At 58.6% G+C, this 57,671-nt stretch carries 48 protein-coding genes and 1 pseudogene (2 of these 49 only partly in view); 24 read left to right on the top strand and 25 right to left on the bottom strand.

The features are described from left to right. From ACP7E3_RS14075 to arnC, 10 genes are all read right to left on the bottom strand, one after another. Positions 1–1,365: the 5' portion of an acyl-CoA dehydrogenase family protein gene (locus tag ACP7E3_RS14075; RefSeq protein ID WP_046383499.1), read on the bottom strand. 153 nt of this gene lie to the left of the window's left edge; the window shows 1,365 of its 1,518 coding nt (coding positions 1–1,365); its start codon is at positions 1,363–1,365; its stop codon lies off the left edge, out of view. Between the two features lie 233 nt (positions 1,366–1,598). After that, positions 1,599–2,309, bottom strand: a complete 711-nt coding sequence (locus ACP7E3_RS14070; protein WP_426123431.1) for an HPP family protein — start codon at positions 2,307–2,309, stop codon at positions 1,599–1,601. A 188-nt stretch (positions 2,310–2,497) separates the two neighbouring features. After that, positions 2,498–4,108 carry an ArnT family glycosyltransferase gene (locus ACP7E3_RS14065; RefSeq protein ID WP_057004143.1) on the bottom strand — a complete coding sequence of 537 codons (1,611 nt, stop codon included), beginning with the start codon at positions 4,106–4,108 and terminating at the stop codon, positions 2,498–2,500. A 15-nt stretch (positions 4,109–4,123) separates the two neighbouring features. After that, complete coding sequence (locus ACP7E3_RS14060; RefSeq protein WP_079443866.1) at positions 4,124–5,503, bottom strand: UDP-glucose dehydrogenase family protein; 1,380 nt, start codon at positions 5,501–5,503, stop codon at positions 4,124–4,126. Next, positions 5,500–5,913, bottom strand: coding sequence for a 4-amino-4-deoxy-L-arabinose-phosphoundecaprenol flippase subunit ArnF (gene arnF, locus ACP7E3_RS14055; RefSeq protein ID WP_046489489.1), 414 nt, complete (start codon positions 5,911–5,913; stop codon positions 5,500–5,502). Before arnF ends, ACP7E3_RS14060 begins: the two co-directional genes overlap by 4 nt. After that, entirely contained in the window at positions 5,910–6,257 is a 348-nt protein-coding gene (gene arnE / locus ACP7E3_RS14050) for a 4-amino-4-deoxy-L-arabinose-phosphoundecaprenol flippase subunit ArnE (RefSeq protein WP_017846250.1), read from the bottom strand. The genes arnF and arnE overlap by 4 nt, the downstream gene beginning before the upstream one ends. Next, entirely contained in the window at positions 6,254–7,909 is a 1,656-nt protein-coding gene (gene arnT / locus ACP7E3_RS14045; RefSeq protein WP_057004141.1) for a lipid IV(A) 4-amino-4-deoxy-L-arabinosyltransferase, read from the bottom strand. Before arnT ends, arnE begins: the two co-directional genes overlap by 4 nt. After that, positions 7,906–8,790 (bottom strand): 4-deoxy-4-formamido-L-arabinose-phosphoundecaprenol deformylase, encoded by an 885-nt coding sequence (gene arnD / locus ACP7E3_RS14040; RefSeq protein ID WP_046489491.1) that lies wholly within the window; start codon positions 8,788–8,790, stop codon positions 7,906–7,908. The genes arnT and arnD overlap by 4 nt, the downstream gene beginning before the upstream one ends. Continuing rightward, entirely contained in the window at positions 8,790–10,781 is a 1,992-nt protein-coding gene (gene arnA / locus ACP7E3_RS14035; RefSeq protein ID WP_426123428.1) for a bifunctional UDP-4-amino-4-deoxy-L-arabinose formyltransferase/UDP-glucuronic acid oxidase ArnA, read from the bottom strand. Before arnA ends, arnD begins: the two co-directional genes overlap by 1 nt. After that, positions 10,778–11,815 (bottom strand): undecaprenyl-phosphate 4-deoxy-4-formamido-L-arabinose transferase, encoded by a 1,038-nt coding sequence (gene arnC / locus ACP7E3_RS14030; protein ID WP_032804319.1) that lies wholly within the window; start codon positions 11,813–11,815, stop codon positions 10,778–10,780. The genes arnA and arnC overlap by 4 nt, the downstream gene beginning before the upstream one ends. 512 nt (positions 11,816–12,327) lie before the next feature. Here arnC and ACP7E3_RS14025 point away from each other — a divergent pair. Beyond that, a complete protein-coding gene (locus ACP7E3_RS14025; protein ID WP_046383491.1) occupies positions 12,328–13,140 on the top strand; it encodes a M949_RS01915 family surface polysaccharide biosynthesis protein in 813 nt (270 codons plus the stop codon). Between the two features lie 108 nt (positions 13,141–13,248). After that, entirely contained in the window at positions 13,249–14,163 is a 915-nt protein-coding gene (locus ACP7E3_RS14020; RefSeq protein WP_426123426.1) for a site-specific integrase, read from the top strand. A gap of 43 nt (positions 14,164–14,206) precedes the next feature. On the opposite strand, the gene ACP7E3_RS14015 is transcribed toward ACP7E3_RS14020, so the two are convergent. After that, a complete protein-coding gene (locus ACP7E3_RS14015; protein WP_108524167.1) occupies positions 14,207–15,418 on the bottom strand; it encodes a multidrug effflux MFS transporter in 1,212 nt (403 codons plus the stop codon). A gap of 190 nt (positions 15,419–15,608) precedes the next feature. Between ACP7E3_RS14015 and ACP7E3_RS14010 the strand changes: the two are divergent. Further along, a pseudogene (locus ACP7E3_RS14010) lies at positions 15,609–16,373 on the top strand (MCP four helix bundle domain-containing protein); the annotation flags it as partial. Beyond that, complete coding sequence (locus tag ACP7E3_RS14005; protein WP_371920069.1) at positions 16,368–17,231, top strand: methyl-accepting chemotaxis protein; 864 nt, start codon at positions 16,368–16,370, stop codon at positions 17,229–17,231. The pseudogene ACP7E3_RS14010 and the gene ACP7E3_RS14005, both read left to right, overlap by 6 nt. 104 nt (positions 17,232–17,335) lie before the next feature. Here ACP7E3_RS14005 and ACP7E3_RS14000 read toward each other — a convergent pair whose 3' ends face one another. The 3 genes from ACP7E3_RS14000 to ACP7E3_RS13990 form a co-directional block, all read right to left on the bottom strand. After that, positions 17,336–18,571: a fimbrial protein gene (locus tag ACP7E3_RS14000; protein WP_108524166.1), complete on the bottom strand. Its 1,236-nt coding sequence runs from the start codon at positions 18,569–18,571 to the stop codon at positions 17,336–17,338. Between the two features lie 167 nt (positions 18,572–18,738). Then, on the bottom strand, positions 18,739–19,809 hold the full coding sequence (locus tag ACP7E3_RS13995) for a linear amide C-N hydrolase (RefSeq protein WP_426123423.1): 1,071 nt from the start codon (positions 19,807–19,809) through the stop codon (positions 18,739–18,741). Between the two features lie 22 nt (positions 19,810–19,831). Then, positions 19,832–20,710, bottom strand: a complete 879-nt coding sequence (locus ACP7E3_RS13990; protein ID WP_371928129.1) for a hypothetical protein — start codon at positions 20,708–20,710, stop codon at positions 19,832–19,834. A gap of 233 nt (positions 20,711–20,943) precedes the next feature. On the opposite strand from ACP7E3_RS13990, the gene ACP7E3_RS13985 reads away from it, so the two are divergent. Next, positions 20,944–21,618, top strand: coding sequence for a response regulator transcription factor (locus ACP7E3_RS13985; RefSeq protein WP_108524163.1), 675 nt, complete (start codon positions 20,944–20,946; stop codon positions 21,616–21,618). A 157-nt stretch (positions 21,619–21,775) separates the two neighbouring features. Then, a complete protein-coding gene (locus ACP7E3_RS13980) occupies positions 21,776–22,615 on the top strand; it encodes an EAL domain-containing protein (RefSeq protein ID WP_108524162.1) in 840 nt (279 codons plus the stop codon). Here the strand turns inward: ACP7E3_RS13980 and ACP7E3_RS13975 are convergent. Next, positions 22,578–23,255 carry a response regulator transcription factor gene (locus ACP7E3_RS13975; RefSeq protein WP_017846236.1) on the bottom strand — a complete coding sequence of 226 codons (678 nt, stop codon included), beginning with the start codon at positions 23,253–23,255 and terminating at the stop codon, positions 22,578–22,580. The genes ACP7E3_RS13980 and ACP7E3_RS13975 overlap by 38 nt on opposite strands. Positions 23,256–23,501: 246 nt before the next feature. Between ACP7E3_RS13975 and ACP7E3_RS13970 the strand changes: the two genes are divergently transcribed. From ACP7E3_RS13970 to ACP7E3_RS13950, 5 genes are all read left to right on the top strand, one after another. Continuing rightward, a complete protein-coding gene (locus ACP7E3_RS13970) occupies positions 23,502–26,273 on the top strand; it encodes an ATP-binding protein (RefSeq protein WP_426123420.1) in 2,772 nt (923 codons plus the stop codon). A gap of 75 nt (positions 26,274–26,348) precedes the next feature. Then, complete coding sequence (locus tag ACP7E3_RS13965) at positions 26,349–29,792, top strand: ATP-binding protein (protein ID WP_426123418.1); 3,444 nt, start codon at positions 26,349–26,351, stop codon at positions 29,790–29,792. A 268-nt stretch (positions 29,793–30,060) separates the two neighbouring features. Next, a complete protein-coding gene (locus ACP7E3_RS13960) occupies positions 30,061–30,636 on the top strand; it encodes a fimbrial protein (RefSeq protein ID WP_026139933.1) in 576 nt (191 codons plus the stop codon). Between the two features lie 66 nt (positions 30,637–30,702). Then, positions 30,703–31,464: a fimbrial biogenesis chaperone gene (locus ACP7E3_RS13955; RefSeq protein ID WP_426123416.1), complete on the top strand. Its 762-nt coding sequence runs from the start codon at positions 30,703–30,705 to the stop codon at positions 31,462–31,464. A gap of 230 nt (positions 31,465–31,694) precedes the next feature. Continuing rightward, entirely contained in the window at positions 31,695–34,343 is a 2,649-nt protein-coding gene (locus tag ACP7E3_RS13950) for a fimbria/pilus outer membrane usher protein (RefSeq protein WP_426123414.1), read from the top strand. Between the two features lie 88 nt (positions 34,344–34,431). Here ACP7E3_RS13950 and ACP7E3_RS13945 read toward each other — a convergent pair whose 3' ends face one another. The 4 genes from ACP7E3_RS13945 to flgE form a co-directional block, all read right to left on the bottom strand. Continuing rightward, positions 34,432–34,773 (bottom strand): hypothetical protein, encoded by a 342-nt coding sequence (locus tag ACP7E3_RS13945; RefSeq protein WP_275959079.1) that lies wholly within the window; start codon positions 34,771–34,773, stop codon positions 34,432–34,434. Between the two features lie 193 nt (positions 34,774–34,966). Continuing rightward, entirely contained in the window at positions 34,967–35,377 is a 411-nt protein-coding gene (locus ACP7E3_RS13940; protein WP_426123412.1) for a response regulator, read from the bottom strand. A 152-nt stretch (positions 35,378–35,529) separates the two neighbouring features. Then, positions 35,530–36,315 carry a flagellar basal-body rod protein FlgG gene (gene flgG / locus ACP7E3_RS13935; protein ID WP_057004138.1) on the bottom strand — a complete coding sequence of 262 codons (786 nt, stop codon included), beginning with the start codon at positions 36,313–36,315 and terminating at the stop codon, positions 35,530–35,532. A 75-nt stretch (positions 36,316–36,390) separates the two neighbouring features. Further along, complete coding sequence (gene flgE / locus ACP7E3_RS13930) at positions 36,391–37,707, bottom strand: flagellar hook protein FlgE (protein WP_126588396.1); 1,317 nt, start codon at positions 37,705–37,707, stop codon at positions 36,391–36,393. Between the two features lie 313 nt (positions 37,708–38,020). On the opposite strand from flgE, the gene ACP7E3_RS13925 reads away from it, so the two are divergent. Beyond that, positions 38,021–38,527 carry an AAA family ATPase gene (locus ACP7E3_RS13925; RefSeq protein ID WP_046385296.1) on the top strand — a complete coding sequence of 169 codons (507 nt, stop codon included), beginning with the start codon at positions 38,021–38,023 and terminating at the stop codon, positions 38,525–38,527. Between the two features lie 87 nt (positions 38,528–38,614). On the opposite strand, the gene ACP7E3_RS13920 is transcribed toward ACP7E3_RS13925, so the two are convergent. Continuing rightward, on the bottom strand, positions 38,615–39,517 hold the full coding sequence (locus ACP7E3_RS13920) for a LysR family transcriptional regulator (protein WP_411220274.1): 903 nt from the start codon (positions 39,515–39,517) through the stop codon (positions 38,615–38,617). Between the two features lie 147 nt (positions 39,518–39,664). On the opposite strand from ACP7E3_RS13920, the gene ACP7E3_RS13915 reads away from it, so the two are divergent. From ACP7E3_RS13915 to ACP7E3_RS13895, 5 genes are all read left to right on the top strand, one after another. Beyond that, entirely contained in the window at positions 39,665–40,438 is a 774-nt protein-coding gene (locus tag ACP7E3_RS13915; RefSeq protein ID WP_046383486.1) for an SDR family NAD(P)-dependent oxidoreductase, read from the top strand. Between the two features lie 43 nt (positions 40,439–40,481). Continuing rightward, the gene (locus ACP7E3_RS13910) at positions 40,482–41,801 is read left to right on the top strand and encodes an MFS transporter (protein ID WP_426123408.1); all 1,320 of its coding nucleotides are present in this window, start codon (positions 40,482–40,484) and stop codon (positions 41,799–41,801) included. A gap of 316 nt (positions 41,802–42,117) precedes the next feature. Beyond that, positions 42,118–42,849 (top strand): GntR family transcriptional regulator, encoded by a 732-nt coding sequence (locus tag ACP7E3_RS13905; protein WP_046383484.1) that lies wholly within the window; start codon positions 42,118–42,120, stop codon positions 42,847–42,849. Between the two features lie 135 nt (positions 42,850–42,984). Continuing rightward, positions 42,985–44,274 carry an MFS transporter gene (locus ACP7E3_RS13900; RefSeq protein ID WP_126588393.1) on the top strand — a complete coding sequence of 430 codons (1,290 nt, stop codon included), beginning with the start codon at positions 42,985–42,987 and terminating at the stop codon, positions 44,272–44,274. Positions 44,275–44,302: 28 nt separating this feature from the next. Then, positions 44,303–45,148 (top strand): amidohydrolase family protein, encoded by an 846-nt coding sequence (locus tag ACP7E3_RS13895; RefSeq protein ID WP_201022271.1) that lies wholly within the window; start codon positions 44,303–44,305, stop codon positions 45,146–45,148. Positions 45,149–45,301: 153 nt separating this feature from the next. Here the strand turns inward: ACP7E3_RS13895 and ACP7E3_RS13890 are convergent, their stop codons facing one another. Together ACP7E3_RS13890 and ACP7E3_RS13885 are read right to left on the bottom strand one after the other, a co-directional pair. Further along, the gene (locus ACP7E3_RS13890; protein WP_426123405.1) at positions 45,302–45,829 is read right to left on the bottom strand and encodes a MepB family protein; all 528 of its coding nucleotides are present in this window, start codon (positions 45,827–45,829) and stop codon (positions 45,302–45,304) included. Between the two features lie 665 nt (positions 45,830–46,494). Beyond that, entirely contained in the window at positions 46,495–46,932 is a 438-nt protein-coding gene (locus tag ACP7E3_RS13885; RefSeq protein ID WP_426123403.1) for a hypothetical protein, read from the bottom strand. Between the two features lie 374 nt (positions 46,933–47,306). Here ACP7E3_RS13885 and ACP7E3_RS13880 point away from each other — a divergent pair, with 374 nt between their 5' ends. From ACP7E3_RS13880 to copD, 7 genes are all read left to right on the top strand, one after another. Then, positions 47,307–47,702, top strand: coding sequence for a hypothetical protein (locus tag ACP7E3_RS13880; protein WP_261753567.1), 396 nt, complete (start codon positions 47,307–47,309; stop codon positions 47,700–47,702). Positions 47,703–47,803: 101 nt separating this feature from the next. Next, positions 47,804–48,247 (top strand): hypothetical protein, encoded by a 444-nt coding sequence (locus ACP7E3_RS13875; RefSeq protein ID WP_108524111.1) that lies wholly within the window; start codon positions 47,804–47,806, stop codon positions 48,245–48,247. 265 nt (positions 48,248–48,512) lie between these two features. After that, entirely contained in the window at positions 48,513–48,785 is a 273-nt protein-coding gene (locus ACP7E3_RS13870; RefSeq protein ID WP_046383460.1) for a heavy-metal-associated domain-containing protein, read from the top strand. A 267-nt stretch (positions 48,786–49,052) separates the two neighbouring features. Continuing rightward, positions 49,053–50,918: a copper resistance system multicopper oxidase gene (locus ACP7E3_RS13865; RefSeq protein WP_057004129.1), complete on the top strand. Its 1,866-nt coding sequence runs from the start codon at positions 49,053–49,055 to the stop codon at positions 50,916–50,918. Positions 50,919–50,927: 9 nt separating this feature from the next. Further along, on the top strand, positions 50,928–51,812 hold the full coding sequence (locus tag ACP7E3_RS13860) for a copper resistance protein B (RefSeq protein WP_046383458.1): 885 nt from the start codon (positions 50,928–50,930) through the stop codon (positions 51,810–51,812). Positions 51,813–51,882: 70 nt separating this feature from the next. Continuing rightward, positions 51,883–52,269, top strand: coding sequence for a copper homeostasis periplasmic binding protein CopC (gene copC / locus ACP7E3_RS13855; protein WP_079443821.1), 387 nt, complete (start codon positions 51,883–51,885; stop codon positions 52,267–52,269). A 3-nt stretch (positions 52,270–52,272) separates the two neighbouring features. Beyond that, a complete protein-coding gene (gene copD / locus ACP7E3_RS13850; RefSeq protein WP_426123399.1) occupies positions 52,273–53,217 on the top strand; it encodes a copper homeostasis membrane protein CopD in 945 nt (314 codons plus the stop codon). A gap of 154 nt (positions 53,218–53,371) precedes the next feature. Here the strand turns inward: copD and ACP7E3_RS13845 are convergent, their stop codons facing one another. From ACP7E3_RS13845 to ACP7E3_RS13835, 3 genes are all read right to left on the bottom strand, one after another. Continuing rightward, entirely contained in the window at positions 53,372–54,244 is an 873-nt protein-coding gene (locus ACP7E3_RS13845; RefSeq protein ID WP_057004125.1) for an ADP-polyphosphate phosphotransferase, read from the bottom strand. 250 nt (positions 54,245–54,494) lie between these two features. Then, on the bottom strand, positions 54,495–55,142 hold the full coding sequence (locus ACP7E3_RS13840) for a response regulator (RefSeq protein ID WP_079443819.1): 648 nt from the start codon (positions 55,140–55,142) through the stop codon (positions 54,495–54,497). Further along, positions 55,135–57,671, bottom strand: partial view of a response regulator gene (locus ACP7E3_RS13835; RefSeq protein WP_411220269.1) — the 3' portion only. 646 nt of this gene lie beyond the right edge of the window; only the last 2,537 of its 3,183 coding nucleotides appear in the window; its start codon lies off the right edge, out of view; its stop codon occupies positions 55,135–55,137. The genes ACP7E3_RS13840 and ACP7E3_RS13835 overlap by 8 nt, the downstream gene beginning before the upstream one ends.

Below are 57,671 nucleotides of genomic sequence, written 5' to 3'. Positions count from 1 at the left end.
CCAGCGGTGCAAATAGGCGACAAACACTGCGATCAAGTCGCGCAGCAGGCCCGGTTCGAGCGGCTGGCCTTCGAGCGCCTGAATGATCAGATCGAGGGCGCGGGCGTAAGTCAGCCCCACCGCTTGCGGGTGGGAAAAATCACCGGCGTCTCGGCACTGCCGGACAATGCTCCGCTCGATTGCCTGGCCCGGGTTACAGGGCGCGACCCGGTCAAATCGCGGACGGGACAGCGCATCCTTGATCACTTGGTAGGCCATCACGCTGTTGTCCCCGGCGAATGTCGGGCTGATCTCGAAGTCCATGCGCAGGGTGACGATCTGGTTGTAGTGGTGAAACCCTTGTGAACCACACAACTCACGGCACTGGGCGATCACTTCCAGGCCCATCCAGGTGCCGATGCATTTGCTTAATGCCGCGAGAATGTGCAGGTCTTTACGCCGTTCGGTCTGCGGCCATTGCGCTTCGAAGCGTTCGAGGATGGCTTGCTCAAGATACTTGAGGGCCAATGCCTTGAGCTGGACGTTGTACAAGCGCTGGCGAAACAGCGGGTTGCCCAGTAGCGGGCCGGCCTGTGTCAGGCGGTGGCGGGCGAATTGATAGGCCAGGTGCGCGCTCAATCCTGCACCAAGGCGCGAGGCGGCCATCAACAGCAGGCGCTCCTGAAGGAATGTCTCCAGTGCATTGATAAAACGTTCGTTTTTGGGCAGGTCGCTGACGAACTGGCCGTTGCGGGTAAACCTGGCGTGGCGTTGCAACAAGGCGTCGGTGTCCAGCTGCATCTGGCAAAAGCGCAAACCGCCGACCTGATTGGCGTGAATGCCGCCCTTGGGGTCGCAAGCCATGACCTTGACACCCGGGCGCAACGGGCCGTTCTCCGCGTCGCGAATCACCACGCGAAACCAGTGGTGCCCCTGGTCTTCGCCATTGACCTGCAATCGCGCGAGTACCATCGCCACCTGGGCAGCATACAAACTGTTGCCGATCCAGTATTTACAGGCGCCGGCGCACGGTGAGTCGAGCACCAGGCAGTGCCGGGCAGGATCGTAGGTAACGGTCGTCTTGAGGTTACGCACGTCGGTGCCGCTGGCGATTTCAGTGCAGCCAAAGGCATACACAGCGCGCATCTGAATGACTTCATCGCGGTAGCGCGCCACTTGCTCCGGGCTGCCCTGGGTCAGTAAGGCGTTGGCGGCAATCATGTGGTCGACCAGCGAGGAATACAGTGCGTAATCGTAGGCGCCGATCACGCCGATCTGTTCGCACAGCGCCCTGAAATGTGATTCGTCCGGTTGGCCGAGCCACATGTCATTGTTGATCACTCCGGCATTGAAAATGGCGTGCATACGCCTGATGGTCAGGTCCATGTAGGCCCTGAGGGGGAGGTGGTGACGTTCTCGAGCAGCAAATAACGGGGTGCGAAGCAGGTGTTGCAGACATTCGTTCATACCGTAACCCTCAGCCAGACTCTGCATGTCTTCGCTACTGGGTTACGGCGTTCCAGACCTCAAGTGAACCACTGACATAGTTAGAACTTTAGCCGCCGTGTACTGCGTCGCAACTCTGTGGACACGCCACTCGTCGTGCGCCATGCACGGGCTCAATTGACACGGCTTGCCAGTACCTCACCGATACTGCGGCGGCGCGCGTGGGTTTCTGCGGCGTGGATCAACTGTTCCAGTTCATTGGGTTCCACATCGTAGAACTGTTCCATCTCGGCCAATGCCAGCTTCAGGTCGGCGGCGGTAATCGCCGGATCGCGTGCGGCCCTGGCATCCTTAAAGATTGCTGTCGGCGACTCGCTGGCACCTTTGGGATAGCGCGTGCGGGTGGCATTGTTGTAGGCCAGTGCACAGGTCAATAACGCTCCGGCGCCGAGCATCACCACCGGCAGTTCCTGCCAGCCGAGCGCCGCCGAGGACGGATCGGCCAGTACCAGCGTCATCGCCAGGCCTCCCGCGGGCGGGTGCAGGCAGCGCAGCCAGCAGATCAGGATCACAGTCATGCCCGCAGCCAGGCAGGCGCTGCCCAAGGTGCGCCCCAGGACCCGCGCGACTAACAGCGCGACCACGGCCGCACACAGGTAGCTGCCGATGATCGACCACGGCTGGGCCAGGGCGCCGGATGAAACGGCAAACAGCAGCACGGCCGACGCGCCCAGCGGGCCGAGCAGGTGCAGGGCGACCTCCATGCCAAACACTTGGGCGCAGAGCCATACGCTGAGCAGAGTGCCCAAGGCCATGCCGATCGCGGCACGGCTCCATTCGGCAGGGCGGGTATTGATGGCGGCGGGTAACCAGCGAGCGAGCATCGACAACTTCCATAAACAGCGGGCAAAAAAAAGGCTTGTCTGGTTTCCCGGAAAAGCCCTTGAAAGTTCCTGCATTTGGGGGAGGAACCTGCGTAGTGTGCCGAGCGCGATGCAAGGTCGCCAATGCATATTAATGCAGGTTAAATACAAAAATAATGGACTCAACTGGCCGGCTGCCGCCGGCGCAGTCAAGGTTGGAGGGGCTTGTCCAAGTGCAGCAGCACGTAGGGATTCTTGTCGAATGTGCCGGTGAGCGTCGGTGTGATCGAGCGCAATCGCGGGTCTTGCAACGCTTCGAAGTCGTCCTGGCTCATGACCAGCCACGCCGGGCCTTGCAACGTCGCCAGGTCGGCGGGCTGCTGTGTGAACAACGGCACTCGGTCGCAATCGAGGTTGACGATGAACTTGATGGCTTTGGCATCTTTGCCCAGCGCATGCAGCACGACGGGCGCCGGTTGCTGGTGGACCTGGGCCTGGACTTGCAGGCTGAAGGTACGCGTGTCATAGAGGCTACGCTCCAGTGGCTCGACCACCCAAATATAGGTGGTCCATACCGCCAGCACGGCGGTCAGCGCCGGCGCCAGCATGCGCAGGCGTGCCTGGAACACTGCCACCAACGCCAGCACTTGAAGCACGCCAAGCACGCCCAACACCCAGCCGATGTGCGCCAACTGCTCCGGGTAACGCGGGCGCGCCATCCAGAGCCCGGCGATCAGCAACGCAGGTAACACGGTCCACAGGCTCAGCATCAAACCGCGCAGCCAGCCGAACAACCGGCCGTGGGCGACTTGAAACGGATACGCCGCAATAATGGCCGCCATCGGCAGCATCGGCAGCACGTAACGCGCTTTCTTCGCCTGGGGCACCGACAAGCCGAGCATCACCAGCAAGCCCGCCGCGGCGCAGTACAGCACCAACTGCAACGCCGGATCAGGTGCGCGTCGGCCGCCCAGCGCTATCGCCAGCAGCACCAGCAACGCCAGCGGGTAAGCCAGCGCGTAGTTGCCCAGGGAACTGCTGAAGTAATACAACGCACCGCTGGAGCCTTCACTGCCATCCATCCGCCCGAGGAACTGCATGCGGATCACGTCCTGCATGAACGCTTCGCCGCCACTGAGCTTGGCCAGCAGCAACAGCAGGCCGACGCAGGCCCCCAGCAGTGCCAGGGCCAACAGGCCGAAGCTGAACAGTTGGCGCCATTGACGGTTGATCAGGAAGTAGCTGCACAGCACGCCTGTGGGAATCACCAGGCCAATCGGCCCACGGATCGCAAAGCCCACGATCAACAGCAGGTACAGCCAATGCAAGCGCTTGGCGGCGCCGAAGTGATCATGTGCATAACCCAGGTAGAACACCGTCAGGGCCACGGCCGCGAGCATCTGGTCCAGCGACACAGCGCGGGTTTCGCTGATAAACGTGCTGCTGAGCAACAGCAGCGCAACACTCAGCAGGCCCCAACGCTGGGAGTAGGGCGCCGTCAGGCGATACACCAGCATGACGATCAGCGCCGAAGCGATGGACGTCGGCAACCAGGCCGTGAAGCTGTTGACCTGGCCCAGGGGCAAGGACAGCAGCCACGTCATCAGCGTCGAGGTCGCCAGGTAATCGGCATACGGTTGCCCGTAGGTCGTGGGGAAGAAGCTCGGCCCATGGCGCAGCATTTCCTGGGCGAATACCACGAAGCGCGAGTCAAACCCGATGATTGCCTGGTGCCAGTTACCGGCGATGAATAACAGCAACGCCAGCAGCGCCAACCCCAGCGACTGGCGCCGGATCGCTGCGTTCATCAGTTGGGGCATTTGATCGTTCACTTGTCAGGCTTCCCCTGCTTGCGGCACCCACTGTTGCTGGGGAATCGGCAACTGGCAGGAGTCGCCACGGCCCATCGGGAAGTACTGGAAGCCTTTGCGCGCCAGGCGCTCGCCGTCGTACAGGTTGCGCCCATCGAAGATCACCGGAGTGTTCAGGCGTTGGTGGATCAGGTCGAAGTCCGGTGCCTTGAACTGCTGCCATTCCGTGCAGATGATCAGCGCATCGGCGCCGCTCAGGGTGGATTCCGGAGTGCCCATCAGCATCAGCCGTGGGTCGTCGCCGTAGATCCGCAGGGTTTCCTGCATGGCTTCCGGGTCAAACGCGCGCACATTGGCGCCGGCTGCCCACAGCGCTTCCATCAACACGCGGCTCGGGGCATCGCGCATGTCGTCGGTGTTGGGCTTGAAGGCCAGGCCCCACAGGGCGAAGGTCTTGCCGCGCAGGTCGCCCTTGAAGAAGGCGTTGATGCGCTCAAACAGCTTGCTCTTCTGGCGCTGGTTGATCGCTTCGACGGCTTCGAGCAGGTCGCTCGAGCAATGGGCCTGCTTGGCGCTGTGGATCAGCGCGCGCATGTCCTTGGGGAAGCACGAGCCGCCGTAGCCGCAGCCTGGGTAGATGAAGTGATAGCCGATGCGCGAGTCGGCGCCGATGCCCAGGCGTATCGCTTCGATGTCCGCCCCCAGGTGTTCGGCCAGTTCGGCGATCTGGTTGATGAAGCTGATCTTGGTGGCCAGCATGCAGTTGGCGGCGTACTTGGTCAGTTCGGCGCTGCGCAGGTCCATGAAGATGATGCGATCGTGGTTGCGGTTGAAGGGCGCGTACAGGTCGCGCATGACTTCGCGCACTTCTTCACGCTCGCAGCCGATGATGATGCGGTCCGGGCGGCGGCAGTCGGCAACCGCCGAGCCTTCCTTGAGGAATTCCGGGTTGGAGACGATATCGAACTCCAGGTGCCGGCCGGTCCCGTGCAGGGCCTTTTCGATATGGGCGCGCAAGGTGTCGCCGGTGCCGACGGGTACAGTGGATTTTTCCACCAGGATCACCGGCTCGATGCGATGGCGGGCAACCGCATCGCCGACCGACAGCACGTATTTCAAGTCCGCCGAACCGTCTTCATCCGACGGCGTACCTACCGCGATAAACAGCACTTCGCCATGTTCGACGGCGAGCTTTTCATCGAAGGTGAAGCTCAGTCGTCCGCTTTCAAGGTTCTCCTTGACCATCGCCGCCAACCCTGGCTCGAAAATGCTCACATGGCCCTGCTGCAATTGCCTGACCTTGTGTTGATCAACGTCCATGCAGATGACATCGTGACCGACTTCGGCCAATACAGTGGCCTGTACCAGACCGACGTAACCACTACCAAATACACTGATTTTCATGGGGCATTCCTGGGGCTTGCTGTGCTAGCACGACGAGAGTTAATAACCAGTACACCGAGGATGACCAAGGCCACCCCCAGGGTTTTTGAAAGCGAAAAATGTTCGTTGAACACCGGCAGGCTGGCGGCCAACAGGTAGACCAGCGCGTAGCTGATGCTGAGCAGCGAATAGGCGCGGCCCAGGGGCAAATCCTTGAGCGCACAGAGCCAGCACAGCATCGACAGCGCATAAGCGAGGATTGCCAGGCTCACCACGCCGAGGGCGCCCAGGTCGATGGCGTTGCTGCTGAATGCGCCGAGCCATTCGTCCGGCAGGGGCAGGCGCGTCATGCTCCAGCGCATCCCCAACTGGGCGGCGCTGACCAGGCCGACACTGCCCAGGGCGAAGGCAAACCCGCGAGCCCGGCTCATACCTGGCGCCCCAGCAGCACGACGCCGGCAATCACCAGCGCCACGCCCAGCCAATGCCGAGTGTCGATGTGCTCCTTGAATACGAAGCGCGCCATTAACGTGACCAAGACGAAATTGAGGCTGAGCATCGGGTAGGCAATCCCGACTTCGAGGCGCTGCAGCACCAGCAACCAGACCAACAGGCCAAAACCCAGGCACAACAGCGCGGCCCACAACCAGGCTGAGCGCAGTTTCAGGGCCCAACCGTCAGGTTGGTCGCGCCAGCTTTCCACGGCGAACTTCTGAGCGACCTGGCCCATGCAAGTGAGCAGGCAGGCGGCCAGTAACAGGAACAGGGTGATCATGGCGCAACCCGCGGGAAAATCAGGATCACGATATTGCCTTGCTCATAGCGCTTGCCATCCGGGGGCAGCAGGTTCACTTCGGCGATCTCCTCGTCACCCTTGACGCGCATCACCACGCCCACAGAGCCTTGCCGGCGGGCCTCGTTCATCCATTGCTGGACCTGGGTCATGTCGACCTTGCGCTGGGCGGCGTCCGGGTAGGCGAGGCCGTATTTCACTTCGCCGATGGTGTTATAGAGGGTGATGTCGGTGCGTTGCAGGCGCCAGGCCAAGGCCGATGCCGCGCCGAGGTCATTGCTGAGCAGGGCGGATGTCGGTTGCAGTTCCTGCAGGTGGTCGATGATGAATTGATCCGGCGTCTTGTTGTACACCACCGAATGGGGCAGCGCGGCCGGGGCCAATGCCAACAGCAGCCAGCTGCCCAGCGCCGGCGCAGCCCACAGTTTCAGTGGGCGTGCAACCTGCAACAGGTTGGCGATGATCCAGCCGAACAGGCCGGTGAATACCAGCACCAGGCTGAGGGTTTCCTGGCCGTGTTCGTACAGCGGTTTTTTCAGTTGGAACCACGTCAGTGCGAGCAAGGCCACGACACCGAGGATCAGGTTCAGCCAGCCGTTGATGCGCAAGGCACGGTCACGCGCCTGGGCCAGTTTGTCGGTGAGCGCGTTACCCATGAGCAACGCCAGCGGCAGCAGGCACGGCATGATGTAGGACGGCAGCTTGCCTTTGGCCAGGCTGAACAGTGCCAGCGGCATCAGCAGCCACAACAGCAGGAATGCGGTGCCGGGCGCGCGCTTCTGCTGCCAGGCCTGCTTGACGGTGGACGGCAACAGCGCCACCCACGGCAGGCTGAATGCGACCAGCAGCGGCAGGTAGTACCAGAATGGCTCGGCGTGCTGCGCGTCTGCGCCGGCAAAGCGTTGGATATGCTCATGCCAAAAGAAGAAGTTCCAGAAATCCGGCTCCTGACTCTGCACCGCAAGCGCCCAGGGCAGGCTGATGACAATCGCCACGGCGACGGCGACCAGGCCGTAACCGAGCAGCTCGCGCAAGCGCTTCTGCCAGATCGCGTAGGGCAGGGCGATCAGCACCGGCAGCAGCCAGGCGAGGAAGCCTTTGGTCATGAAACCCATGCCACAGGCAACCCCAAGCAGCGCCCAGGACCCGACGCGACCGTTGCGGGTGGTGCTGTCGAAGCAAAACCACAGCGCCACGCCGGTCAGGTTGACCCAGAAGGTGAACTGCGGGTCCAGGTTGGCATAACCGCCCAGCGCCACGACGCTGACAAAGCTCATGTACAGCACTGTGCTGACCAGGCTCTTGTGCGGGTCATTCCACAACCGGCGCGACACCAGGTACACCAGCAGAATGCTGAGCCCGGTGCTCAAGGCCGACGCAAAGCGCACGCCGAACAGGTTTTGCCCGAAGATCGCCTGGCCCAGCGCGATCATCCAGTAACCGGCAGCCGGTTTTTCGAAATAGCGAATGCCCATAAAGTGCGGCGACGCCCATTTGCCGGTCAGCAGCATTTCCTGGCTGATCTGTGCATAGCGGGTTTCATCCGGAATCCACAGGCCATGGGTGGCCAGGGGTAACAGATAAAATGCGCCGAATGCCAACAGCAGCAGGGGCAGCGCCCAACGGCGGATCATGCCTGCTGCACTCCGAGCCAACCCTCACGGCCGCTCAGGGCGCCGCGCACCAGTTGTTGCTGGGGCAGGGTGGAGACGTCCGCCGGGAGCAGGTCGCCCAGCGGTTTGAAATGGATGCCGCGCTGCCCTGCCTGGGCGAGCAACTGGCGAAAATCGTTGGCCATCAGAATCCCTTCTACTTCTGCGTGGATCGTGTAGACGTTCAGCTTCGACTCTGCGAAGCGGTCGAGAATGAACCCGTTGAAATCCTTGGCAGCCACCACCGGCCCGACGACTTCGTCGAAGGTCGGCAGGTCTACCGGAATCTGTGGGGTGCCCGCGCTGCCATCGGCCAGGGTCGGACGAAACAGGCTGGTGCCCCGACAATCGCTGTTGTAGCGAAAGTTGAAGGCTTGCTTGGCTTGCACCACGCGTTCATCGGCGCGCCAACCGGCGGCCGCTGAACAGTCGATACGTTCACCGAGGATGTCGCTCAAGGTGTCCACACCGCGTCGGACCTGCTCGATCAACTGTGCGTCGCTCCAACGTCCGGCGTTGGCCTGCCAGCCATGGTGATCCCAGGCGTGCAGGCCGACTTCATGCCCGGCGGCCTTGGCCTGGCGCATCAAGTGCCCCAGGTCGCGGCCGATCGGCTTGCCCGGCCAGGCGGTGCCGGCGAGCAAGATATCCCAGCCATACAGGCCGGCGGCGTTGGAACGCAGCATCTTCCACAGAAATTGCGGGCGGATCAGGCGCCACAAGTGGCGCCCCATATTGTCCGGCCCGACACTGAAGAAGAACGTTGCTTTTACCCCGGCTTCATCCAGGGACTCGAGCAACCGTGGCACGCCTTCGCGGGTGCCGCGGTAGGTGTCGACATCAATGCGAAGACCTGCCTGCATCAGCGCTTGTCCGAGATTTCGAGCATGGCTTCACGCAGGAAGAAATCCAGGGTGTTGCCGATGGTTTCGCTCATCTCCACGGTCGGCTCCCAGTTCAGCAGGCGCTTGGCGTTTTCGATGCTTGGTTTGCGGTGGGCCACGTCCTGGTAACCGGTGCCGTAGAACGCCTTGCTTTCCACGTCGCGGAAACCGGCGAACGGCGGGAAGTTGCTGCGCAGCGGGTGAGCTTCGAACTGACGCAGCAGTTCTTCGCCCAACTGGCGGATGCTTGCTTCGTTTTCCGGGTTGCCAATGTTGATGATCTGGCCGTTGCACGCATCGTTGTCGTTATCGATGATGCGCGCCAGGGCTTCGATGCCGTCGGCGATGTCGGTGAAGCAGCGTTTCTGCTCGCCACCGTCGAACAGGCGGATCGGCGTACCTTCCACCAGGTTCAGGATCAACTGGGTGATCGCACGGGAGCTGCCGATACGTGCCGAGTCCAGGCGGTCCAGACGCGGGCCCATCCAGTTGAATGGACGGAACAGGGTGAACTTCAGGCCCTTGGCGCCGTAGGCCCAGATCACGCGGTCCAGCAGTTGCTTGGAGACCGAGTAGATCCAGCGTTGCTTGTTGACCGGGCCGACCACCAGGTTGGAGGTGTCTTCGTCGAAGTACTGGTCCTGGCACATGCCATAGACTTCAGAAGTCGACGGGAAGATCACGCGCTTGTTGTACTTGACGCAGTAGCGCACCAGCTTGAGGTTCTCTTCGAAGTCCAGCTCGAACACGCGCAGCGGGTTGCGGGTATATTCGATCGGGGTGGCGATGGCCACCAGCGGCAGGACCACGTCGCACTTCTTGATGTGGTACTCGATCCACTCGGTGTGGATGCTGATATCGCCTTCCACGTAATGGAAGTTCGGGTGGCTGCGCAGGCGCTCGATGGCGTCGGAGCCGATGTCCAGGCCGTAGACTTCGTAACGGTCGTCACGCAGCAGGCGTTCGGACAGGTGGTTACCGATAAAGCCGTTCACGCCCAGGATCAGCACACGGGTGCGACGTGGCTTGCGGCCGGACTCGGCGCCGCGCAGGACGGAACCGTCTACCAGGCCCAATTCGTTGGCCAGGGACGGGCCGGTCAGGTACAGACCGTTGTCGTTGCGCTGACCGAACTTGATCACCAGCGAGTCTTCACCGCACGCGATGCGCAGCGGGTTGACGCTGATCACGCGGCCAGGCGCCAGGCCTTCGTTGCCCTGGACCACTTCGGCTTGCCACACGATCAGCTTGTGCTCGCCCACGGCGCAGAAAGCGCCCGGGTACGGTTGCGTCACGGCGCGTACCAGGTTGAACAGTTCTTCAGCCGGTTTTTGCCATTCCAACTTGCCATCCGCTGGAGTGCGGCGGCCGAAATAAGTGGCCTTGCTTTCGTCCTGGGCGGTTTCCGCCAGTTTGCCCGCGGCCAGTTGCGGCAAGGCGTCGCGCAGCAGGCTGCTGGCGGCGTCACGCAGTTTGGCGTGCAGGGTCAGGCCGGTGTCGGAACGCTCGATCGCGACTTTCTGCTGGGCCAGGATCGCGCCGGCATCGGCACGCTTGACCATGCGGTGCAGGGTCACGCCGGTTTCGGTTTCGCCCTTGACCAGCACCCAGTTGGCGGGCGCGCGGCCACGGTATTTCGGCAGCAGCGAGCCGTGCAGGTTGAACGCGCCTTTGCGGGCGGTGGCCAGCAGGGGTTCGCTCAGCAGGTTGCGGTAGTAGAAGGAGAAGATGAAATCCGGGTTGAGCTTGGCGATGCGCTCGATCCACAGCGGGTGGTTGGCGTCTTCCGGTGCATGCACCGGGATGTCTTTGCGGGCGCACAGTTGCGCGACGGAACCGTAGAAATTGTTTTCCTTGGGGTCATCGGCATGGGTGAACACGGCAGCAATGTCGTAACCGGCAGTCAGCAGGGCTTCAATGCCAGCACAGCCAATATCGTGGTAAGCGAAGACAACAGCTTTTGAATTCATGACGAAACCTGATCGGAAGGGGAAGTAGTGGTGGTATGGGAGGACACCATGCCGTCAACGACGACCACGGGTGCCGGTGCTGCCGGTTGGTTGCGCAGCACTTTTTCAATAAAGAACCGAGGGCGGGCGCGCACATCGCTGTACATGCGGCCCAGGTATTCACCCAAGAGGCCCATGCCGATGAACTGGCCGCCGGTGAACACGAACAGCACCGCGAACAGCACGAACGTACCGCCGCCGGCCCATTGGGCGCCGAAGGCCAGGCGCAGGACGATCAGCGCAACGGCGAACAGCACGCCCAGGCCCGCCAGGCTGAAGCCGACGATGGACAGCAGGCGAAGCGGGGTGGTGGTCATGCAGGTCAGCAGGTCGAACATCAGGCTGATCAGGCGCATGGCGCTGTATTTGGATTCGCCGTGTTCGCGCTCAGCATGGTGTACGAGGATTTCAGTCGTGTGACGGGCAAAACCGTTGGCCAGGATCGGAATAAACGTGCTGCGTTCGCGGCAGGCGAGCATGGCGTCGACGATGGTGCGGCGGTACGCGCGCAGCATGCAGCCGTAGTCACTCATGGCAACGCCGGTCGAACGCTGCACGGCCAGGTTGATCAGGCGCGACGGCCAGCGGCGGAAGGCCGAGTCCTGGCGGTTGTTGCGCACGGTGGCAACCACGTCGTAGCCCAGCGCGGCTTGTTCCACCAGGCGCGGGATTTCTTCCGGCGGGTTCTGCAGGTCGGCGTCGAGGGTAATCACCACATCGCCCCGGCACTGCTCGAAGCCGGCCATGATTGCCGCATGCTGACCATAGTTGCGATTGAGGATCACCGCGACCACATTGCTGCCGTCTTCGGCGGCAGCGTCTTCAAGTAATTGTGCGGATTTGTCGCGGCTACCGTCATCCACCAGGATGATTTCGTATTCGTAGGCCAGTTGCTTGCAAGCTGCCGTCGTGCGACGCAGCAATTCAGGCAGGCTTTCTTGTTCGTTGTAGACCGGGATAACGATCGACACACAATGAATAGGGTAGGGTTTCAAAGATTCATAACCTCGGGGTTTGAGCAACTTGGAGCGTGAAGACAACAGCCACTGGCCGAAAAGGCGGGTGTCTGGTTAAACCTAGTGTGGAATTGGGGAGTTCATCCGACCATCCTGGTGGGGTATTGAGGTCTTCCATGTGTAGCAGAGAGTAAAGACCAAAAACCACAAAGGTAAAGGGGAATCAACAAGTTAGTCGGCACAGTGCGGCTCGTTCTCAAGTCCTATGGCCAAGATTAAGCGTAAAAATGTTCAACGAATATGAAAGCCGTATGAAAAACTCGTTTATTTGACAGGTAGACAGCTAGGGTTCAGCTACACAACTAAGGCTCTGAGGGTGTTGTTTATTTAGCGTAATAGGAACGTTTTGCATGACGCCGGGCTCCACTGAGTAGGCGCGGATCTGCGTGGTGCGTGGCGGCAGTGTCTGCTACGTGTGTTTATTGAAGAATCTTCTCTGCATTGCGCCTCAAGTGCCGGTAAAGTAAGCCATCTCTTGCCAGGGTACTCGGATGAATAGCGTGCAGCGTTTAGGCGGCCAATGGCGGCCGGTGTTGATGGGATTGTTGATGAGCGCAGCCTGCGTCACCACCGCATGCGCCGATGACGCAGTGGCGCTGACCACGGTGGCCCAACTGCCGGAAGGGGTTGAAGTGCGCGGCAAGCAAGTTGCCGCCTACACCTGGGACGACCGCCAGGGCAAGAACCTGCTGGTGTTGGCCGAGCAAATCAGCGAACGCGAGGATGACGGCACCCAGTCGGCGTTTGTCTACGCGGCCCAGTATCTGATCGACGGTGACCGCCCCAAGCGCATGTGGATGCTCTACGACGACGTGCAGCACTGTGAATTCGATGCCGCGCTGCGCTTCGACATGGCGGCGACCAAAGTCACCGACCTTGCCGGCGACGGCACCACCCAGGCTACGGTGGGTTACACGCGCACCTGCACCAGTGATGTCAGCCCTAATGAATTCAAACTGATCATGCATGTCGGCAAGGCGCAGAAGTACCGCCTGCGCGGGGTCGACCGGGTCGGCGCCGCCTGGTGGGACGAAGAGGCCGGGGCACTGCGTGGCATGCCGCTGCCCAGGGATTGCAGCGTCGCCGGGCAACAAGCGTTGGTCAGCCAGTACAAGGAGCAGGGCACCGAGTTGCCTTTGCCGGGTTGCTACAGCGACGAGAAAGACTTTGCCAAGGCGCCGGAGGCCTACCTGACGTTCATGCGTCAGCACTGGTTCGCGCTGATGCAGAAACAGGATGCTGAATGGGGCCAGGCGCAGACCCCGTCCCAGGAGCCGACCGAGGACGAAGAGACCGCCCCGTGATTTGGCGCCAGGGCCGATCGTGCGTTAGACTCGGCCGTCGCCAATTCAATAAATACCTCGAATAAACAATTGGTTACTCGAGGTATTTAATCCAAAGGCTGATCTACCTTGACTGAGTCTATCCGCAACCCTCTGACCCTCTACCTCACCCGCCTGGCGCCCTCCAGCCAACTGACCATGCGTTACGTGCTGCAGGATGCCGCCGACCGCCTGGGCTTCGAGGACATCAACCTTGAGGAGATCGACTGGCACCTGCTGCAACCCGAACAGGTGATCGCGCTGGTTGCGGCCTTGCGCGAGGACGGCTACGCGCCCAATACCTCATCGCTGTATGTCAACGCTGTGCGCGGGGTCATGAACGAAGCCTGGCGCATGAGCCTGATCAGCCAGGAACACCTGCTGAAAATCCGCACGGTCAAGGCTGCGCCCGGTACACGCCTGAGCCAGGGGCGCAATCTGCGTCGCACGTTGATCCGCGAAATGATGGACGTATGCGCTGCCGATCCGCGCCCCCAGGGCCTGCGCGATGCTGCAGTGATCGGCATCTTGTATGGCTCAGGCATGCGCAAGTCGGAGTCGGTCAACCTCGACCTGGCGCAGATCAACTTTGGCGAGCGCAGCCTGCGCGTGATCGGCAAGGGCAACAAGGAACTGATCAAGTACGCGCCGGGCTGGGCCTTCGCCAAATTACAGGCCTGGCTCGAATTCCGGCGCGAACAGCTCAAGGAAGGCGAGTCAGACGATGCGTTCCTGTTCAACCGCATCCGCCGGGGTAGCCACATCACCCGCGAACGCATCACCAAGCATGCGATTTACTACATCGCCCGCCAGCGCGGTCAGCAAGTCGGGGTGACGATCATGCCCCATGATTTTCGGCGGTCTTTCATCACGCGGGTGATCGAGGAACATGACCTGTCGATTGCACAAAAACTTGCGCACCACACCAATATCCAGACCACCGCCAGCTATGACATGCGCGATGACAATGAGCGCCGGCGCGCGGTGGATCGGTTTGACCTGTAGCCGTCGGCGAGCGCGGTCGCCGTGTTCCATCCTCGGGCATGGCTCAGGAGGAAGGCGGAGCGCCGGGCAGCAAGTGCGCCGGTAAACGGCGCAAGGTCCACAACGTGGTGAGCATCGCCGCGACCGCACACAGGGCGATGCCAATCAACATCGGCGCCGGGGTGTGATCGGCGAAGATTCCCACCAGGGTCATGGAGACCGCGGCCGTGATCATCTGGATCGCGCCGAGCAGTGCCGACGCGGAACCCGCCACCGCACCATGATCCTCCAGGGACAACACACCGGCCGCCGGTAACAGCAAGCCGAGAAACCCGAAACCGATAAACAGCAGTGTCATCATCAAGCCCAGGTGATTGCCCCACAGCGTGGTGGCGGCCAACACCACCATGACCGCCGCCACGCCCACCACCGACCAGCGAATCAGCGGCGCCAGCCCGAAGCGCGCGCTCAGGCGGGCGGTGAGTTGACTCATGGCAAAAAATGACGCCGCGTTCAGCGCAAAGCACAGGCTGAATTGGGTCGGGGTCAACCCGAAGTACTCGATGTATACGAACGGCGCGCTGCCGATAAACACAAAGAACGTTGCCAGGCCGAACCCGCACACCACCGATAAACCGATGAACACCGGGTCGCGCAACAACGCCCCATAACTGCTGAATGCATGCCCCAGGGTCTTGCCCAGTCGGCGCTCGGCGGGGTGGGTTTCAGGCAATTGCACGATGGTCATGCCCAGGCACAACACGGCCACCACCGCCAGCACGGCAAACACCTCGCGCCAACTCCAGAGCGCAATCACCAGGCTACCGGCCAATGGCGCGAGGATCGGCGACACACTCATCACCAACATCAGCAAAGCCATCAGGCGTGCCGCTTCATGGCCGGTATACAGGTCACGCACAATCGCCCGCGGAATCACCATCCCCGCGCATGCGCCGAACGCCTGCACGGCGCGAAAACCAATCAGCACTTCGATGCTCGGCGCCAGGGCGCAGCCGATACTGCCCACGGCGAAGATCACCAACCCGGCATAGATCGGCGGCTTGCGCCCGAACACATCACTGATCGGGCCATAAAACAGCTGGCAGACGCCGATGATCATGAAGAACACCGTGAGGCTCATCTGCACCGCTGCCGGCGAGGCCTGCAGGCTGGCGCCCAGGGTCGGCAGCGCTGGCAGGTAGATATCGATGGCAAAGGGGCCGACGGCCGTGATCAGACCTAGCAGCAAAGCAAGGCGGGCGATACGTTTAGGCATGGGCAGTTCCGGGTGAAGCAAAGGTCGGTCAGCTTAAAGAACCGCCCCCGCGCAAACAAGGCGGGGAGGGCTTTGAGTTTATCTGCGCAGATCTGCGCAATTGAGCTTCAATAACAGGGAGCCTCTGCCGATAACAGTATCAGTGACGCTCTAGCGGTTGGGTTCCCAACCGGCTGTCCAGGCTACGGGGATGACCAGCATGACGATCAAATTACGCTTATGGCTATTGATTGCGACCGGGTTGCTCACCGCTTTGATCATGAGCCTGGCCGGTTACCTGGGAAACGTCCGGATGGCCGATGCCGTGCAGGATAACGAGATCAGCATGACGGTGCTGCGCAACCACATGGAAGCCGACATGATGCACGACGCCCTGCGCGCCGATGTGTTGTCGGCGATGTTGGTCGGGTTGGGTAAAAGCACCAGCACCAAGGCCGAGGTCGGCAACTCGCTCAAGGAGCATGCCGAGCACTTTCGCCAGGTGCTGGAGGACAACCTCAAGCTGCCGCTGGGCGACACGCTCAAGACCAGCCTGGAAAAAATCAAACCCAGCCTGGATACCTATATCAGCGCCGCTGAACGCATTGTGGCACTCGCGCTGGACAACCCGGAGGCCGCTCGCGGCGAACTGGAGACCTTCAATACAGCCTTCAGCCAGTTGGAAGGCCAACTGGCGAGCCTCAGCGAGCTGATCGAAACCAATACGCAGCAAACCAGCATCGGCACCCGACAAACCATCAGCAACGCCAACTTCACCTTGGGCGTGGTGTTGATTGCGAGCCTGCTGCTGCTCCTGGCGCAGGGCCGCTGGGTTACCCGGAGCATCATGGGGCCGTTGCAGGCCGCGAGCCGCATCGCCGACAGCATCGCCCGTGGCAATTTGAGCGAACCGATTGTCGAGCCCCAGCGCAAGGACGAGGCCAGCGCGCTGATACGCAGCCTCGGCACCATGCAGCGGGACCTGCGCGGCATGATCGAAGTGGTGCGCAGCAATGCCCATGGCGTCAATGGCATGAGCGAGCAGTTGAGCCAGGGTTGCCATGAGGTGGCGGGCAGCAGTCAGCAGCAAAGTAGCGCCGCCAGCACCATGGCGGCGGCGGCCAGTGAAATGACCGCCAGTATCGAGGAAATCACCCAACATGCGGCGCGCGCACTGAACATGGCCAACCAGGCAGAAGCCTTGGCCAAGGACGGCGGTCGGGTGATCCACCAAGTGGTCAGTGACATGGCTGGCATTGCCCGTTCGGCGCAGCAGTCGGCTCACGTCATCCGCACGCTGGACAAGGAGTCCGAGGCAATCTTCAGCATTATCCAGGTCATCAAGGGCATTGCCGATCAAACCAATCTGCTGGCCCTGAATGCCGCGATCGAAGCCGCCCGTGCCGGTGAACAGGGGCGCGGTTTTGCGGTAGTCGCCGATGAAGTGCGCAGCCTGGCCGGACGCACCAGCGCCTCGACCCAGGAAATTGCCAGCATGGTCGGCCGTATCCAGCAAAACACCCGCGAAGCGGTGACCAGCATGGAGGAGGGCGTCACACAAGTGGACAAGGGCATGGCCGTGACCGCCGAAGTCGAGCGCGCCATCCGCGAGATTCTCCAGGCCACCCTCAACACCACCGAGTTGGTCAACGACATCTCCCGCACCATCAGCGAGCAAAGCCTGGCCAGTAACGAAATTGCCCATCAAGTGGAGATGATTGCCAGCATGTCGCAGCGCAACAGCCAGGTGATCGGCACGACGGCCTCGACGACGGACGAGTTGTCTGCGTTGGCGGGGAAATTGTCGCAGTCGGTGGATCGATTTCGGCTCTGAGCATCACCGCTGATTTAGACAACTCGACTCAATCCTAACGCCAACAGCCATCGGCAATTCGTGATGGCTGAGGGATGAGGTTTGGCTGTTTGGTAGGCTGGCGGCTAGGGATATACGATCGTGACAGTCGCCATTGCAGTGACCGCTCCAGCGGGTGCGGTATCGACACCCGGCATCCGCACGTACTGTGCTGTAAAGGGCATGGTATATGAGGCCCCCGCAGCAGCCGAGGAATTGCCATATTGAATCGGTGCCTGCGAAGGCAGCGTACTGCCTGTTGGCGTAGGGCCGAATGTGATCGGGGCTGTCTCGTTGCTGTGGTAGAGGCGTACCCCCACTTTATTGTCTGCACTTGGCTGCAGATAGTTCTGCTGACTACCGGTGTGAAGCGCATCGGTGAAATAGGTGGAATAAACCGCGCCTTTGCCGCAAGCCGAGGCTGTGATCGAAAACGCCATTTCGCCCACCGTGCCCGCGCTGCGTGTACTGCCTTGCGAGGCAATCTGCGACTGTGTGGCGGAGTTGAGTTTGACCGTCTGATTCAGTTCACCGGCGCTGAACTTGCAGGTAGGCAGGTCCTTGGGCAGTGCTGATTGCAACTGAGGCAAGTTCAACGCGTAGTTGGAACCTCTAAAACAATTGATTGTGCTCTGTGTCCCCGTCGAGTCCGGGTAAACATACATGCCCACAAGAAGTTGTGGCCCGCGCTGGGCGGCCATGTACTGCGACAGAAGTGTGGTTGTCGTATCATTGGCCGCATATTTGGCCGCGTCGACGATGACCAGTTCATACTGCGCATAATAGGTAACGCTGCCATTATAACGAATGAAATTGGTGGAGGTTGGCAGATAAGCATAGGCGACGTCGAGCGTATTGGGGGCAAGTATGACTGGCGTATAACTAATTACTCTCGTGAGTATGTTGGACGTCAGTGAGGTTATCGTCATCCTGCCGCCGATACCGGACGTGGTGGAAAGTGGTACCGAATTGGTACTTGTGTCGTAATTCGGGTAGCTGCCCCCGGCGTTTGTCTGTATCCCCCATGAATACACGGAGTCCGCACCGGTGGTGCTGTTTCCGCCGCCGCGGATATTCGTCAAGGTGATTGGCAATTTCATGGTGATGGAAGCTAATACCGTACCATTGCCAAATGTCGCCGGCTGCTTGATATCCCAGCCCCCCGACGCTTGAAAGCTCGATGCGGAACAAGAGCCTATCTCCGCGTATACCGGGGAAACCCAGAGCACACCCAGAATCAACGTGACTGCACTGCACAACTTAGCTAGACGGACACCCCAAGAGTTCAAAAGGTTGGCTTGTCTAGGCTCTGAATATTTCATCAAAATGCCCTCTGAAATTGGCCTGATATGCGTGGTATGGATTAAATATGGTTCGGCTGAAAACCCCACGCGAGAACGCAAGTTCAAGTTAGTTTAAAAGTGCATCTGGCTGCTGTATATCGGACAAGTATTAAAAACGCTGGCAAGCCAGGTCCTGCACGATGGGATTAACCCCCTTCGAACTTGAACGGAGGTGTCACTTTGAACTCGCGCGACACTTCGCCGGAAAAGATATTCGACTGATCCTTGCCCAGCTCCAGTTTCATGACGTTGCCCGTGCCGGGGGAAAAATCGATCTTTTTCAAATCGACCCAGAAGGTATTGGGCGTCAGGGCCGATTCGAAGAAATACAACTTGCGTTGATGATCCACCACCGAACGCCAGCGGGTGGAGGAGATGTTCGGCTCCCCTGGCGTGGAGATGCCGTAGGGCACGGAGACGTTCCTGATCACGCTGAATACACTGGCCAGCGACACCTGCGGGTTCTCGGTCTTGGGAATCGCGTTGACATAAAAGGATGCCCGGGCGAAGCGGTCGGCCGCGCGGTTGGTGCCCGGCAACATGACTGTCCCGCCGATGGATTTCCAATAGGCATTGAGGGCCAGCTGTTGATCAAAGGTCGGTGAGTTGGTCATGACCTGGAACTCCCGACCATGGTGAATCACCGGTTTTCCCTTGATGTACTCGATGATCGCGCTGTCGCCTGACGCATCGGACAGGGACAGATGCAGGGTCGCCAAGCGAGTGTCCCCGGGAACCTTGGACGTCACCAGGGTGAATGGTTCTTTCTTCAGCGCCTCCACGGCCTCAGCCACCGTGGCGTAGTTGTCCAGCACGTATTGCGCCCAGGCGGCGATGCTCAGTCCGGGCTTAGTGCTTTTGGCCGTTGGGTATTCCGACTCCACCAGCCACAGCAGGTTGGCGACCAAACCGGCCTCGTTGACCCCGTCGGTGGTGGCGATGTCATAACCCGAAGCAATCACGCTCCCATAACGCGAAGTCCACTTGATCGAACCTGCGCCCACTTCGCCATTACGCTGCATACCCTGGGGAAAGATCCACAGGTTGGTCGCTACATCGGTTTTCCAGTCCATGGAGCGCGCGGTGATCACCGTCTGGTTATCCCCCAGGTAGGTCAGTCGCGTGCAGGCCTGGGCGACCGGCAGAGACAGCATGAACCCTGCCAGGCCAAGGGCTAGCGCGTGGATGATGGGTTTACGCAACTGTGCTCCCTTCATTGTATGACTCCTCAACTGCTGATCAGAAACGCACGGACAGGCCGATTGCCGGGCCGCGCTGGGTAACGTCGTACTTGAACGTATTACCGGTGAAATCGTGAGTCTGATATTTCTGTGATAACACTCGATAGCCCGCTCGCAGCGTAGTTGGGTATTGGAACAGGTGGGTTCGATACCCCAAATACCCCTGGGCGCTGTAACTGCTCTTCGTCGCGGTATCGAAGCCGCCGACGTCCACTTCGCCGGAGGCCGTCCAACGTTCATCAAGATCCGTCAGCATCCGCACGCCCAAGAACGGATCGCTCCATTGCGCTTTCTTGCGGGTAGCAAAGCCGATGCTGTCGATCTCCAGTTTGCTCGCCAGGCGGGTCCAACGTACCCCGGCAGTCGGTTCTACGCGCCAGGCGCGCGGGTCGCCGAAAATCGTCGTGCCGCCGAGCGCTTGCTCATAGGCGAGGTAATAGACCCCCGCCGCGATGGTGGTCTGCGTGATGTTGAGTCCAGCCTTCTGGCCCAACACCCGGTGGGACTCATGAGTATCGGCATGGACTCCATCGACATAGAAGCCGAGGCTGCGGTTGGTGACGTCGAGATTACCCATGACGACCGAGCGCAAGTTGTTCAAGGTTTCAGAAAACGGCACGTCGACGTGGGTGCTTACACCGCCGAGCGTTGCCTGGCCGGACATCGAAGGTGCCCACGCAAATGGGCTGACAAGCACGCGCCAGGGCGCATCGCCATGTGCGGATGCGGCGCTCGAGTCAGCCGCCTGGGCCTGTTGCCATTGCATGGAAAAACAACTGATGGCAATCAGGATATAGATCATTTTTGTTTTAGCGCACTTGAATGTCATGGCCGGATTTTTCCACTTTTGCACAATGGGTTCGCTCCGCAAAGTCATCGCCAAACCAAGGTTTTCCGGTGGTTTGCGAGATTAACAAGAGAAAGATATGAAGCGAGCCTGAACTTTATCGTGAATTTACTAACGCCAGAAGATAGAAGGACTTGCATTCGTTCCAGTCTTATTTGTTTGCACTAAAAAAGCAGACGGGTACGAGAGTCTGCAAGGTGGCAGGCCACTATATTAGTCCTCTGATAACGATTGGGCCTAACCATCAACTAGTTGCGAATATCATGAAAATCAATCTCATTATTGCTGACGATCACCCAGTATTAATCTCGGGTATACAACATGAGTTGTCCAGCATTCATACGCTGCAGGTGGTGGGAACTGCCAACAACTCTACTGAAATAATGGAGCTGCTCGCCAAGGAACAATGCGACATCCTGATCACGGATTATGTGATGCCTGGCGGTGAGTTTGGTGATGGGATGACCATGCTCTCTTTTCTGCGCCGGCGCTACCCGAGCCTGAAGATCATCGTGTTCACCATGATCGACAGCCAGATCATGCTGACCGAGTTGATCAAGCTCGGCGTACACTCGGTATTAAACAAATCGGAGCATATCAGCCACCTGATATTTGCCATTCATGCACTCTACGCGGGGGCCACTTATTTTTCGCCGAAACCCCATCCCGGCAACGATCTCAACCCGGCCCAGACCCGCACGACGCGGCGTTTATCCAGGCGCGAGGCAGAAGTCATTCGGTTGTATGTGTCTGGACGCTCGGTCAATGAAATTGCCAGCGAATTCAATCGAAGCAAGCAGACCATCAGTTCGCAAAAAACCAGCGCCATGCGCAAACTGGGCATCAAGCGTGACGTTGAACTGATTCGCTTTGCCCGTGAGATGGGATTAGTTACCACCATGCGCTCAGACGATTACTTCGAGGAAAAACTCGATTAATTAAAAACACCATGACGAATATTTTTGATACTTGTCTCATTGTCCGAACATATGACGACCTGAATAATTAGTCGCGTCGCCACCCGCCAACTTTTCTTGGTCACACAACAAGGTTTACGGTTTTTTTAACTTGCATTACTGCAGTTGGTATTTCTCTATGTTTATTAAAAACAGTCTTGAGCCTAGGTTGAATGACCAGGACTTCATCCATGCCATTACTGGCGGTGAGGCTTTTCGCGTGGTCTTGCAACCCCAGCACGATCTGCTGACCGGCGCCCTGGTCGGCGCTGAAGCCCTGGCCCGCTGGGATCATCCACAACACGGCGAAATTGCGCCCTCGCTGTTCATACCTGCCTTGACCCGGCTGGGGGGCGAGCCCGGGCTGTTCAAACAGGTGGTCAGGCAGATCCAGGCGGTATTGTGGGTGCTGGTCGAAGCGGATGCGGCATGCCCGATTTCAGTCAACACCTCGGTGGCGACGCTGTCGATTCCAGGCCTCTTGCGCGAGCTTGAGCGCAGCCTGAACGAAAGCCGGGTTTCGCCGCGCTTGATGAAAATCGAGATCACTGAAGACCTGGCGATCGATGATCTGCAAAGCCTCGCCGATGAACTCCACCGGATGCGCGCTCAAGGCTTCGGGATCAGCATGGATGACTTCGGCATCGGTACCTCTACGCTGGAGCGACTGACACAGTTGCCTTTCACCGAGCTCAAGATAGACCGCTCCTTTGTCCGCCGCATGCTGCATCAGCCAGCGGCGGGCGCCGTGGTGCGGGCGGCGCTGGAGTTGGGTAATACCCTGGGGATGGAGGTGGTGGCAGAAGGCGTCGAGTGCGCCGAACAGATCCACTTACTGCGGGAGTTCGGCGGGCGGGTGGGGCAAGGTTATGGACTGGGCGCCCCCATGGAAGTCGAGGCCTTCATTGCCTATGCGCTGGCTGCGGCGCGCCAGCAAGAGATCACTCCGGGGACGCGTCTGTCTCGCTGGAAGGCGTAGATGCCGTGGCGATACCGGTTTCGTAGGCGAAGCGAAACAGGTCGGCATCGCGCTCTATGCCCAACTTGCGCATGGCGCTGGTTTTTTGCGAGCTGATGGTTTGTTTTGAGCGGTGCAGTTGTTCCGCAATTTCGTTGATCGACTGACCGCCGACGTACAGCCTGACCACTTCCAACTCGCGTTTTGTCAGATCCAAGCCTTCATCCGCATTCCTATGGTGACCGGCAGAGCCCGTCCGTGAAATCTCGGAGGGGAAATAACGCGCGCCTGCATGCACAGCATGAATCGCCGATATCAGATGACGGGTTTCATTGACCTTGCCCAGCACCGATTCCACCCCGAGCTTGGCCAGTTCTTGAACGATGGCGGGGCTATCCAATGTGGTGAATACGACAATCTTCAAGGTGGGAAAACAACGGCGCAAATAAGAAATGAAGGTCAACCCATCGCCGTAGGCACCTCCAGGCATCGCGTAGTCGGTAACCAGGACATCGCAGGATTGGTGCTGCAACAACCCAACCAGTTCGCCAGAGTCCCGGGCGACACCGACGACGTCAAGGGTCGGAATCGCTGCGAGATCATGTTGGATGCCCGACAAAAGGGCTGGGTGATCATCGGCCAGCAGAATACGGATCTTCATGATGCGCGCGCTTTACTCGTGGAAGGTGGAGAAACAATCGATTCAAACCGTCGGGAATTTATAACAACGCCAATCAGACACGGTAGCACTCGATTGTTCTTCGACGGAAGACACTAAGACCTCATTCATCAAAGTACTAAAAGTTGCGTAATGGGGCTAGTACTTGTCTGCAATGGGTCTCCAGCCGTCCTGAAAAAGTCTGACTCGGTTCATAGTATGCCCCTACTAAAGGATGAGCCCAGTGCTGTGACCAACGCCCAAATAAACGTCTTGACTCGCTATCGCCGTTTTCAGCGACTGCTGCTGTTTGGAGGAGGTCTGTTCACCACGCTGATGGTGTTGTTGACTTTCTCATTGGGGGTGCATGAGCGCTGGCGCACGCATCTGGAAGTGTTACGCCAGGTCTTTATCGTTAACCGCAATATTCTGGCGACACAGGACATGAGCGTGCTGGTCACGCCATTCAATTTTTATGGCATGTGCAGCACTGTGCTGATTCTGCCGCGCAACGGCGACGTACAGGTCAGTGCCACCAACCCGTGCGATGACTCTCGCGACCTGGCGCCTGACTACCTGCATGATCTGGTCGATAACACATACTTGCCTCTGCAAGAGCGATACGGCGACGGGGTGTTCAGCCTCACGGGTATCGTCGCGGACAGCGATTGGGTCCTGGTGCATGCCTATAGCTCGCGCAGTATCGGCATCATCATCGGCCGGCAAGTGGGCATGGAGGGCGCGTTGACCCTGATAACGCTGATGTTGATGTGGCTGTTACTGATTGCTCTTAGGCTAGGGGTCTTTTCTCCGTTATTGAAATGGGCGCGGAGTGTCCACGAGAGTGAAAAACTCAACCGTATCTTGATCGACACCGTGCCGGTGGGATTGGGGGTGATTGCCCTGGATAGTGGCGAGGTACTGCTATGCAGCCCCACGATGCTGGAAACGGGTGAACGCTTAGCCCCTGTGGGCGCCTCCTTGTCGGCGGCCTTTATCAAACGGTATGACGAGTTGATGCTTGAATACCGCGGGCAACCAGGGAAACCGCCTGAGGCGTTCCATGAAGAGTTGAGCTTCACATTGCGCGATAACTCCAGGCTCGACTTGTCGGTGAGAATGGCGCGAGCACGCCACAAGGGGCGAGAGGTGCTGGTGACGGCATTCGCTGACATCACGGCGAAGATCCGGGTGACAGAACAGATGCGCGAAGCGCGCCAGCACGCCGATTCGGCCAATGCCGCGAAATCGGCGTTCCTCGCGGCCATGAGCCATGAGATCCGCACCCCCCTCAACGCTATCCTCGGCAATCTGGAGCTGCTGTCCCATTCCGCCCTCGATTGCGTGCAGCGCGATCGGCTGAACGTGATCCGCGCCTCCTCCGATGGCCTGCTGGCGACTATCAGCGATGTATTGGACTTCTCTAAAATCGAGGCCGGCGAGCTGTGTCTGGAGCACATCGAGTTTGATGCGCTGGAGGTGGTGTCCCGCGCGCTCATGATGTTCGCTCCAGTGGCGGCGGCCAAGGGCCTGCGATTGATGGGCGAATTGGGCCAGGCATCGACGCAGCCGATGCGCGGAGACCCGACCCGCCTCGGGCAGGTGATCTATAACCTGCTATCCAATGCCATCAAGTTCACTGAGTCCGGGCAGGTCCTGTTGCGTATGCTGACGGACGAGTCCAGGTCACAGTTGCTGATCGAGGTCCAGGATACCGGCATAGGCTTGTCATCGGGGCAGTTGGCGCGCATGTTCCAGGCCTTTAGCCAAGCGGATGCGTCTATCAATCGCCGCTTTGGCGGTACCGGGTTGGGGCTGGCGTTGTGCTCGCGGCTGGTGCAGGCCATGGACGGCACATTGTCCGTCGTCAGCGAACTGGGGCAGGGCAGCCGTTTCATCCTGAGCCTGCCCCTGGGGGCGTGTACGCAAGTGCCATTGGTGCCGCGCTTCAATGGCCAGCACGTATTGCTGGTGGTGGCCTCGCATTCCGCCTGTGACTATGTCTGCGGCGTGTTGCAAGCGTGGGGCCTGCGTGTCACCTGCTACAGCCATCCCTCCCAGGTCGGATCAGAGGCAATTTCGACGGCGTCGATATTGATCCTCTGGGGGGAGCGGCATAGCTGGCACGCCGCTGAGGAAAATCGACTTGTGGAGGAGTCGTCGTGGGTCATCGATTGTGCTATCGATGGAACCCGGGAACCCTTGGTTGCTGGACGTCTGTTGAGTGTTTCGATGTTCGGGCTGCGTGGGCTGGTCGCAGGCTTGCGTCATGCGCTGCAAGGCAAAGCGTTGGCCGCGCCACAAAACGCCAGAAAAGTGCTGGTCAAGCCATTGCGGGTGCTGGTCGTCGAAGACAATCTATTGAACCGGGAGCTGTTCAGGGAGCAACTCAAGCTGCTGGGCTGTGCCCCGTTGGTGGTTGCGAATGGCGAGCAGGCGCTGGCATGGCTGGACGATCAACCGTTTGACGCACTGCTCACCGACCTGGCCATGCCCTTGCTCGATGGTTACGAATTAGCACGTCGGGTGCGGCAGCGCTGGCCCGATATGCCGGTGTTGGCGGTCACCGCCCATGTCACGCTGCAGGACCGCAGGCGTTGCGAAAAGGCGGGCATGCTCCGCGTGCTGGGCAAACCCTTGTCGCTGAATGCACTGGCCCAGGCCCTGTCGGAAGTGACGGGCACCGAATGCACTTACTATGAGGTCGGTCAGGGCAGTGGGCTACTGGGTGGGCAGGTCATGCCGGAGAGTATTCGCGAAATGTTCTGGGAGTCCTGCGAAAGCTCATTGGCCGTGCTGCGCCAGGCCCGACGCGACGGTGATGTGCAGCAAATGCTCGCAGAGTTACACTCCCTGCGCGGCATGCTCGGGGTGTACCGGATGCGCGGGGTGAGCCGCAAGCTGGTCGATGCGGAGAACGGGCTGAAGTGTGGGGCCGCTTCCGCGCTGGCGGAGGTGGACAGGCTGATGGCAGAACTGGCGGCAGAGATCAATCTGGCGCGCACCGCAGCTATCGCGTGAGCTTGCCGTTATCGCGTCTGAAAGCAGCGATCCATATTTCAGCAAATGAGTGCGCAGTGGGAGAACGTTCGAGCGATGACCACAACCTTTGACCAGGATGGTGTGCTGGCCCGCTTGCATCGCTATCAGACTATGTTGGTCATGGGCGGTGGCACTGCCATCACCGTGTTGGTGCTGCTGGCCGGGGTACTGGAAGTGGTTGCCTCGGTGATGACCTACGTTGCCCGGACCAACGAAGAAGTCTCCGTCGATGTGCGTCACGTAATGGACTTCACTGCGCGTGCCACGGCGACTTTACGCAACAATGTGCAGAACATGGAGCTTGCCTGGGAGCGTGCCGAGGCACCGGACAGCAAGCGTCTGCAGGCCTACATCGAAGCTGGCAAGCTGGTACGCGTCAATGCCTCCGCTGCCGCGCCTTCGTTGCTGGTGCTCGGCAGCATCCACCAGGACGATCCCGCCCAGGCCTGGCGCTACATCGATCTGGCGCAGCAGATGGCGCCCGCCACCGCAGTGATAGCGGCCCGAAACGCCGGTGATCTCAGCGCCTACGTCTACAGCCCCGAACAGAGTGTTCTCATCCTCGCGGTTGCACCCTGGCCCGGAGCAGAGTGGCAGGCGCGTATCGCGGCGTCCCGCGACAGCCTGTTCGAAACCCTGACCCGCCAGAACGGACGCGCACTGCTCGCAGCGGACAACCCTGCGCGGAATAGCGCAAAGGGGCTGCCGGCATTTCAGTGGCTGGCGCCCTATGACAGCCCGCTCACCGGCGCTTCGGCGATTCGGGTGGCGGCACCGCTGATCGGCCGTGATCAGCACTCTTTCGGCACTCTGGTGTTCGAGCTGCCGCTGTCCAGCCTGGCAGCCAAGTTGCCGGACACCGGCCTGCAAGGCAGTTGCATGATTCTGGGCGCCGATGGCTCGCCGATCTTTTCCTGTCAGCAGGCGGGTGGGCCTCAAACCTTGAGCGAGGCCCAGCAGGCATTGGCTGACGGCTTGGGGCGCAGCCGCCAAACGACCTATCTGCAAGGCCATGTTCTCAGCGGCTGGCCGCTGGGAGACACCTCCTGGACGCTGGTGTACGCCCAGTCGTGGCAGCAGATCGCTAAAGGTGTTGCACCGCAGATCGCCGTCACCGCACTGACCTCCGCCCTGATCATCCTGGCCACCTGGCTGGTATTGCTGCTGGTCAAGTGGCGGTTGCTGGCGCCAGCCGTGGCGCAGTCGCGCCGGGTGTTTGAAAACGAGCAACTCAGCCGGATTCTGGTGGAGACCGCACCGATAGGTCTGGGCCTGATTGCTGTCGACAACGAACAACCGTTGCTGCGCAGCCCGGCGATGATCGACATGGCCCGGCATATCTCACGCCCTGGAACCAGCTTGTCGGCACTGTTTGCCCGGCATTTCAAACAACGGCTGACACTGCCGGGCACGCCTCCGGTGCATACCATTCGCCAGGAAGACCTCGGTGTTTCCACCCTCGATGGCCAACACATCGACCTGTCGGTGAGCATCGCCCAGGCCCGTTACCAAGGTCGTGATGTGCTGGTGACGGCGTTCACCGACGTGACCGCGAAAAAACGTCTTGAGCAGCAACTGCGTGAAGCACACCAGGCCGCGGACGCCGCCAATGCGGCCAAGTCCGGGTTCCTGGCGGCCATGAGCCACGAAATCCGCACGCCGTTGAACGCCATCCTGGGCAACCTCGAATTGCTTGCCTACTCGCCGCTCAACTCGCGCCAACGCGACCGCCTCAAGACCATCCAGACAACCTCCGATGCGTTGCTGGCGATCATCAGCGACGTCCTGGATTTTTCCAGAATCGAAGCCAATGAGTTACGCCTGGAGGACCTTGAGTTCGATGCCCTGGAGATCGCGTCTCGGGCGCTGATGATATTCGCGCCGGTCGCGCGGGCCAAGGGCCTGACGTTGCTCGGCGAATTCGAGGAGAGTGTTTCGTTGCCGATGCGCGGTGATCCTACGCGCATGGGGCAGGTGATCCATAACCTGCTGTCCAACGCCATCAAGTTTACGGACAAGGGCCAGGTACTGCTGCGCCTGACTGCGGATAAAGTTGCGCGCACCGTGACTATCGAGGTCGAGGACAGTGGGATCGGTCTGACCGCCGAGCAACAGGCTCGGCTGTTCAGTGCGTTCAGTCAGGCCGACGCCAGTATCAACCGTCGGTATGGCGGCACCGGATTGGGGTTGGCACTGTGCTCGCGCTTGACCCAGGCCATGGGCGGCAGCCTTGTGGTGCAAAGCGCGCATGGTCACGGCAGTCGATTTACCCTGCGCTTGCCTCTGGGAGCGGCGACCGGCCACCCGGATCTTCCGCGCTTCGAGTCTGAACGCGTGCTGTTGGTGGCGGCCTCGCCTGATTGCCGCACCTATTTGACCCGGGCTCTGTGCAGTTGGGGGTTACAGGTCCAGTCCTATGGTCACCCGGCACAATTGCAAGATGACCAGCTTGAGGGCGCCGACACCCTGATTCTGTGGGGCTCACGACAGACCTGGCATGCCGATGACGAAAACCGCCTGGTGGAAAAGTCTTCTTGGGTCATCGATTGCACGGAGGATGGCCCGGCCGAACCCGTGGCCGCCGGGCGCGTCCTCAGTGCGTCGGTGTTCGGTCTGCGCGGGCTGGCAGCGGCGTTGCGCTATGGCTTGCAAGGTCAACCGTTAGCGAAGGCGGAGCAGGGCATATCGGCACTGGCCAAACCGCTGAAGGTATTGATTGCGGAAGACAACGCGGTCAACCGCCGACTGTTCGAGGAGCAGCTCAAGCGACTCGGATGCCTCGCCACCACCGTGGAGAGCGGGGCAAAAGCGCTGGCCTGTCTGGAGCAGGAGCCTTTCGATGTGTTGCTGACCGACCTGTCGATGCCGGATATGGACGGTTATGAGCTTGCCTTGCAGGTTCGCCAGCGATGGCCGGCACTCCCGGTGCTGGCGGTCACGGCGCACGTAACACCGCAGGAGCGCGCGCGCGGCGAAGACGTCGGCATGACTCGCGTGCTGAGCAAGCCGCTGTCGCTCAGGGACCTGGGCCAAGCCTTGTCCGAAGTGACCGGCACCGAGTGGGGGGGCAAGGCCTGGTCTGGCAGTGAACTCCTGGCTGGCGACGCAGTGCCTGATGACATCCGGCGGGTGTTTCGCGAATCCTGCCAAGCATCGGTGGCAACCCTGTGTCGGGCCCGGGACGCGGACGATACCGCCGCGATCCTGGCAGAACTGCATGCGTTGCGTGGCGCCTTGGGCGTATTCAATATGCAACACATGGCCGCGCTGTGCATGGACCTGGAACAGGATGTGCGCGCCAACGGTGTAAGGGCTTGCAGCACCGGCGTGAAGCAATTGTGCGATGCGCTGCAAACCAGTGTGATCAGCCCCCCTGAATCATTGCATGATCTCCTGGAACGGATGTTATCCCTGGCGGATGCCAAGGCGCCCGAAGACGCCATGGCTCAAATCGCCGTGCTGGCGCGCCAAGCCCAACAACGTCTGCGCGATGGTTGATCGCGGTGACTGACTGCTATGCGTCGCTCTCGGCGTTAGTTGCCTTTCCGAGGCTCCTCGGGCACGGAACTTGACCTGGATCAATAACGCTGTTAGTCCGCTGCGATTTTGCGCCGCAAGTTTAACTTCCGTACTGGTCCTACATAAAATCTTTCTGCTTTTACTTAGTATTCGTTGGTGCCGGTAACGGCTATCGATCGATATGCAAAGGCCTGTGGGACTTCCATTGGCGGACGATATCTATACTCCATTAAAGCAGACACTGAATATGAAAAAGCTCTTTCTAAGCGTTGCAGTTATTTCGGCAATGGGGCTCTCGGCCATGGCCAACGCGGCTTCTACTCCTACTGTTGGTGCTACAGGCACTATCACTTTCAATGGCACTATCAGTGCCGATAGTTGTGTTGTTCATAGTGACGGCCCTGGCACTGCGGGCGGCAACCTGACTTACAACCTCGGGACTGTTCCAGTCAGCGCCCTGGGGACTGAAGCCAATCCAAGTGGCGGCGGTACCCTGACCGCGCTGCCGACAGACCTGAACTTGAGTGTGGAGTGCGGTTCGGCGGCAACCACCGTCGAACTGAAACTGACGCCGACTGCAGTCTCCGGCAAAGGTATTGCGGTGAGCGGTGGTGCGACCAACGTACAAATCATGTTGGTTGATACGCGTACCAGTACTCCGGCACCGCTTGACTTCACCTCAGGCAGCGCAACCTTGACCGGTGCGATCAGCGGTGGCAGCAGCAGTATCCCGCTGAAGGCTTACTACACTCACACGTCCTCGGGCGCGGCAACTGCGGGTCCGGCCAACGCAACCGTGGCCTACACCCTGTCTTACAACTAAGCCCTCGGCTTGTCTCAAGCGAGGTTGCAGAACCTTGCTTGAGGTCTTTTTTCGGAGGATTGTTTTTTGACCACTTTCATATTTCGTAGTCTCGCGGCCCAAGTCATGCTGGTGACGGCGTGCCTGGGTTTCAGTTTGTCCGCGCAGGCTGCCATTTCCCTTAGTGGTACTCGCCTGATATTTGAGGGTAAGAATAAAGAAGCCTCTATCATTGTTCGCAATGAAGGTTCAAAAGTGCTGGTCCAGTCGTGGATCGAGAGCAATACGCCCGGTGATAGTGGTGAACTACCATTTGCAGTAACACCGCCATTGGCCAAGATGCAACCTAATGGCCAACAACTGTTGCGCGTACTCTATGCAGGCAAGAGCGATTTGCCGACCAATAAAGAGACCGTGCTCTGGCTCAATGTTCAGGAAGTTCCGGAGCAAGTCGAAGGCGAGAATACGCTGCAGTTGGCGATTCGTCAGCGCATCAAGCTGTTCTATCGTCCAGCGGGCATCAGCGGAACGGCGGCCGATGCGGCTACCAGTTTGACCTGGCAATTGGTTCAGCAAGCCGGAAAACCGGCGCTGAGAGTCGTCAATTCCAGTGCTTTTCATGTCCCGATCAATACTGTCGATCTGAGTGCCATGGCGCAGCAGGAAAAACTCTCCACGCCCTTCATGATCGCGCCGGGAGAGACCCATTACCTGACGTTGAAGAACGCTGGCATTTCGCCCCAGTCGCGCCTCAGCTTCAAGGCCGTGAACGATTACGGCGGCGTCGACACTTTCAACGCACAACTTGTCAGCGGCACCCCCGTTCAAGCTCAACGCGCAACGCCTTAACCACACGCCCGAGCGTCTCCCTGGCATCTGTCCCATACATAGCGCTAAGGCTTGCGCTGATTGCCTGAGTCATACGGCTGCGCGTTCCTTTTTTTTGAGCAGAATCTCTCGAAACTATCATGTCGATACCTAGCTTGTTTTTCACATCACACATGACCGGCTCGCGACTTCGCATCGGCACTCCGCGTCTGATGCTGTTGAGCACATGCTTATGTTTCTGGATCGACGTTATGGCGGCCGACGGCCTGGTCAAGGCCGTACCGGAGGCCGACACTCAGCTTATTGCCAACGCTACGGCGGTAGATATCACTCGCCCCCCCGGCCGGGGGCATGAGGGTTACAACGTCGCGTTCCTGTATGGCATGGGCCAGTCTGCGGATGTGAAAACGTTGTTGATGGGCAGCGACGTACTGCCGGGCATCTATCGGGTCGACATCTATGCAAACAACACGCTGGTCGGACGCCAGGATGTGGTCTTTTCCGAGAACCCCAAGTCCGGCGAGGTCGAGGCGTGTTTCAGCGAGGATCTGCTCAAGCAAGTCGGCATCAACACCGTGGCGTTGCACAGCGAGGGGAAGCTCAAGGCCGACACTGACTGCTATCGTCTGCCTGATCTGATCGATCAAGCCGGTGCGGTCTACGATTCGCCGCGGTTGCGCTTGAACCTGAGCGTGCCGCAGGCCGCGATGACTCGCGAGCGCCGCGGTTATGTCGATCCTTCCGTGTGGGATTCCGGGGTCAGCCTTGGATTCGTCAATTACAACCTCAATAGCCGCTACGACTACAGTTCCAGCAATGAAAGCCGGCAATCGACCAACCTGGGGTTGCGCATGGGGCTGAATGTGGGTGACTGGCGTCTGCGCAATAACTCTTCCCAGACTTCCAGTACCGGGCAACCGTCGAAGTTCACCAGCCAGAACACCTACCTGCAGCGGGACATCACGGGACTGAAAAGCCAACTGTGGCTAGGCGAGACCTACACCAATTCGCCGCTGTTCGACGGGGTACGTTTTCGCGGGGTGCAGATGGCCTCCGACGAAGGCATGAGTCCGGATAGCGAACAGGGTTATGCGCCTGTCATTCGAGGGAATGCCGAGTCCAACGCCACCGTTGAAGTGCGCCAGAACAATTATCTGATCTACAGCGCAAACGTCTCGCCAGGGCCTTTTGAAATCACCGACCTCTCGCCATCCGGTTCCAACGGCGACCTGGAGGTGACCATCATCGAGGCGGATGGCCGCCGTCGGGTGATGCGCCAGGCGTTTTCCAGCCCACCCTTGATGGTGCGTGAAGGGCGGCTGCTGTATGACGCAACGCTGGGGGAGTTCCAGCAGGATTATGGTTCCAGTGAACGTCCGGTATTTGCCAATGGCTCGATGATGTATGGCCTGACCAGCGACCTGACCTTGGCCAGCGGTCTGCAGGCAGCTTCCGGCTTTCAGGCCTATAGCATGGGCGCAGGGATCAATACGCGTATCGGCGCAGTGTCCCTGGACGGAACCCAGTCCCACAGCAGCATTGAGGGTACGAGCAAGGCCGGCCAGCGCTTGCGCCTGCGCTATGCAAAATTCATCGAGAGCACCAACACTAACGTGTCGGTCAATGCCCAGCGCAGCCTCAATGAAAACTTCCGAAGCCTCTCCGACCACGTCTATGCCAGCAGCGCTGCACAGGGGCATGCGTGGTATTCGAGTGAGTTTCCTGATTATTCCTCGACTTCTTCTGCGTACTCGCGAACGCGTCTGGACGTCTATCTGGCGCAGAACCTGGGCAAGGACAATCGCTTTGGCAGCGTGTACCTCAACGGATCGGACGACCGCTATTGGAACAATTCAAGCTCACGCAGCTACTCGGCGGGCTATAGCAACTCCTGGCGCAGCCTGAGCTATAACGTGGGTGTGACCCACGCGCAGAACGTCAGCTCGTCGATGTATAACAGTCGCTACAGCGACACCACCCTCACGCTTTCACTGTCCTTCCCGTTAGGTGGCGGGGAAAGGCCGCCGCAAGTGTTCATGAACAGCAGCCGGCAGCAGGGCGGCGATACCAGCCTGCAGACAGGCGTCACCGGGACTTTGCCCAGTGACCGTGACGTGAACTATTCGGTGGTCGCCGGCCGGGGAGCGGACGGAACCGGCAATGGCTCGGCATCGGTGGGCAGTAACACGTCCGTCGGCAACATGACGCTGGGTTACAGCTATGGCAATCAGTACCACTCGACTTCTCTGCAAGCCAACGGCGCTATCGTCGCCCATGCCGGAGGCGTCAACCTCGCCCAGCCGCTGAGCGAGACCTTTGCCTTGGTCAAGGTCGAACCGCGCATGGCGGACGTACCGGTGGCGAGCTACTCGGGGGTGAAAACCGGTGCCAACGGTTACGCGGTCGTCCCCAACGCTACGCCATACCGGGCGAACTGGCTGGGCCTAAGCGCGAATGGGATGAGTCCTGACGTCGAGATCGACACGGCCATGCAACAAGTGGTGCCGCGTCGTGGTGCTGCGGCATTGGCTACGTTCAAGTCCAGCAGTGGACGCCGGGTGCAGTTCGAGCTGTTCCGCCCGGATGGCAAGCTGATGCCCTTCGGTGCGACGGTGGATCATGACGACGGCCAGCGCCTGGGTATTGCCGATCCACGCGGACGGGTGCTCGCGTTGCTGAGCGATGAGCAGACTTCGGGTGAGCTGCTGATTAGCTGGGATAACAATCAGTGCCGCGTAAGGTTTGCTTTGCCTGAGAAAAAAGCCGGGGAGAACTATCAGAGTATTTCTCTGAAGTGCAACGCAGTGACTCCGACGCCAGACAAGCCTGCACCTGCACCTGCACCGAAAAAGATCAAGAGTGCCGTGCCGAGCATTGCGTTCTACCAGCCACGGCAATAACCATCGACTTCGCCATGTCCATGAGCGTTATGGACCTCAATTGCGCGCCGCCCTCGAGGGCGGCGCTGCCTACACCAGAGCACGAGGCTCAGAAGTAACTCAAGGTGATTCGGTAAGCGTCATGCGAAGCATCTTGGCTGAGAACAATACCTTTTCCCGTTGAACTCAGGTGCCGCCAGACAACCACATCAGTATCCATGCTTGCGGTGACCAGCGACGTCATTTCACTGCGCTCGCATTGGATGGCGAGCGCGGAGGGGAGGGCGGTGTGAGAGGGGGAGTGGAGGGGTTGGCATTGCGCCGCTTCTACGATTGCTCCGCTGAACTTAATCTTGCCCGTCGTAACGGCCTCTGCGTTGGCCTGATTAATCACGATAGGACTAATAAGCAATGTAAGTAACACCATTAGACCGGGTTTTATGGTATTCATGGTTTTCTCCTGCTAGTACTGGGTCGAGAATCGAACCAGGCTACTGCTATCTAATTCAACGGCACCTTTTTCATAAACTTTAGGGCCGACTGATTAAATACAGTGCGCAGTAGCAGCGGAGCATTGATACGATCTGATGTGTTCTGAGAGGTCTTATCCTGAATGGGTCTGCTTGATTCCCGCGTGACTTCGTTCAATACGGATATCGGACGGTGTCCTGCACTGGAAGGGAATTATCTGTTGATGAGATTATCCATTGGAGTTCCGCGCGATCGACAAAAGTGGCATCGCAAATGGTGACTTTACCGTAACGAATGACCGACCCGGCGACCAGCTTTTCGCTGCCATAGATCAATGCAGAGAGAATCTGCGGGGAGTCGAGGCAAAAAGCCAGTGGGGCAAAGCTGTTCTGGTTGCTGAATTTCTCGTTGAGAATCAGTACATCAAACGGCGCATACGCATAATCTACCAAGCGCCGTAATTCCGTAATGGATTGCACTGGTGCAATCCGGTGATAGCCCAATTGGTTCAATACCCTTTCAATTCGCAAGCGAAAGAAATGCTGTTCATCGGCGATGAGAATTCGTGATGACTTATGTATCATTTTTACAGCCCTGCGCGGTAAGGTATGCAGTAGAGGAAACTTATTCCTACAACAGCCCAGCCTAACGATGCTGTAATTTTTATTATATGGGACGAGTATTAAAAGCAGCGCGCACACAGTAGCGACGTCTACGAAACCCCGTGACGTTTCAATCAAAGACTCTTTGTAAGGTTGCCTAGCATCTCTTTTGCGGTAGAGACGACTTTGGAGTTCATTTCATAGGCTCGTTGAGTGGTGATCATGTTGACCATCTCTTCAACGGTACTCACGTTTGAGGTTTCCAAGGTGCTCTGCAATGTTGTGCCGATACCATTGACTCCTGGAGTGCCGACTTGAGGAGCCCCGCTGGCGGCGGTTTCCAGAAAGAGGTTGGCGCCTTGTGCTTGCAAGCCTGCCGGATTAATGAAATCGGCTATCTGCAGATTGCCAATCACCTGCGAGGCAGGGCTGCCGGCGACAGTGATCGATACAGTCCCGTCCTGGCCCACGGTGAATGTCTGGGCGTTGTTGGGGACAACGATCGCCGGTTCCAGGGCGAACCCATTCGCGGTGACGATCTGACCGTTTGCATTTAAGTGGAACGTGCCGTCCCTAGTGTAGGAAAGGCTGCCGTCGGGTTGCAGTATCTGGAAAAAACCACGGCCGTTCAGCGCCAGGTCCAGAGGTTGACCGGTCGTTTGCAGGCTGCCGGCAGAGAAGTTTTTCTGGGTGCCGACGACATGCACCCCGGTGCCTAGTTGCAGGCCAGAGGGCAGTGCGCTGTTCTGGGTTGACTGTGCGCCTGGCTGTCGTTTGATCTGATAGACAAGGTCTTGAAACTCGGCGCGATCACGTTTGAAGCCGGTAGTCGAGACGTTCGCCAGGTTGTTGGAAATAGTGGTCAGGTTAGTGTCCTGGGCAGAAAGCCCGGTTTTTGCGACATACAGTGCAGGCAGCATCCAAATCTCCTTGGCGGCGGTGGTGCGGGGTCAGGATCTATCGGGTGGAGCAAACAATGGACTTCCGACCACGCCTCACGTCATCTGGAGCAACGTCTTGTTGATGGTGCTCTCGGTCGAAATCGTCTTGGCGTTTGCCTGGTAGTTGCTCTGGGCCTTGATCAGGTTCACCAGCTCGGTGGTCAGGTTAACGTTGGAGTTCTCCAGAGCATTGGCGACGATCGATCCCAGTGTTCCGGCCTGAGGGACGTCATAACCCGGCTGGCCAGAAGCGAAGGTTTCCTTCCAGGCAGTGCCACCCGCCGGCTGCAGGCCTTGCTCGTTGTTGAAACTGGCCAGCGACAGCTGGCCGATCGCTTTACTTTGTTGGTTGCTGAACGTGGCGAACATCACACCGCTACCGTCGATTTTTAGGCCGGTGATTTGCCCCGTCGCGTAACCATCGGTGATCGGCGGGTTGCGATAGCTGGCGGAGTTGTACTGTGTAATGTTGGCCATGTTGATCGCAACTCCGGCCGGGTTGGCGGCAGCGCCGTTATCTTTCCATGCGCCATTGACCAGCGCGCCCGGCTTCCAGTCGGTAATCGTCAGGGTGGTCTTGGACGTGGTGGAGGGCGGTACTGTAATAGTCGAAAGGGTGCCCGACGTATCAAATGTCAACAGTGAGCCGCTGGGCGCGACACCGGCGGGGCCACTGATCGCCGTGCCGTCTGGATTGCGTCCATCGATCAGCGTGTAAGACATCCATTTATTGGTGTCCGTCTTCACCATGTACTGCACCATAGCGTGCGAGTTGCCTTGGGTGTCGTACAAGGTGGTGCTGTATTGGGTCGTGAAGCTGCTGGTGTCGGTTGGGTCGAACGGCTTGGTGGCTTGGTTGATCGCCGGCGCAGACGCGTTCAGGTTGCTGGTGGAGTCCACCTTGCTGGAAGCCTTTGGCGGCAGGTTCGACAGGTTCAGCCGCAGGTCGGTCAACCCGCCCTTGATGATCTTGCCGTCGGCGTCTGCGGCGTAGCCTTGCAGGCGAGAGGTGCCCGTATTGTTGGTGATGTAGCCATCTTTGTCTGCGCTGAAGGCACCGTTACGGGTGTACTGCAGAGAGCCGTCGCTGCCTTTCTGCACAAAAAAACCACCGCCTTGGATCGCCATATCCAGTGTGCCGCCACTGCCGTTGACATCGCCTTGAGTGAACTGCTGGGACACAGCGGACAGGTTCACACCATTACCGATGGCGTTACGTCCAGTACCCAACTTGGCAGCCGCATAGATATCAGCAAATTCTGCACGGGATGATTTGAAACCGGTGGTGGCGACGTTGGCGATGTTATTGCCAGTGACATCCAACTGTTTGTTGGCCGCAAACAGCCCGCTGAGCCCAATATTAAAAGACATAGCCACTCCTTATTTTGCCATTCGGTTTGAATTTGAAGCAGGGGGCTGATCTGGCCGGGATTGAAGCATGGGGTTGCTGAGACACCCTTGGAGTATCTTTTTCAGGCCGTCAGTTAGTCATCCAAGCGCCCACCGCTTAATCGGCGATGACATTAGAGATGCTGATTGTGCGCAAAGAATGTCGGGTTTTATGGGAGGAACCATGGAGGAATGATGGAGGCGTCAGATTTCTTTTGGGAGGCATAACTTAAACGGTGATCTGATGACCGACGTTACAAGGTACATTGTGTTCGCACTCTTCCAAGGACAGACAATGCTTATCGTATTCAGCGGCCTTCCGGGCACTGGAAAAACCACTATCGCCAAGGCCCTCGTCGCTACGACAGGCGCCCTCTACCTGCGGATCGATACGATCGAACAAGCGATTCGAAACTCCGGTGCTCTTGCGCAAGACGTGGGGCGCAGTGGCTACATGGTCGCGAATGAACTTGCCCTGAGTAATCTTCGTCTAGGCCGTATGGTCATCGTTGATTGCGTAAATCCAATCGTCGAAAGCCGAATGGCGTGGAACGAAGCCGCCTCGAAAGCGGGTGTTCGGTTGGTAAATATTGAAGTGATTTGCTCGGATAAAAACGAACATCGGCGCCGGATAGAAACGAGGCTGGGTGATATTCCCGGGTTGATTCCACCAACCTGGCAATCTGTGTTGGATCACGAATATGAAGCGTGGGCCGAAGCGCCGTTTTGCATAGACACCGCGCTGACTTCGCCGGAGCAAGCAGTATCGATGCTCACCGAAGGCTTATTGCCCAGTGAGTAGTGGCGGCTAATGGGCGCTTAGTCTGCGGTGAGGGCAGGGGAGTTTGCGCACTTGCCTGCGGCGCGGCGCGAGCAACCGCTGTTTTCGCTAGCGAAAACGCTCGGCAGCGGGGTCAGCCAACAGCTCGTTCACCAGGTTGAATACGGTGTTCTTCACCGGACTGTCCAGATCAACCCAGGCAAGGCCGGTCGTTGCCCGGTAATCGCCCAACTCCAGGGGCTTGGACATCACGTTGGCGGGCAGGGCACGCCCGGCACGAGCCGGCAGTAACCCGACGCCGAGCCCGGCGGAAACCAGCGCGAGCATGGTGGTGAACTCGCCGAGTTCCGATGCTATTTCCAGCTGCGCGCCGTGGGTGCTCACGGCATGCATTAGGCCATCGTAAAATCCGGGTGCATAGCGTCTGCCGAGGACGAAAACGGGTACGTTTGCCAGCGCTGTGGGGTGCAGCGTGCCGCACACAGCCAGAGGATGATCGCCGTGCAAAGCCACTATGAAGGTCTCCCGCAGCACTTCCAGGGTTTGAATCCCCGGGGCCACGGCCGGCAAACGCATCAAGCCGAAATCGAGCTGGCCATTTTTCAGCGCCGCTGTCTGATCCGGGCCCGGCATGTCCTTGAGTTCCAGTTCAATCCGCGGAAATCGTTGATGCAGTGAGCGGATCAAGGTGGGCAGCAATTCGGGTAATACCGAGGAGACGAAACCTAAACGCACGCGACCTATTTCACCGCGCCCTGACGCCCTGGCCACGTCCGCTGCATGGGCCGCTTGATGCAAGGTCGCGCGCGCCTCCGGTAGGAAAATCAGTCCCACTTCGGTCAAAGCGACCGAGTGCCGACTGCGGTCGAACAGGCGCACCCCCAGTTCGTCCTCGAGCAACTTGATCTGCATGCTCAGCGCCGGTTGAACGATCGACAGTTGTTGCGCGGCTCGACCGAAGTGAAGCTCCTGAGCCAAGGTCACAAATGCTCTCAAATGTTTGATTTCCATCTGAATACTCCGAGCTTTCAGGGGCTGTTTCGCGCTTATCATGAATTTTGATCACGATATCATTAATGACGATTGGACGTGACCGCTGGGCTGCGATGAAGTGACGGCAAGGCCGAAAAAAACAAATGGCCATTTGTGGAGAACAGCATGTCATTCAATACCAGTAGCTTCCAGCTTAACGGGCGCAGGGCCCTGATCACCGGTTCGGGCAAAGGCATCGGGCTTGAACTAGCCAGGGGCTTGGGAGCTGCGGGCGCCACTGTGGTGATCAATGATCGTAATAGTGACAGAGCGCAACTCATCGCAAGTCAATTGCGTGACGAGGGTGTAAGCACAGAGATCGCGGTGTTTGATGTCACCGATCAGGCTCAGGTTTTCGAAGTGATCAATAGCTTTGAGGCGCAGACCGGAGCCATCGATATCCTGGTGAACAATGCCGGCATTCAGCGGCGGGCACCGCTGGAAGATTTTGCCGCGAACGATTGGCACGAATTGATGCGGGTCAATCTAGACGGCGTCTTCCATGTGTCCCAGGCAGTCGCCCGGCACATGATTGCCCGGCGTCGCGGCAAGATCATCAATATCTGCTCGGTTCAGAGCGAATTGGCCCGGCCGACGATCGCTCCTTATGCGGCGTCGAAAGGTGCCGTGAAGATGCTCACCAAGGGCATGTGCGCCGAATGGGCGTGCCACGGTATTCAGGCCAATGGGTTGGCACCTGGCTATTTCGCGACGCAGATGAACCAGGCGCTGGTAGACAATCCGGAATTTTCCCAATGGCTGTGCAAACGCACGCCCGCGGGCCGTTGGGGGCGCGTCGAGGAGTTGTGTGGTGCCGCCGTATTTCTCGCATCCGCTGCCTCGGACTTCATCAACGGCCAAACGATCTTCGTCGACGGAGGCCTGACAAGCGTCGTTTGAATGTTACTCCCGCCGCAAACAACAACAATAACAGGGGACATCCATGAGCAACCTCAAAGAGCAGGTAGCGTCGCTGGTCGATATTGCCGGGCAGGCTACCGACGAAAATCGTCAACACGTCAAAACCAAAAGCTTCGCACCCAAGCGTTGGCGGTATCTGATTCCGCTAATTTTCATTACCTACAGCCTCGCGTATCTGGATCGCGCCAATTATGGCTTTGCCAGTGCTGCGGGCATCGAGCAGGACCTGGGTATCACCAAAAGCATGTCCTCGTTGATCGGGGCCCTGTTCTTTCTGGGCTACTTTTTCTTTCAGGTTCCGGGCGCTATCTACGCGCAGAAATACAGTGTGCGCAAATTGGTGTTCTGGAGCCTGATCTTGTGGGGCATCTGCGCGATGGCCACGGGGCTGGTGACCAATATTCCGATGTTGATGGTGATCAGGGTGTCGCTGGGCATCGTCGAGGCCGCAGTGATGCCCGCCATGCTGATTTTCATCAGTAACTGGTTCACCCGCAAGGAACGCTCGCGTGCCAATACGTTTCTGGTTCTCGGCAATCCGGTCACCGTACTTTGGATGTCGGTGGTCTCGGGCTATTTGATTCACGCGTGGGGCTGGCGCGAGATGTTCGTGATTGAAGGCGCGCCAGCAGTGTTGTGGGCGTTCATCTGGTGGCGGCTGGCGCGGGACAAGCCCGAGCAGGTCGACTGGCTGACTCAGCAGGAAAAAAACCAGCTGGCCGCGACACTGGCAAACGAACAGAAAGGCATGAAGGTGGTGCGTAATTACCGCCAGGCGTTTACCAGCCCGGTGGTGATCCAACTGTGCTGCGTCCACGCGCTGTGGAGCATCGGGGTTTACGGATTCATCATGTGGCTGCCGACGATCATCAAACAAGCCGCGGCTGCGGATATTGTCACGGTAGGCTGGTTGAGCGCTGTGCCTTATGTCGCGGCCGTGGCCGCCATGCTTGCGGTGTCTTGGATGTCAGATAAATCCCAGCAGCGTAAACATTTTGTCTGGCCGCTTCTGGCGCTGGGTGCGCTGGCATTTTTCTGCTCCTACTTGCTTGGCCCGAGCCATTTCTGGTTGTCGTTTGCTTTGCTGAGCATCGCCGGGGCGGCTTTGTACGTGCCTTACGGACCATTTTTTGCGCTGATCCCGGAAATTCTGCCCTCCAATGTTTTCAGTGGCGCAATTGGTTTGATCAACGCTTGCGGGGCATTAGGTGCCTTTGTGGGCTCATGGATTGTCGGCTACCTGATCGGCCTTACCGGCAACCCCGGAGCGGCCTATATTTTCATGACGGTCGGGGTACTGTCCTCGGCGTTGCTCATGGCTTGGGTGAAGGTGCGGCGATGAGACACAAAATTGACTGCGCGGTTGTCAGCGATCCTGGCAATGCGTCAGTAGCCGTTCTGGTGATCCGCGATCAGTGCCGCCCTCAAAATCCTTGAGCAGGGCAGCGGTGTGGCTCAAGCGTTGATGGACAAGATTTGCGGGGGGGCAGGGGAGACAACGGAGAGGATTTCCGAGTCGAACTGACGCAGATTGGCTACGGCTTGGCCCCGCTATTCGTCAGCAAAATGCCTTGACCCTTATTGACAGCCAAGCGGTATGGGGAAATACTCACCTCTATATTCATATATATGACTAGATAACAAGGTGAATAAAGTCGATGAATGCTCTTTCCAGTGATGTTCGCCTGCCGCTTTACCAACGCCTGCGTGACCATTTGGCTGAACAGATCGCCAACAATCGCTGGCGTCCGGGGGAAGCGATTCCCACCGAAGCTGCGCTTTCAGCGGAATACCAACTGTCTACTGGCACCGTGCGCAAAGCGGTCGATGCATTGGTCAGTGAAGGTATCCTGGAACGTCAGCAAGGTCGAGGCACTTTCATTCGCCGGCCTCAGTTCCAATCTTCGCTGTTCCGATTCTTCCGTTTTCAAACCGCTGCCGGCGAGCGCCGGGTGCCAGAGAGTCGCATCCTGTCGATCGAACCGGTGGCCGCGCCCTCGGCGGTGGCCCAGGCGTTGGGACTGCCACTCGACGCGCCGGTGATCCGCATTGTTCGTGTGCGTCTGCTCGATGTTCAGCCGGTGCTCGCCGAAGAAATCTGGTTGCCCCGCAACCGCTTTCAGCCGCTGCTGGAGATCGACCTGAGTAGCAAAGGGCCGCTGTTGTATCCGATCTATGAAGAGGTCTGCGGTCAGGTCGTCGCCTCGGCCGAAGAAACGCTGACCGCTGAATCGGTGAATGACGTGCACGCGCGATTGCTGCAAGTCCCGGTCAACAGCCCGGTGGTGGTGATCGAGAGGCTGGCGCGTGATTACGCCGGCACACCGCTGGAGTGGCGTCGTTCTCGCGGGCATGCCGAGCACTTCCGTTACCGCGTGGATATTCGCTGACCCGTGCCTGGGTAGCGTTTCGTTCAGCGGCGAGTCGGTCGCCGCTGGTTTGATCGTTTTGTTTGTTCTGACTGGCCTCGTAGCGGCGCGGTTCGCTCTCGGCTGCCTCACGTTCCACCTATAAGGATAAGAATCATGTTTAGCTGGTATCGCCAAGTCACTCCTCGGGAGCGCAAGACGTTTTGGGCCTGCTTCGGCGGATGGTCGCTCGACGCGCTGGAGGTACAAATGTTCGGCCTGGCGATTCCGGCGTTGATCGCCGCGTTCGCCCTGACCAAGGGCGACGCGGGGCTGATCAGTGGTGTCACCCTGGTCACTTCAGCCATTGGTGGCTGGGTAGGGGGGACGTTGTCCGACCGCTACGGCCGGGTACGCACACTTCAGTGGATGATTTTGTGGTTCTCGGTCTTCACCTTTCTGTCCGCGTTCGTTACGGGATTCAATCAGCTCTTGATCGTCAAAGCGCTCCAGGGTTTTGGCATCGGTGGCGAATGGGCTGCCGGCGCAGTGCTGATGGCTGAGACAATCAACCCTCAATATCGCGGCAAGGTCATGGGAACGGTACAAAGCGCCTGGGCCGTAGGTTGGGGCCTGGCGGTAGGGGTGTTTACGCTGATTTACTCCTTTGTACCCCAGGACATGGCCTGGCGTGTGATGTTCCTGGTCGGATTGCTGCCGTCGTTCCTGATCATCTGGGTACGTCGCAACGTCGAGGAGCCCGACAGCTTCCAGCGCCTGCAAAAAGAAAACGCCATCCCGCAAAGCTTCTTCAAATCCCTGGCCGGCATTTTCCGCCCTGAACTCATCCGCGTGACGCTGTTCGGTGGTCTGTTGGGCCTCGGCGCGCACGGCGGCTACCACGCAGTGATGACCTGGCTGCCGACGTTCCTCAAGACAGAGCGCAACCTGTCGGTGCTGAACTCTGGCGGCTACCTCGCGGTGATTATCTTCGCCTTCTGGTGTGGCTGTGTGGTCAGCGGATTTTTGATCGACCGTATTGGCCGTCGCAAAAACATCGTGTTGTTTGCGTTGTGCTGTGTCGTCACCGTGCAGTGCTATGTGTTCCTGCCGCTGACCAATACCCAGATGCTGTTCCTGGGGTTTCCGCTCGGCTTCTTCGCCGCCGGCATTCCGGCGAGTCTTGGTGCGCTGTTCAACGAGTTGTATCCAGCGGACGTGCGCGGCGCCGGTGTCGGTTTCTGCTACAACTTTGGCCGAGTACTTTCCGCGGTGTTCCCGTTCCTGGTCGGCCACATGAGCGACTCCATGTCCTTGGGGTCTGCAATTGGCATCGACGCAGGGGTCGCCTACGGTGTGGCGGTGATCGCGGCACTTTGCCTGCCGGAAACCCGTGGGCGCAGTCTCGAGGCCTCGACTGCACCGGTGCAAACCACGGTCGGCGGCAACGAGACCGCCCGGGCCTGATGACCATTACCTTCGATAGATGAAATCCATGCCTGATACCTGTCCTGCGCCGATCACCGGCATCGACTCCCACGCTCATGTGTTCAGCCGCGAGCTGAACCTGGCCGCTGCACGACGCTATACCCCTGGCTACGACGCCACACTTGCGCAGTATCTGAAGCACTTGCAAACCCATGGCCTGAGTCATGGTGTATTGGTGCAGCCGAGTTTTCTCGGCACCGACAATAACTACCTGCTGGCGGCGCTGAGGCAGGTGCCGGAACGATTGCGAGGGGTGGTGGTGCTGGAGCGAGGTGTCAGCCGCGTCATGTTGAACGACATGGCTCGGCTGGGTGTGGTCGGCGTTCGCTTGAACCTCATGGGCAAAGCCTTGCCTGACTTTCACGACGCTGCCTGGAAGGACTTCTTCGGCCACATCGCTGAACTGGACTGGCACGTGGAGTTGCACCGCCAGGTGGGGGATTTACCGAAACTGATTCGTCAGCTGATGCCGTTTGGGATCAAACTCGTCATCGATCACTTGGGGCGTCCGGACGCGCGTTTTGGCCTTGATCAGCCAGGTTATTCCGAGGTGCTGGAACTGGGGCTGAGCGGGCAAGTGTGGATGAAGGTGTCCGGTATCTATCGACTGGAAGGTACGCCACAACAGAACCTCGAGTTTGCCCGGATGGCGTTACCGCTGCTGGAGCAGAGCTTCGGCCGTCGCCGTTTGGTGTGGGGCAGCGACTGGCCGCATACGCAACATGAAGAAGGCGTCGGTTTCGATACGGTGATCGATCAACTTCAAGCACTGGAGTGCTCGACGGAGCTTATGCGTGCGCTGCTAGTGGACTCGCCACGGATGTTATTCGGGTTTGCAAAAGGCGAAAGTTGAAACTTACGCGTAAATTTCTGGCTACTTCAGACCTTCCTTAGTTGTAGAGTGGGAGAAAGGAATGAAGGAGTATATTAATAACTCAACTAAATGACTATTTAGTTGAGTTATTAATAGCAGTCATGAGAGAGGGGGCTGGAGTAGGGTATACGCTCACTTTAACGAGGACCTGAACAACGATTTTATGTGCTGTAACGAAGTCTGGTCTGAGGGTTCAACTGTCACGAAATGCTGGAGTTGCCACCGCTGAGTCTGTAACGCTTGCTTGGCAATAGGTCGGCTCCAGGGCGGATACACACGTAAAGCACGCTTGCCACCGACGCCATTTATGGACATCACGCCATGGGACAGCAACGTTGCACGGTCAAATACAAACTGACCACTTTGTTCGGTGCCAGTCGCGTGGATCACAACGAAGTCGATATTATCGTTGCTATCCAGCGGAGTAATCACACTCGTTGCACAGGGTCGTTTCCACAGCGTCACGAACTGACCAATCTTGGTCGGCGTGGTTTTGGCGACACGGAACACAACCTGGCAAGTACCCAGCATGAATCGACAACCGCCATACTCTCTAGCCTCAACGTCAGGAGAAATATCTTCCGAGCATTTCAAGCCAGCCGGCAGATAAACCGCATCAATCGCAGCAAACAAACAACTCGGTACGACTGACGTGCCCATGGATGGAACCTTGATGGATTGGATTGCAGCAGATGCGAGCGTAGCGAGAAGATGTGTGTATTGCAGCGAACACATCAACAGACGCCACTGGTTCTAAAAGAAGCGTACCACCCACCCAAAGTCAGAATCTACTGCTACGCATAATGTATATTATGTTAAATCCTGTACCAGGTTAGAAAGCCGCGGATTCGACTGTCCATTTCCATTTACCCCTGGTCGCTTTTCCACAAAACCCCGTTTGCTGAAAAATCAGCGCTGTTGGCGCTCCATCCTCACACCCGCCCTTAGGTCGCCCTGTCACGGAATCTCCGTTTCCGTATCTGAAGCTTTGGTGACTGGCTAGCACCCAGTACGTCTGCTAAACGTAAATGCACCACGCAAAGATTCTAGCGCGGGTTCACCAATGACGCGGCCATTCATCCCATTCCTAATCTTTCCTCCCTACAGTCATTGGCGGCCTATTTGCATCCAGGGGCTAGAAAAGATGCTCAAGTATTGATAGCGGCAAATGTGGACTAGCAGATACATCGCCGATACCGGCCTCTTTCGGCTTACGGCAGAAATTATTTACCTTGCACCACTCGAACATGTGCATGGCTGATGGCTTTGTAGACACGCATCAATCTTAAAAGCGGCCACCAGTCATATAGAAAAATCTGCAGCGGTCACCACATTGCCACCCAGCCAACGATCATCAGGCTTTCGCGCGCTGTGCCGACTACAGCGCCAGTGCCCAGTTGGCCAATGACATCGACTGCAATCAGGCAAAGGGTAACAAAGGCGATGCCGATCACCAGGCTGATGCGGCCATCTCGAAGGAGGTGTTTTAACTCACTGCGCGTGAGGCCTGCCTTACGATCAAAGTAATTGTGGATTGCCTCGATCATGATCGCACTTGGATCGCCCTCTGCTGGTAGGTGCTCAAGGTGGATTGTGATACGAAGCCGGCTGTCCGACGAAAATTCCGCCGCCCAAGTCTCAATGAACGCTTCAGCTTCGCGATCGAGATCCTTGTTAAGAAAAGGTGTCGGATCCATCGAGTTAAACAACTGCCCAAGCTCGCGTACTCGAAGTTGAAGGTGATGCTCTGGTTTTTTTCTCATGGCACTTACCGATTGTTATGCATTGGCAGTTTCGAGTTGCGCGACTCGCTTTCGCTGCGCCTCAGTCCTTACGCAGCGCTCTGATCGCCGCCGGCATCACCGTCAAACCCAAGCGCCCATTTAAACAGCCTGCCGATGAACCGCCGGCGAGGATGGCCAGCCTCCAAGAAAGCTGAGTTTAGTTTTGCCGAAATAAACCGACTCGGGGAGATTGCACTCTCGGAATCATGACCACAGCAACACCTGCTTGCCGAGCAACAGCCTTGCTGCCCAAGCGCACCCAAAAACCCACTTACCTGATTGAGGTCAACTCTGCGACTGCCTGGGTGTCTACACTGAAACAAATAGGGTCTAACAGGCCCGTGGAGCACGTCATGTATTGGTTCCGTCATCACTACCGCGATCTTTTGCGACTCACCCTAGGGGTGTGGGTGTTGGCTGTGATCGTGACGGTATTTCACGGCTGCCTGGTGCAGCCGCAGCACAGCCTGAGTGCAACGCACGAGACTCCTTCCACGCTGCAACAGGTGGATGAACATGCGCTGCATGCCAGCGGCTGCCTTAAGCATTGTGCCGATGCAGCAAAGGCGATCAGTCCCACATCGCAGATCCCGACAGTGGATCTCGCCACTTTAGCGCTTGCCTTGCTGTTACCTGCGATGCTGCTGCTTAACCTCGCTCAAACAATAACCTTCGCTGCACTCGCACTGAAGCGCCCCGCTCCATCGGGGCCGCCAGCCCGCCTTATATTCGTCCGCTTCAACGATTAATTCGCCTTTCAGGGCGGTCACACCGTGGCCGCTCTGCGTCATTGCGCCGATTCGGCGCGGTTTAGTAGTCCCTGCTTATCTCTAAATACCCGGAGTTCTCCATGCAAACACAATTGAAACTGGTTCTTGCCGCCATTTTGGCCAGCAGCGTCTTCATGGCTTCTGCCGAAGATGAGCATCACCCTGTCGACGCACCTGCCAGCGCAACGGCTGCCAGCGCACCGTCCGAGTCGGCGATGAATAAAGCGATGAGCGAGCAAATGCAGAAAATGCAGGCCGCTCATGACAAAGCCGCCGCCGCGAAGACACCAGCCGAACGGCAAGCAGCCATGCAAGAGGGCATGAAAACGATGAAGGACAGCTTGGCCATGATGAGTAAGCAGCAAGGTGCTGCTGGTTGTACGGGCGTGGAGATGGGCTCAGGCATGGGAATGTCTGGCTCCAAGGACGGTATGGGTATGGGTATGGGTAAAGGAATGATGGAGATGATGATGAAAATGATGGATCAGCAGTCGTCGATGATGGATATGCCAATGAAGAAGTGACGACCGCTATCCACCGAGGATTGCGGCGCTGGCAATGCAACGGCGGTGTCGCCATGGCCTGCATGGCTAGAGCGACACCGCCGTACTACTCGATAGCACTCCCTTAGGAGTACAAAATCACGATGGCCTGCGCCAGGCTTCCATTGATTGAGTGATAACGACCGCTTGACCTTGCCATGGCAGCAAGGTTGAAGATAAGCCAACGTCGCAGAAAAGCCGAATGCCTCAGCCTTCGCATGATGCATTTTGTTATGAGGAGTCACCGATGAAAACCGTTGAACTGCAAGTCCAGGGCATGAGCTGTGGCTCATGTGTCAAACACGTCACCGAAGCGCTGCGCCCACTTGAAGGCGTCAGTGACATAGCAGTGGATCTACAAGCTGGACGGGTGAAGGTCAGCGGCGATTCGGACAGCCATGCGCTGCTTACAGCCCTGCAGGAGGCTGGCTATCCAGCACAGTTGGCGACAATGGAAAGCGTACCGAGTAAGAAAGCCTCGGGTTGTGGCGGGAACGGCGGCGGTTGCTGCTGTCGGTAAGCGATATTGTTAAACGGCAATTGACGACTACGTCAGGGCTAACCTGACACGGCCTATCACAACAAGACAACTCTATCGATGCTGCCCTATCGCAGCGCAGCCAAATTGCCGCCGCCAACCTGACGGAAATGTAATCACGCGCGGGCTGATGATGTGACATCTTGCTCGCAAAATGGCGGCTGGCACCGACTCTCTGAAGCGAGCCATGGCCCTACTGTGGCAGCGCTTTCGTATCTGCCTGGACTCCGACTGACTGGATACCCCTCGATGCATTCCAGAACATCAAGACGCACTTTCGTGAAAGCCTTGGCGGCAGGCGGGGTACTCGCAGGCTTTGGGCTGTGGCGCAGCCCGGTGTGGGCAATTACCAGTCAGGGGCAGCCGAATGTGCTCGCGGGCACTCATTTCGATCTGACTATCGGTGAAATGGGGGTGAACTTCACGGGCACGCCCCGCTCCGCCATGACCATCAACGGCAGCCTCCCCGGCCCGATACTGCGCTGGCGCGAGGGCGATACGGTGACGTTGCGGGTCAGGAATCGGCTCAAGGAAAACACCTCGATCCATTGGCACGGCATCATTCTGCCGGTGAACATGGACGGTGTACCGGGTCTGAGTTTTCACGGCATCGAACCGGGCGGCCTGTACGTTTATTCGTTCAAGGTCAAACAAAACGGCACCTACTGGTATCACAGTCATTCCGGGTTCCAGGAGCAGGTCGGCGTCTACGGCCCTTTGGTCATCGATGCAAAGGATCCCGAACCCTTCAGCTATGACCGCGACTATGTGGTGATGCTGTCCGACTGGACGGATGAAGACCCAGCGCGGGTCATGAAGAAACTCAAGAAACAATCCAGTTACTACAACCTGCACAAGCGCACCGTCGGCGACTTCATTGATGACGTCAGCAAGAACGGTTGGTCTGCCACCGTCGCGGATCGGAAAATGTGGGCTGAAATGAACATGAACCCCACCGATCTTGCCGACGTTAGCGGCGCCACCTACACCTACTTGCTCAACGGACAGGCTCCCGACAGCAACTGGACAGGCATTTTCAAGCCCGGCGAACGGCTGCGCCTGAGGTTCATCAACGGCTCGGCGATGAGCTACTTTGACGTGCGTATTCCTGGGCTGAAAATGACTGTCGTCGCCGCAGACGGGCAGTACGTGAAACCGGTGAGCGTCGATGAGTTCCGCATCGCCGTGGCCGAAACCTTTGATGTGATCGTCGAACCCACTGAAAATGCATACACCTTGTTCGCCCAGTCGATGGATCGCACCGGTTTCGCGAGAGGCACATTGGCTGTACATGAAGGGCTCTCGGCCCCTGTGCCGCCCCTGGATCCACGTCCGTTGATCACGATGAGCGACATGGGCATGGGGGATATGGCCGGCATGGATCATGGCGATATGACGGGTATGACCCAGGACTCGATGCAAGGCATGGAGAGTATGGATCACAGCCAAATGGCGGCCGGCGAGGACAACGGCATGCAGGGTATGACGGGCATGGACGGTGGATCGATGCAGAGCATGGATCACAGTCAGACGCCAGGCTCGGCAGACACGTCGGGGCACTCGATGCCGGGCATGAGCAGCATGGACTCGATGGAGCCCCACCCGGCCTCGGAAGCGAATAACCCGCTGGTCGACATGCAGACGATGAGTCCCACACCGAAACTCAACGATCCTGGCATGGGACTGAGAAACAACGGTCGCCGGGTACTGACCTACTCAGACCTGAAGAGCACCTTCCAGGATCCCGATGGCCGGGAACCCAGCCGCACCATCACGCTGCACCTGACCGGACACATGGAAAAGTTCTCGTGGTCTTTTGACGGCGTCAAATTCGCGGACGCCGAACCACTTCATCTCAAATATGGAGAGCGCATCCGAGTGGTTCTAGTCAACGACACCATGATGATGCATCCCATTCATCTGCATGGCATGTGGAGTGACCTGGAGGATGAAAACGGTGATTTCATGGTTCGCAAACACACCATCGACATGCCGCCCGGCACCAAACGCAGCTACCGCGTGACCGCCGACGCCCTGGGGCGATGGGCGTACCACTGCCACCTGATGTACCACATGGAAATGGGCATGTTCCGCGAAGTCCGTGTACAAGAGTAGGAGCCAGACATGAACTTCGATAGAACCGCTAAACCGCTACTCGCCGGCCTGGCCATCCTCGGGATGGGTGTCATGACGCTTGCTTATGGGCAGACCGAGCCAATGCAAGGTATGGACGGCAACCAGATGCAGGAGATGGATCACTCCCAGATGCAGGGTATGAAACCCGCAGCGCTCCAGCAAAGCCGTACACCCATTCCGGCGCTCACCGATGCCGATCGCGCGGCGGTGTTTGAAAGCCATGCCGGCCACCAGATGCACGACAGCGCCATCAACTCATTTTTCCTGATCGATCAACTCGAATGGCAAGACGCTGACAAGGGCAGCGCATTACGTTGGGAAGCCAACGGCTGGATTGGCGGCGACACGGATCGTCTCTGGCTGCGTACCGAAGGCGAGCGAACCAATGGCGTGACCGAAAGCGCTGAGCTTCAGGCACTCTGGGGACACGCCGTCAGTCCCTGGTGGGACGTGGTCAGCGGAGTGCGACAAGACTTCAAACCTGGCGCACCGCAGACCTGGGCGGCGCTGGGGCTGCAAGGCATGGCGCTCTACGACTTTGAAACTCAAGCCACCGCTTACCTGGGCGAGGCCGGCCAGACCGCGCTGCGGCTCAAGGGTGACTACGACATTTTGCTGACCAACCGCTTGATTCTGCAACCCACTGCTGAAATCAACCTCTATGGCAAAAACGACCCGCAACGGGCCACAGGCTCAGGGCTGTCGGACACCGAGGTCGGCCTGAGACTGCGCTATGAAATACGCCGCGAGTTCGCACCTTACATCGGCGTGACCTGGAACCGCGCCTACGGCAAAACGGCAGATTACCGCCTCGAAGAAGGCGAAGACCAGAGCGATACGCGCTTTGTCGTCGGTGTGCGAATGTGGTTCTAAACCTGACCGAAAGATACATCCATTCTAACAGTAACACCCCACCCACGGCCCAGGCCGTCAGGAGCCTTGCATGTCATCGTTTAAAACCCTCGGTGTTGTCGCTGCACTCAGCATCGGTTTGTTGTTGAGCACTGCCGCCCAGGCGCATCCAAAATTACTGTCCTCCACCCCGGTCGATGGCGCCACCGTGGCTGCACCGGCAAAAATCGAACTGAGTTTCTCGGAAAAGCTCACCACCCAGTTTTCCGGCGCGAAACTGATCATGACCGAAATGCCGGGCATGTCCGCCCACTCCCCCATGGGTGTCAAAGCGAGTGTCGCGGGTAGCGACGATCCGAAAATGATGGTCATCACTCCGGCAGCGCCGCTCACACCTGGCACATACAAGGTCGAGTGGAGGGCGGTTTCTTCCGATACCCACCCGATCACAGGTACCGTGACCTTTAAAGTCAAGTGATCCATGGACGACTCCATCTACATTAGCCTTCGCTTCGCGCTCTATATCGACTTGATGCTGCTCTTCGGGCTGGCACTGTTTGGCCTGTACAGTCTCAGAGGAAAGGAACGTGCAGACGGTGCCGTGTTGAATTTTGGGTCGTTGCTGGTGGGAACGGCCCTTATCGGCATACTGCTATCGATGGTGGCCATGCTACAGATGGCCAAGACGATGAGCGGCGTGTCCAGCGTCATGGAGCTGCATCACCACATCCTGCAGATGATGTTGATGGACACTGACGTCGGGTTGACCTGGATGGTTCGAATAGCCTCATTGACCTTGGCGGTCATCGCCGCGACTCTCAATCGACGAAGCCCGGCATTGAGCCTCTGGCTGGCCACATTGTGTGGGGCCATCGCCCTCGCGACGCTCGCCTGGACGGGACATGGCGCCATGGATGAAGGCAGTCGACGCTACCTGCACTTCACCAGCGATATTGTCCATCTTCTGGGTGCAGGCAGTTGGTTGGGCGCTCTCGCTGCATTTGCGCTGTTATTGCGCTCAACCAACCTCACAGGCGATCTGCAGATACGGTTGCTGGCTCGAACGCTGACTGGTTTCGAATCAGCGGGGACGCTTATCGTCGCAACCCTGACTATCACCGGGATCGTCAACTATCTGATGGTTGTCGGGCCAGCATTCGAGACATTGACCTCCAGCACGTATGGGGCCCTGCTGTCTTTGAAGGTCTTCTTGTTCGCGGGGATGCTGGTATTTGCGGTGGTAAACCGCTTTCACCTGAGCCCGCTGCTTGAGCGATCCATTCAGGCAGATACTCACACCGTCGCGATCAACGCTTTACGGCGCAGCATGATTCTAGAGTTCTCGGTCGCGGTGATCATTATGGGCCTGGTTGCCTGGCTCGGCACACTCAGCCCAGAGATGGAGATGTCCGCTGAGTCCCCATGAAGTGAATGATGAGCGACCAGCTCCGGGACAAACCAAACTGCTCAATTCTGAGCCTGCCAAGTTCCGCCAGATTTTCAACCAGGTCCCAAAGCATGTTTTTTTGAACTGGCATCTATCAGCCTCTCACGCATACTGATAAAGCGGCACCGTTCATTCATTCTTCCAGAAGCTGCTTGCGGATATCCAGCAGTTCTTGGTGACGCTCCTCACTGGTCTTTGGATATGACATTTTCAGCCCATCCAGCACATCTGAAAATATCTGAGATACGATCAGTCGGGCATTTTTCTTGTCATCGGCAGGCACAACATACCAAGGCGTCTCAGTCGTGCTCGTTGCACTAAGGCATTTTTCGTAGGCCTGCATATAGTCTTTCCAATACTTGCGTTCCTCGATATCCGCAGCACTGAATTTCCAGTTTTTTTCCGGCTTGTCGATGCGGTCCAGGAAGCGTTTTCGTTGCTCTTCTTTCGACAGATGGAGAAAAAATTTGATGATGCGTGTTCCGTTACCTGACAGGTGGCGCTCCAAATTGGAGATTGAACGATATCGCTCCCGCCAGACAGTACTATTGTTTTCAAGAGCATCCGGGAGGCCCTCGCTTCGGAGAATTTCCGGATGGACACGGGCTATCAGTACCTCCTCGTAGTACGACCGATTGAATATGCCAATCTGTCCGCGTCCCGGTAGGTTGCGTGTGGTTCGCCATAGAAAGTCGTGCTCCAACTCAGCCGCGCTGGGATGCTTGAAGCTGAATACCTGGCAACCTTGCGGATTCACACCTGACATCACATGCTTGATGGCACCGTCTTTTCCTGCGGCATCCATCGCCTGGAAAATCAGCAGAATGGCATGGCGATTGGACGCGTAAAGCAGCTGCTGCTGCGCGCTCAGTTGCGCAACATGCGTTGTCAGAAGCTGACGATATTGCTGTTTTGACTTGTAGAAAGGTTCCACCTTGGTCGGCCACTTATGGAGATTGACCTCGTCGCCTTCCCGTACTCTAAAATCCGCCGAGTTTATTTTCATATTCCGCCTTTCGGTGCCGCTGGCGCAGTGACTGGTTGTCTTGAAGCTGCATTGGCAACTCGCCATCTGATCAACGCAACCTTCAAAGTGTCGTTCAGGATTAGACAGGAGACTAGCGCATAACCGAATAATGCGATCACCCGTCTTCCGCGCAATACGCTGGGCCTGGTGATCAACGCCCTGCCCCTTCGCAGGCCTGCCCCACCCTACCCCATCGGCCCGCGACCACTGAGCAAGAGCACAACGCCGGTTATTGATCCTCTCCAAGCAGACCTAGCCGATAAGCCCACTGGGTCATATCGGCAGCGTTGTGTGCGTCCAGTTTTTTCATCAGATTGAGCCGATGGGTCTCTACGGTTTTGAGGCCGATACACAAGATCTCGGCAACGTCGCGATTACGCGCGCCTTCGGCGACCAGCTTCAAGACTTGGCGTTCTCGCCCGGTCAGGCCGACACCGCTGGCCGTGTGCCCAGCGCCGCGTAGTGCCATGACTTGAGCCGCATCGAGACCGGCATCGATATAGATTCTCCCCGCGCGCACCTGGGCGATCGCCTGGAGCAAATCCTCCCGGCGGCTTCGCTTGAGCACATAGCCGACCGCGCCGGCCTCCAGCGCCAGCGCGGCGTTATGCTCGGAGACCGTGGAAGTCAGGGCGATGATCAGGATGGCCGGCCAGCGCCTGGCGATCAGGGTCAGGGCCGAGACGCCATCGAGCAACGGCATATTCAGGTCCATCAACACCAGATCGGGTTGCAAGGCGCGGCACATGGCGACGGCTTGCTGACCGTCTTCAGCCTCGCCAGCCACGTTCAGTTCAGGCACATCGGCCAGCAGCGCACATAACCCTTCGCGAATCATCGCGTGGTCATCCACCAGCAGTAAACGGCACTCAGGCATCGTCAGGGTTTCCAGTTTTTTCAGAGAGGCCGGGCTGACGCGCAGCCAGGGTCAGACCATGCATTTCCAGTTGCAACAGCGCAGCGACCATCGTGGCGGTATCCGCGTCAGCGGCGGCCCGCTCCATCAGCGCAGCCGACGCCTCCAACGCTGCTTCAGCGAACTGCCCGGCACTCCCCTTGAGGCTATGGGCGATACGCGCAGCTTCGGCATGATCGACCTGCGCGACCGCCTCCTTGAGCCGAACCAGCAAGGCCTGGCAGTCCGCCATGAACAAACGCTGCAGACGAGGTGCGCGGAGTGGATCTTGTTCCTGGAGAGGCGTCAGCGGCGGCACGGTCCGTGCCAGTCTCGGTGCGGTGGGCTCTACGCTGCGCAACTCCATCCCGCGTGCCTGCTGGCGCGCAATCACCTGCGTGATCGCATCGAACAGCTGCGTCGGTAACACGGGCTTGGCGAGATAGTCATTGGCGCCGGCTTCGATGAAACGTTCCCGGTCACCGCTCATGGCATTGGCGGTCAAGGCGATGACGTAAACATCCTCATCCAGCACTGGGCGCTGCCCCGAACGCAATTGACGAACCGCCTCCATGCCATCCATTCGCGGCATTTGCCCGTCCATCAAGACCGCATCGAAGATCTTCCGGCCGAGTATTTCCAGGGCCTCGACACCGTCGCGGGCATGAGCGACGCGATGGCCGAAACGCTCCAGGAACAACTGCGTAATCTCGCGATTGGTGGCGATGTCATCGACCACCAGGACATCCAGGCTGACGTCATGCCGCTCCAGGCTGCGCAGCGGCGATGCTGTTTCGCAGAGCGTCGGCGTTGCGCCGCTCTGCACCTCGCACAAGGTGCGATAGAAATGCTGGCGACGCAGCGGCCTGACAACGCACGCAGCCAGGCCATGGGCACGCAGTTCGTCGGCGGACGGCAGTGATTCGACCTGCGAGGCCATCAACACAATACGCGCGGTTGCCAACGCCGGGGCTGCACGGCACAGGTCGGCGAACTCGACACCGTCGACCCTGGGCAGGCGCCAATTGACCAATACCAAGTCGAACCGGACACCCAATTGCGCCTGCTCGTGCATCAGGCTCAGTGCTTCTTCGGCAGACGCCGCTTCCTGGCACAGCATCTGCCACTGGCCGAGCATCTCCATCAATGCCCCGCGCTCATCGGCGTGCTCATCCACCACCAGGGTCCGCAGCCCCCACAACCTCGGGGCGTCGGCCGCGCGCGCCGGGCATTGCGGCAAGGGCAAGGTCAGTGCAAAGGTCGAACCCACTTCCGGTTGGCTGTGCAACGCGATACCGCCGCCCATCAAGCCGGCCAGACGCTGGCTGATGGACAAGCCCAACCCGGTACCGCCGTAGTTTCGGGTGGTGGAGGCATCGGCCTGCAAAAACGCCTCAAACACCGAGCGCTGTGCGGATGGCGCGATACCGATGCCGGTATCGATCACCTGAAATCCGAGCAGGTCGCCATCCCCCCGCCAGACCAGCAGGCGAATCGAGCCGCTGGCCGTGAACTTGACCGCGTTACTCAGCAGATTGAGCAGAATCTGCCGCAGTCGCCACGGATCGCCGATCACCTGCCCCGGTACATCGGTGGCGATATGGCAGATCATGCGCAGGCCCTTTTCCGCTGCGCGCGGCGCCAACAGTTCGGTGACATCTTCCAGCACTTCGGTCAGATCGAACTCGACCTGCTCGATATTCAAGTTGCCCGATTCGATTTTGGAAAAGTCCAGGATGTCGCTGATCAGCGCCAGCAAGGCTTCGGAGTGCTCACGGATGGCCGTGACAAAATGTTGTTGTTGCGCCGTGAGCAACGTATCCGCCAGCAAGTGATTCATGCCGATGACCGCGTTCATCGGGGTCCGGATCTCGTGACTCATATTGGCCAGGAACTGCCCCTTGAGTTGGTTGGCCTGGTTGGCCATATCCCGGGCGCCCTGTAGTTCCTGGGTGCGGACCTCCACCAGGTGCTCCAGCCCGGCCTGCTCGGCCTGCAATGCATCGAGCAAGCGGTTGTACGCCCTGGCGAAGCGTCCCAGCTCATCGGTGCGTGCCTCTGGTAAACGACGCGACAGGTCGTCGCCGCGAGCGGTCTCTTCGATTTCCCGCGCAAACCGGGCCAGCGGCTGCGCCAATTCGCGATGCAACACCCAGAGCAAACCAAGGGCCAGCAGGATAAAGCCGACAATCGCAAAAGGTACCTCGGCCAGAATCAGGCCCAACGCGCCGGCGCGCAGTTGCGCTTGCGGATACAGCGTCAACAGATACCAATCCGGTTGCGGCAGGTGAGCGACGATCATCGGCGTGTCGGCGTCGAAGCGGCCGATCTGCGGGAAGCCGACTGCCGCAGGCAAATCCGCGATCAGTTGCTTGAGCCTGTCGTGGGAAACCGCCTCCAGCGTATTGCCGGAAAGGTCGGCAATGCGCTGACCCTGTGCATCCAGCAACAGGCTGGGATAGCCATTGAGCAACTGCCCGATACGGGCCAATCGCTCATCCAGCTTCAGTT

The sequence above is a fragment of the Pseudomonas sp. PSPC2-3 genome, from assembly GCF_049898265.1.
GTDB classification, from domain to species: domain Bacteria; phylum Pseudomonadota; class Gammaproteobacteria; order Pseudomonadales; family Pseudomonadaceae; genus Aquipseudomonas; species Aquipseudomonas veronii.
This window is presented reverse-complemented; position numbering and strand designations above follow the sequence as displayed.

What these genes read in the sequence shown, in the direction of transcription:
- ACP7E3_RS13845 (WP_057004125.1), bottom strand. Translation starts at nt 54,244, where the DNA reads ATGAAAATAAACTCGGCGGATTTTAGAGTACGGGAAGGCGACGAGGTC.
- ACP7E3_RS13960 (WP_026139933.1), top strand. Translation starts at nt 30,061, where the DNA reads ATGAAAAAGCTCTTTCTAAGCGTTGCAGTTATTTCGGCAATGGGGCTC.
- arnT (WP_057004141.1), bottom strand. Translation starts at nt 7,909, where the DNA reads ATGATCCGCCGTTGGGCGCTGCCCCTGCTGCTGTTGGCATTCGGCGCA.
- ACP7E3_RS14065 (WP_057004143.1), bottom strand. Translation starts at nt 4,108, where the DNA reads ATGCCCCAACTGATGAACGCAGCGATCCGGCGCCAGTCGCTGGGGTTG.
- ACP7E3_RS13840 (WP_079443819.1), bottom strand. Translation starts at nt 55,142, where the DNA reads ATGCCTGAGTGCCGTTTACTGCTGGTGGATGACCACGCGATGATTCGC.
- arnF (WP_046489489.1), bottom strand. Translation starts at nt 5,913, where the DNA reads ATGAGCCGGGCTCGCGGGTTTGCCTTCGCCCTGGGCAGTGTCGGCCTG.
- ACP7E3_RS13885 (WP_426123403.1), bottom strand. Translation starts at nt 46,932, where the DNA reads ATGAGAAAAAAACCAGAGCATCACCTTCAACTTCGAGTACGCGAGCTT.
- ACP7E3_RS13940 (WP_426123412.1), bottom strand. Translation starts at nt 35,377, where the DNA reads ATGATACATAAGTCATCACGAATTCTCATCGCCGATGAACAGCATTTC.
- flgE (WP_126588396.1), bottom strand. Translation starts at nt 37,707, where the DNA reads ATGTCTTTTAATATTGGGCTCAGCGGGCTGTTTGCGGCCAACAAACAG.
- arnD (WP_046489491.1), bottom strand. Translation starts at nt 8,790, where the DNA reads ATGCAGGCAGGTCTTCGCATTGATGTCGACACCTACCGCGGCACCCGC.
- arnE (WP_017846250.1), bottom strand. Translation starts at nt 6,257, where the DNA reads ATGATCACCCTGTTCCTGTTACTGGCCGCCTGCCTGCTCACTTGCATG.
- ACP7E3_RS13890 (WP_426123405.1), bottom strand. Translation starts at nt 45,829, where the DNA reads ATGGGCACGTCAGTCGTACCGAGTTGTTTGTTTGCTGCGATTGATGCG.
- ACP7E3_RS14070 (WP_426123431.1), bottom strand. Translation starts at nt 2,309, where the DNA reads ATGCTCGCTCGCTGGTTACCCGCCGCCATCAATACCCGCCCTGCCGAA.
- copD (WP_426123399.1), top strand. Translation starts at nt 52,273, where the DNA reads ATGGACGACTCCATCTACATTAGCCTTCGCTTCGCGCTCTATATCGAC.
- ACP7E3_RS13995 (WP_426123423.1), bottom strand. Translation starts at nt 19,809, where the DNA reads ATGAAGGGAGCACAGTTGCGTAAACCCATCATCCACGCGCTAGCCCTT.
- ACP7E3_RS13925 (WP_046385296.1), top strand. Translation starts at nt 38,021, where the DNA reads ATGCTTATCGTATTCAGCGGCCTTCCGGGCACTGGAAAAACCACTATC.
- ACP7E3_RS13985 (WP_108524163.1), top strand. Translation starts at nt 20,944, where the DNA reads ATGAAAATCAATCTCATTATTGCTGACGATCACCCAGTATTAATCTCG.
- ACP7E3_RS13910 (WP_426123408.1), top strand. Translation starts at nt 40,482, where the DNA reads ATGAGCAACCTCAAAGAGCAGGTAGCGTCGCTGGTCGATATTGCCGGG.
- ACP7E3_RS13900 (WP_126588393.1), top strand. Translation starts at nt 42,985, where the DNA reads ATGTTTAGCTGGTATCGCCAAGTCACTCCTCGGGAGCGCAAGACGTTT.
- ACP7E3_RS13875 (WP_108524111.1), top strand. Translation starts at nt 47,804, where the DNA reads ATGCAAACACAATTGAAACTGGTTCTTGCCGCCATTTTGGCCAGCAGC.
- ACP7E3_RS14015 (WP_108524167.1), bottom strand. Translation starts at nt 15,418, where the DNA reads ATGCCTAAACGTATCGCCCGCCTTGCTTTGCTGCTAGGTCTGATCACG.
- ACP7E3_RS13865 (WP_057004129.1), top strand. Translation starts at nt 49,053, where the DNA reads ATGCATTCCAGAACATCAAGACGCACTTTCGTGAAAGCCTTGGCGGCA.
- flgG (WP_057004138.1), bottom strand. Translation starts at nt 36,315, where the DNA reads ATGCTGCCTGCACTGTATGTCGCAAAAACCGGGCTTTCTGCCCAGGAC.
- ACP7E3_RS13860 (WP_046383458.1), top strand. Translation starts at nt 50,928, where the DNA reads ATGAACTTCGATAGAACCGCTAAACCGCTACTCGCCGGCCTGGCCATC.
- ACP7E3_RS13990 (WP_371928129.1), bottom strand. Translation starts at nt 20,710, where the DNA reads ATGACTTTGCGGAGCGAACCCATTGTGCAAAAGTGGAAAAATCCGGCC.
- arnA (WP_426123428.1), bottom strand. Translation starts at nt 10,781, where the DNA reads ATGAATTCAAAAGCTGTTGTCTTCGCTTACCACGATATTGGCTGTGCT.
- ACP7E3_RS14000 (WP_108524166.1), bottom strand. Translation starts at nt 18,571, where the DNA reads ATGAAATATTCAGAGCCTAGACAAGCCAACCTTTTGAACTCTTGGGGT.
- ACP7E3_RS13965 (WP_426123418.1), top strand. Translation starts at nt 26,349, where the DNA reads ATGACCACAACCTTTGACCAGGATGGTGTGCTGGCCCGCTTGCATCGC.
- ACP7E3_RS13945 (WP_275959079.1), bottom strand. Translation starts at nt 34,773, where the DNA reads ATGAATACCATAAAACCCGGTCTAATGGTGTTACTTACATTGCTTATT.
- ACP7E3_RS13920 (WP_411220274.1), bottom strand. Translation starts at nt 39,517, where the DNA reads ATGGAAATCAAACATTTGAGAGCATTTGTGACCTTGGCTCAGGAGCTT.
- copC (WP_079443821.1), top strand. Translation starts at nt 51,883, where the DNA reads ATGTCATCGTTTAAAACCCTCGGTGTTGTCGCTGCACTCAGCATCGGT.
- ACP7E3_RS13915 (WP_046383486.1), top strand. Translation starts at nt 39,665, where the DNA reads ATGTCATTCAATACCAGTAGCTTCCAGCTTAACGGGCGCAGGGCCCTG.
- ACP7E3_RS14005 (WP_371920069.1), top strand. Translation starts at nt 16,368, where the DNA reads ATGCAGCGGGACCTGCGCGGCATGATCGAAGTGGTGCGCAGCAATGCC.
- ACP7E3_RS13905 (WP_046383484.1), top strand. Translation starts at nt 42,118, where the DNA reads ATGAATGCTCTTTCCAGTGATGTTCGCCTGCCGCTTTACCAACGCCTG.
- ACP7E3_RS14025 (WP_046383491.1), top strand. Translation starts at nt 12,328, where the DNA reads ATGAATAGCGTGCAGCGTTTAGGCGGCCAATGGCGGCCGGTGTTGATG.
- ACP7E3_RS13880 (WP_261753567.1), top strand. Translation starts at nt 47,307, where the DNA reads ATGTATTGGTTCCGTCATCACTACCGCGATCTTTTGCGACTCACCCTA.
- ACP7E3_RS14060 (WP_079443866.1), bottom strand. Translation starts at nt 5,503, where the DNA reads ATGAAAATCAGTGTATTTGGTAGTGGTTACGTCGGTCTGGTACAGGCC.
- ACP7E3_RS13895 (WP_201022271.1), top strand. Translation starts at nt 44,303, where the DNA reads ATGCCTGATACCTGTCCTGCGCCGATCACCGGCATCGACTCCCACGCT.
- ACP7E3_RS13980 (WP_108524162.1), top strand. Translation starts at nt 21,776, where the DNA reads ATGTTTATTAAAAACAGTCTTGAGCCTAGGTTGAATGACCAGGACTTC.
- ACP7E3_RS13950 (WP_426123414.1), top strand. Translation starts at nt 31,695, where the DNA reads ATGGCGGCCGACGGCCTGGTCAAGGCCGTACCGGAGGCCGACACTCAG.
- ACP7E3_RS13975 (WP_017846236.1), bottom strand. Translation starts at nt 23,255, where the DNA reads ATGAAGATCCGTATTCTGCTGGCCGATGATCACCCAGCCCTTTTGTCG.
- ACP7E3_RS13870 (WP_046383460.1), top strand. Translation starts at nt 48,513, where the DNA reads ATGAAAACCGTTGAACTGCAAGTCCAGGGCATGAGCTGTGGCTCATGT.